General features: G+C 72.0%; 45 protein-coding genes and 1 pseudogene (1 of these 46 running past the window's edge). 17 read left to right on the top strand and 29 right to left on the bottom strand.

Translation table 11 applies throughout. The features are described 5' to 3' along the window. Nucleotides 1–794, top strand: partial view of a transcriptional repressor LexA gene (gene lexA, locus ACF089_RS16195; RefSeq protein ID WP_392026553.1) — the 3' portion only. Its footprint begins 1 nt before the window's first position; the window shows 794 of its 795 coding nt (coding positions 2–795); only part of the start codon is in view: it crosses the left edge, with 2 bases visible at nucleotides 1–2; the stop codon is at nucleotides 792–794. Nucleotides 795–891: 97 nt separating this feature from the next. On the opposite strand, the gene ACF089_RS16190 is transcribed toward lexA, so the two are convergent. The 3 genes from ACF089_RS16190 to ACF089_RS16180 form a co-directional block, all read right to left on the bottom strand. Then, nucleotides 892–2,862 carry an ATP-dependent DNA helicase gene (locus ACF089_RS16190; RefSeq protein WP_392026552.1) on the bottom strand — a complete coding sequence of 657 codons (1,971 nt, stop codon included), beginning with the start codon at nucleotides 2,860–2,862 and terminating at the stop codon, nucleotides 892–894. A 200-nt stretch (nucleotides 2,863–3,062) separates the two neighbouring features. Then, nucleotides 3,063–3,809 carry a GNAT family N-acetyltransferase gene (locus tag ACF089_RS16185; RefSeq protein ID WP_392026550.1) on the bottom strand — a complete coding sequence of 249 codons (747 nt, stop codon included), beginning with the start codon at nucleotides 3,807–3,809 and terminating at the stop codon, nucleotides 3,063–3,065. 94 nt (nucleotides 3,810–3,903) lie between these two features. Next, nucleotides 3,904–5,952, bottom strand: coding sequence for an IucA/IucC family protein (locus ACF089_RS16180; RefSeq protein WP_392026548.1), 2,049 nt, complete (start codon nucleotides 5,950–5,952; stop codon nucleotides 3,904–3,906). A gap of 372 nt (nucleotides 5,953–6,324) precedes the next feature. Here ACF089_RS16180 and ACF089_RS16175 point away from each other — a divergent pair, with 372 nt between their 5' ends. After that, nucleotides 6,325–7,500 (top strand): trypsin-like serine peptidase, encoded by a 1,176-nt coding sequence (locus tag ACF089_RS16175; protein ID WP_392026546.1) that lies wholly within the window; start codon nucleotides 6,325–6,327, stop codon nucleotides 7,498–7,500. Between the two features lie 207 nt (nucleotides 7,501–7,707). Here ACF089_RS16175 and hflX read toward each other — a convergent pair whose 3' ends face one another. The 5 genes from hflX to miaA all read right to left on the bottom strand — a co-directional run bounded on the left by hflX (nucleotide 7,708) and on the right by miaA (nucleotide 15,150). Further along, nucleotides 7,708–9,222 carry a GTPase HflX gene (hflX, locus tag ACF089_RS16170; protein WP_392026544.1) on the bottom strand — a complete coding sequence of 505 codons (1,515 nt, stop codon included), beginning with the start codon at nucleotides 9,220–9,222 and terminating at the stop codon, nucleotides 7,708–7,710. Between the two features lie 318 nt (nucleotides 9,223–9,540). Further along, on the bottom strand, nucleotides 9,541–11,055 hold the full coding sequence (locus ACF089_RS16165) for a M1 family metallopeptidase (protein WP_392026543.1): 1,515 nt from the start codon (nucleotides 11,053–11,055) through the stop codon (nucleotides 9,541–9,543). 65 nt (nucleotides 11,056–11,120) lie between these two features. Further along, nucleotides 11,121–13,310, bottom strand: a complete 2,190-nt coding sequence (locus ACF089_RS16160) for a RelA/SpoT family protein (RefSeq protein ID WP_392026541.1) — start codon at nucleotides 13,308–13,310, stop codon at nucleotides 11,121–11,123. 354 nt (nucleotides 13,311–13,664) lie between these two features. Then, on the bottom strand, nucleotides 13,665–14,105 hold the full coding sequence (locus ACF089_RS16155) for a hypothetical protein (protein ID WP_392027182.1): 441 nt from the start codon (nucleotides 14,103–14,105) through the stop codon (nucleotides 13,665–13,667). 106 nt (nucleotides 14,106–14,211) lie between these two features. Beyond that, complete coding sequence (gene miaA / locus ACF089_RS16150; protein ID WP_392026540.1) at nucleotides 14,212–15,150, bottom strand: tRNA (adenosine(37)-N6)-dimethylallyltransferase MiaA; 939 nt, start codon at nucleotides 15,148–15,150, stop codon at nucleotides 14,212–14,214. 183 nt (nucleotides 15,151–15,333) lie between these two features. On the opposite strand from miaA, the gene ACF089_RS16145 reads away from it, so the two are divergent. Together ACF089_RS16145 and ACF089_RS16140 are read left to right on the top strand one after the other, a co-directional pair. Then, nucleotides 15,334–15,663: a hypothetical protein gene (locus ACF089_RS16145; protein ID WP_392026538.1), complete on the top strand. Its 330-nt coding sequence runs from the start codon at nucleotides 15,334–15,336 to the stop codon at nucleotides 15,661–15,663. A 22-nt stretch (nucleotides 15,664–15,685) separates the two neighbouring features. Continuing rightward, the gene (locus tag ACF089_RS16140) at nucleotides 15,686–15,931 is read left to right on the top strand and encodes an antitoxin (RefSeq protein WP_392026536.1); all 246 of its coding nucleotides are present in this window, start codon (nucleotides 15,686–15,688) and stop codon (nucleotides 15,929–15,931) included. Nucleotides 15,932–16,140: 209 nt separating this feature from the next. On the opposite strand, the gene ACF089_RS16135 is transcribed toward ACF089_RS16140, so the two are convergent. Together ACF089_RS16135 and miaB are read right to left on the bottom strand one after the other, a co-directional pair. After that, a complete protein-coding gene (locus ACF089_RS16135) occupies nucleotides 16,141–16,851 on the bottom strand; it encodes a class III extradiol dioxygenase subunit B-like domain-containing protein (protein ID WP_392026534.1) in 711 nt (236 codons plus the stop codon). Between the two features lie 258 nt (nucleotides 16,852–17,109). Beyond that, entirely contained in the window at nucleotides 17,110–18,630 is a 1,521-nt protein-coding gene (gene miaB, locus ACF089_RS16130; RefSeq protein ID WP_392026532.1) for a tRNA (N6-isopentenyl adenosine(37)-C2)-methylthiotransferase MiaB, read from the bottom strand. A gap of 368 nt (nucleotides 18,631–18,998) precedes the next feature. On the opposite strand from miaB, the gene ACF089_RS16125 reads away from it, so the two are divergent. Next, nucleotides 18,999–19,997: a TAXI family TRAP transporter solute-binding subunit gene (locus ACF089_RS16125; RefSeq protein ID WP_392026530.1), complete on the top strand. Its 999-nt coding sequence runs from the start codon at nucleotides 18,999–19,001 to the stop codon at nucleotides 19,995–19,997. Between the two features lie 194 nt (nucleotides 19,998–20,191). On the opposite strand, the gene ACF089_RS16120 is transcribed toward ACF089_RS16125, so the two are convergent. Beyond that, on the bottom strand, nucleotides 20,192–21,577 hold the full coding sequence (locus tag ACF089_RS16120) for an ATP-binding protein (RefSeq protein ID WP_392026528.1): 1,386 nt from the start codon (nucleotides 21,575–21,577) through the stop codon (nucleotides 20,192–20,194). 8 nt (nucleotides 21,578–21,585) lie between these two features. Beyond that, the gene (locus tag ACF089_RS16115) at nucleotides 21,586–22,290 is read right to left on the bottom strand and encodes a response regulator transcription factor (RefSeq protein ID WP_392026526.1); all 705 of its coding nucleotides are present in this window, start codon (nucleotides 22,288–22,290) and stop codon (nucleotides 21,586–21,588) included. A 376-nt stretch (nucleotides 22,291–22,666) separates the two neighbouring features. Between ACF089_RS16115 and ACF089_RS16110 the strand changes: the two genes are divergently transcribed. The 8 genes from ACF089_RS16110 to ACF089_RS16075 all read left to right on the top strand — a co-directional run bounded on the left by ACF089_RS16110 (nucleotide 22,667) and on the right by ACF089_RS16075 (nucleotide 29,005). Beyond that, nucleotides 22,667–23,452, top strand: coding sequence for an amino acid ABC transporter ATP-binding protein (locus ACF089_RS16110; protein WP_392026524.1), 786 nt, complete (start codon nucleotides 22,667–22,669; stop codon nucleotides 23,450–23,452). A 35-nt stretch (nucleotides 23,453–23,487) separates the two neighbouring features. Further along, on the top strand, nucleotides 23,488–24,312 hold the full coding sequence (locus ACF089_RS16105; protein WP_392026522.1) for a glutamate ABC transporter substrate-binding protein: 825 nt from the start codon (nucleotides 23,488–23,490) through the stop codon (nucleotides 24,310–24,312). 74 nt (nucleotides 24,313–24,386) lie between these two features. Then, nucleotides 24,387–25,061, top strand: a complete 675-nt coding sequence (locus ACF089_RS16100) for an amino acid ABC transporter permease (protein ID WP_392026521.1) — start codon at nucleotides 24,387–24,389, stop codon at nucleotides 25,059–25,061. Next, complete coding sequence (locus ACF089_RS16095) at nucleotides 25,058–25,936, top strand: amino acid ABC transporter permease (RefSeq protein ID WP_392026519.1); 879 nt, start codon at nucleotides 25,058–25,060, stop codon at nucleotides 25,934–25,936. Before ACF089_RS16100 ends, ACF089_RS16095 begins: the two co-directional genes overlap by 4 nt. 255 nt (nucleotides 25,937–26,191) lie before the next feature. Further along, entirely contained in the window at nucleotides 26,192–27,811 is a 1,620-nt protein-coding gene (locus ACF089_RS16090; protein ID WP_392026518.1) for an FAD-dependent monooxygenase, read from the top strand. 32 nt (nucleotides 27,812–27,843) lie between these two features. Next, nucleotides 27,844–27,930 (top strand): putative leader peptide, encoded by an 87-nt coding sequence (locus ACF089_RS16085; RefSeq protein WP_311307652.1) that lies wholly within the window; start codon nucleotides 27,844–27,846, stop codon nucleotides 27,928–27,930. Between the two features lie 71 nt (nucleotides 27,931–28,001). Beyond that, nucleotides 28,002–28,598: a cysteine dioxygenase gene (locus ACF089_RS16080; protein ID WP_392026517.1), complete on the top strand. Its 597-nt coding sequence runs from the start codon at nucleotides 28,002–28,004 to the stop codon at nucleotides 28,596–28,598. Continuing rightward, nucleotides 28,595–29,005, top strand: coding sequence for a rhodanese-like domain-containing protein (locus ACF089_RS16075; protein WP_392026515.1), 411 nt, complete (start codon nucleotides 28,595–28,597; stop codon nucleotides 29,003–29,005). Before ACF089_RS16080 ends, ACF089_RS16075 begins: the two co-directional genes overlap by 4 nt. 20 nt (nucleotides 29,006–29,025) lie before the next feature. On the opposite strand, the gene recX is transcribed toward ACF089_RS16075, so the two are convergent. The 4 genes from recX to ACF089_RS16055 form a co-directional block, all read right to left on the bottom strand. Then, on the bottom strand, nucleotides 29,026–29,604 hold the full coding sequence (recX, locus tag ACF089_RS16070; protein ID WP_392026513.1) for a recombination regulator RecX: 579 nt from the start codon (nucleotides 29,602–29,604) through the stop codon (nucleotides 29,026–29,028). 7 nt (nucleotides 29,605–29,611) lie between these two features. After that, a complete protein-coding gene (recA, locus tag ACF089_RS16065; protein ID WP_392026511.1) occupies nucleotides 29,612–30,733 on the bottom strand; it encodes a recombinase RecA in 1,122 nt (373 codons plus the stop codon). Between the two features lie 468 nt (nucleotides 30,734–31,201). Further along, nucleotides 31,202–32,341, bottom strand: coding sequence for an AI-2E family transporter (locus ACF089_RS16060; protein WP_392027180.1), 1,140 nt, complete (start codon nucleotides 32,339–32,341; stop codon nucleotides 31,202–31,204). A 316-nt stretch (nucleotides 32,342–32,657) separates the two neighbouring features. Further along, nucleotides 32,658–32,852 (bottom strand): DUF3046 domain-containing protein, encoded by a 195-nt coding sequence (locus ACF089_RS16055; RefSeq protein WP_392026510.1) that lies wholly within the window; start codon nucleotides 32,850–32,852, stop codon nucleotides 32,658–32,660. Nucleotides 32,853–32,932: 80 nt separating this feature from the next. Here ACF089_RS16055 and ACF089_RS16050 point away from each other — a divergent pair, with 80 nt between their 5' ends. After that, on the top strand, nucleotides 32,933–33,874 hold the full coding sequence (locus ACF089_RS16050; protein WP_392026509.1) for a hypothetical protein: 942 nt from the start codon (nucleotides 32,933–32,935) through the stop codon (nucleotides 33,872–33,874). Nucleotides 33,875–34,005: 131 nt separating this feature from the next. On the opposite strand, the gene ACF089_RS16045 is transcribed toward ACF089_RS16050, so the two are convergent. From ACF089_RS16045 to ACF089_RS16035, 3 genes are all read right to left on the bottom strand, one after another. Beyond that, nucleotides 34,006–34,314: an AzlD domain-containing protein gene (locus ACF089_RS16045; protein WP_392026507.1), complete on the bottom strand. Its 309-nt coding sequence runs from the start codon at nucleotides 34,312–34,314 to the stop codon at nucleotides 34,006–34,008. After that, complete coding sequence (locus ACF089_RS16040) at nucleotides 34,311–35,108, bottom strand: AzlC family ABC transporter permease (RefSeq protein ID WP_392027177.1); 798 nt, start codon at nucleotides 35,106–35,108, stop codon at nucleotides 34,311–34,313. Before ACF089_RS16040 ends, ACF089_RS16045 begins: the two co-directional genes overlap by 4 nt. Before the next feature lie 121 nt (nucleotides 35,109–35,229). Then, nucleotides 35,230–36,084 carry an AraC family transcriptional regulator gene (locus ACF089_RS16035; protein ID WP_392026506.1) on the bottom strand — a complete coding sequence of 285 codons (855 nt, stop codon included), beginning with the start codon at nucleotides 36,082–36,084 and terminating at the stop codon, nucleotides 35,230–35,232. 312 nt (nucleotides 36,085–36,396) lie between these two features. Here ACF089_RS16035 and ACF089_RS16030 point away from each other — a divergent pair, with 312 nt between their 5' ends. The 3 genes from ACF089_RS16030 (at nucleotide 36,397) to ACF089_RS16020 (ending at nucleotide 43,387) form a co-directional block, all read left to right on the top strand. Then, nucleotides 36,397–41,064: an ATP-dependent helicase gene (locus tag ACF089_RS16030; protein ID WP_392026505.1), complete on the top strand. Its 4,668-nt coding sequence runs from the start codon at nucleotides 36,397–36,399 to the stop codon at nucleotides 41,062–41,064. 492 nt (nucleotides 41,065–41,556) lie between these two features. Next, nucleotides 41,557–42,540, top strand: coding sequence for a DNA-formamidopyrimidine glycosylase family protein (locus ACF089_RS16025; RefSeq protein WP_392026503.1), 984 nt, complete (start codon nucleotides 41,557–41,559; stop codon nucleotides 42,538–42,540). 58 nt (nucleotides 42,541–42,598) lie between these two features. Continuing rightward, nucleotides 42,599–43,387 (top strand): SDR family NAD(P)-dependent oxidoreductase, encoded by a 789-nt coding sequence (locus ACF089_RS16020; protein WP_392026502.1) that lies wholly within the window; start codon nucleotides 42,599–42,601, stop codon nucleotides 43,385–43,387. Here ACF089_RS16020 and ACF089_RS16015 read toward each other — a convergent pair. The 10 genes and pseudogenes from ACF089_RS16015 to ACF089_RS15970 form a co-directional block, all read right to left on the bottom strand. Then, complete coding sequence (locus ACF089_RS16015; RefSeq protein ID WP_392026501.1) at nucleotides 43,350–43,658, bottom strand: hypothetical protein; 309 nt, start codon at nucleotides 43,656–43,658, stop codon at nucleotides 43,350–43,352. The two genes, ACF089_RS16020 and ACF089_RS16015, sit on opposite strands and share 38 nt — an antisense overlap. 432 nt (nucleotides 43,659–44,090) lie before the next feature. Continuing rightward, on the bottom strand, nucleotides 44,091–44,561 hold the full coding sequence (locus ACF089_RS16010; RefSeq protein WP_392026499.1) for a Dps family protein: 471 nt from the start codon (nucleotides 44,559–44,561) through the stop codon (nucleotides 44,091–44,093). Nucleotides 44,562–45,021: 460 nt separating this feature from the next. Beyond that, complete coding sequence (locus tag ACF089_RS16005; RefSeq protein ID WP_392026497.1) at nucleotides 45,022–45,405, bottom strand: helix-turn-helix domain-containing protein; 384 nt, start codon at nucleotides 45,403–45,405, stop codon at nucleotides 45,022–45,024. 109 nt (nucleotides 45,406–45,514) lie between these two features. After that, nucleotides 45,515–46,024: a CinA family protein gene (locus ACF089_RS16000; protein WP_392026496.1), complete on the bottom strand. Its 510-nt coding sequence runs from the start codon at nucleotides 46,022–46,024 to the stop codon at nucleotides 45,515–45,517. Further along, the gene (pgsA, locus tag ACF089_RS15995) at nucleotides 46,021–46,686 is read right to left on the bottom strand and encodes a CDP-diacylglycerol--glycerol-3-phosphate 3-phosphatidyltransferase (protein ID WP_392026494.1); all 666 of its coding nucleotides are present in this window, start codon (nucleotides 46,684–46,686) and stop codon (nucleotides 46,021–46,023) included. The genes ACF089_RS16000 and pgsA overlap by 4 nt, the downstream gene beginning before the upstream one ends. A 266-nt stretch (nucleotides 46,687–46,952) precedes the next feature. Beyond that, nucleotides 46,953–48,428 (bottom strand): annotated as a pseudogene (gene rimO, locus ACF089_RS15990) (30S ribosomal protein S12 methylthiotransferase RimO); the annotation flags it as partial. A gap of 71 nt (nucleotides 48,429–48,499) precedes the next feature. After that, nucleotides 48,500–49,321, bottom strand: coding sequence for a helix-turn-helix domain-containing protein (locus tag ACF089_RS15985; protein WP_392026492.1), 822 nt, complete (start codon nucleotides 49,319–49,321; stop codon nucleotides 48,500–48,502). Between the two features lie 209 nt (nucleotides 49,322–49,530). Further along, the gene (locus ACF089_RS15980; protein ID WP_392026490.1) at nucleotides 49,531–52,365 is read right to left on the bottom strand and encodes a DNA translocase FtsK; all 2,835 of its coding nucleotides are present in this window, start codon (nucleotides 52,363–52,365) and stop codon (nucleotides 49,531–49,533) included. Nucleotides 52,366–52,505: 140 nt separating this feature from the next. Then, complete coding sequence (locus tag ACF089_RS15975; RefSeq protein WP_392026489.1) at nucleotides 52,506–53,195, bottom strand: two-component system response regulator; 690 nt, start codon at nucleotides 53,193–53,195, stop codon at nucleotides 52,506–52,508. A 275-nt stretch (nucleotides 53,196–53,470) separates the two neighbouring features. Then, on the bottom strand, nucleotides 53,471–57,671 hold a 4,201-nt coding region (locus ACF089_RS15970), incomplete at its 5' end, for a HAMP domain-containing protein (protein ID WP_392026487.1).

Below are 57,671 nucleotides of genomic sequence, written 5' to 3'. Positions count from 1 at the left end.
TGACCACCACCGCTGACAGTGCCGCCATCACTGCCCAGGACCGCTCCCAGAACCGATTCGAGCCGATGCATGCCATGACAGACGCAGCCACGAGCCCCGAAGGGGCGGACCCTTCCCGGGCCGCGCGTTCCCTGCCCGGACGACCTCCAGGAATCAGGGCGGACAGCTCCGGACTCACCGATCGGCAGCGGCGCGTCATCGAGGTGATCCGTGACTCCGTGCAGCGCCGGGGATACCCACCGTCGATGCGGGAGATCGGCCAGGCCGTAGGACTCTCCAGCACCTCGTCCGTCGCCCATCAGCTGATGGCGCTCGAGCGCAAGGGCTTCCTGCGCCGGGACCCGCACCGCCCCCGGGCGTACGAAGTACGCGGCTCCGACCAGCCCAGCACCCAGCCCACCGACACCACCGGCAAGCCCGCCGCCTCCTATGTGCCGCTGGTCGGCCGGATCGCGGCCGGCGGACCCATCCTCGCCGAGGAGTCGGTCGAAGACGTCTTCCCCCTCCCCCGCCAGCTGGTCGGCGACGGCGAGCTGTTCGTACTCAAGGTCGTCGGCGATTCGATGATCGAAGCGGCCATCTGCGACGGCGACTGGGTCACCGTCCGCCGCCAGCCCGTCGCGGAGAACGGCGACATCGTCGCCGCCATGCTGGACGGAGAAGCCACGGTCAAACGCTTCAAGCGGGAGAACGGGCACGTCTGGCTGCTCCCCCACAATGCCGCCTACCAGCCGATCCCCGGAGACGAAGCCACCATCCTCGGGAAAGTGGTGGCCGTGCTGCGGCGGGTGTGAGACGCCCGTCGGCCCAGACCGGGGCCCCGGGACCCACTGCGCCGGTCCCGGGGCCCTGCCGTGTCCCACGACAGGGCCCAGCCCCTGAAGGCCCCTCCTACGCGCCGCCGGCCTTCGCGGCGGCATCGATCGCCGCCAGTGAACGACGCGCCTGATTCCGATCCGTCGTGTACCAGAAGTCCGGCAGCGAAGCCCGGAGAAAACTGCCGTACCGCGCGTTCGCCAGCCGGGGATCCAGCACCGCGACGACACCGCGATCGTCCGTGGCACGCACCAGACGGCCCGCGCCCTGCGCCATCAACAGCGCGGCATGCGTCGCGGCGACCGCCATGAATCCATTGCCGCCCGCCTCCTCCACCGCCTTCTGCCGGGCGCTCATCAGCGGATCGTCCGGCCGGGGGAACGGAATGCGGTCCATCACCACCAGCTGACAGCTGGGGCCCGGGACATCCACCCCCTGCCACAGCGAGAGGGTGCCGAACAGACAGGTCTCGGGGTCGGCCGCGAAGCTCTTGATCAGCTCGCCGAGCGTCTCCTCGCCCTGGAGAAGAATCTTGTTCACCAGACGGCCGCGCAGCTCCTCGGCCGCCGCCTGGGCCGCCCTCATCGAGGAGAACAGACCGAGCGTACGACCGCCGGCCGCCTCCACCAGCTCCGCCAGCTCATCCATCATGTCGCCGCGGGAACCCTCCCGGCCCGGCGTCGCCAAATGGCGGGCGACATAGAGAATGCCCTGCTTGGGATAGTCGAAGGGCGAGCCGACGTCGAGACCACGCCACTGCGGCGCGTCATCGCCCCCGGTCCCCTCCGGGGAGAGGCCCAGCGACGCGCCGACCCCGTTGAAATCGCCGCCGAGCTTCAGCGTGGCGGAGGTCAGCACCACCGAGCGGTCGGCGAACAGCTTCTCCCTCAGCAGCCCGGACACATTCATCGGCGCGACGCGCAGCGAAGCCCCGAAGCGGTCGTGGCGCTCGTACCAGACGACGTCGTACTCCGAGCCCTGGGTGATGCGCTCCGCGACGTCGTGGATGCTCTCCACGGACGCCAGGGCCTGCTTGCGCACGGCGTCCTCGTCCTGGACGGCCTTGTCCCGGGTGGACCCGAGGCCGGAGATCACCGTGCGAGCCGCGTCACGCAGTGCCAGCAGGGCATAGCCGAGATCCTCCGGGATCTCCTCCAGCCTGCCGGGGAGGGCCAGCTCCATCACTCGCTCGAAGGTCTCGGCCGCGGTCTGCAAGGAGTCCGCCGACTTCTCGTTGACCAGCTTGGCCGCACGGCGCACGGCCCGGTTGACCTGGCCGGGAGTCAGCTCGCCCGTGGCCGCGCCGGTGACCCGGGAGACCAGCTCATGGGCCTCGTCGATGACCAGGACCTCGTGCGGGGGCAGGACCGGAGCGCCCTCGATCGCGTCGATGGCGAGCAGGGCGTGATTGGTGACGACCACATCCGAGAGCTTGGCCCGCTCCCTGGCCATCTCCGCGAAGCACTCCGCGCCGTACGCGCACTTGCTGGCGCCCAGGCACTCGCGCGAGGAGACCGAGACCTGGGCCCAGGCTCGGTCGGAGACGCCCGGGGTCAGCGCGTCCCGGTCGCCGGTCTCCGTCTCGTCGGCCCAGTCCCTCATCCGCAGCAGGTCCTGGCCGAGCTTGCTGCTCGGCGCGGCGGCCTCGAACGGGTCGAAGAGTCCCTCCTCCTCTTCCTGCGGCACTCCTTCGTGCAGCCGGTGGAGGCAGAGATAGTTGGACCGTCCCTTGAGCATGGCGAACTCCGGACGGCGGCGCAGCAGCGGATGCAGCGCGTCGACCGTGCGGGGCAGATCGCGTTCGACCAGCTGGCGCTGGAGGGCGAGGGTCGCCGTGGCGATGACGACCCGCTCTCCGTGAGCCACCGACGGGACCAGATAGCCGAGCGACTTTCCGGTGCCGGTGCCGGCCTGGACGAGGAGGTGCGAACCGTCGTCGACTGCCTCGGCGACGGCTTCGGCCATGGCAATCTGACCAGGCCTTTCCATGCCGCCGACGGCGGTGACGGCGGCATGGAGGAGTTCGGGGAGGGATGGCTTCGTCATAGGCGGACCACCCTACGGCTCGCCACTGACATCCCGATCCGATCTCGCCAGAATGCTGCCGGGCCGTGACCGCGGAGCGCTCGGGATCCGTTGTCTTTCACCGGATCGAGCGAGTTTCGCGCGAGGGGCCGACGGCGCGGAACCAATCGGGGGCGGCGTCCGTATGCAGGGTGTCGGCGCGAAGCAGGGGGCCGGCGCATTCACAGCACGCGCCGCAGGGCGCGGTCCCGGACCATCAGAGCCGCGCGTTTCCCGGGCAGGTCGGCCTCGGAGTAGAAGCGGAATCCGCCGCTGAGGAAGGCGGCGACGGAGGGGGTGTTGCGCAGATCGGGTTCCGCGATGACACGTGAACATCGCGGACGGTTGTCGAGCACGAGATCGGCGACGGCTCGGAGCAGGCTGGAGCCGAGGCCCCGGCCCCGGTCGGCGACGGTGCCGATCAGGACGTGGACGCCGGTGTCGTGGGGGCGAGCGGGGTAGTGGCGTGCCAGGGGATCGAGATCGGCGCGGTAGATCTCGAAGTAGCTCATGGGGACGGAGTCGATCACACCGAGGCAGGGGACGCTGCGTCCGTCGCCCTCGATCTGGGCGCGCAGATGGTCGGCGGTGACCGATTCGGGTCCCGCCAGCTCCCAGAACGGGGCCACGGCGGGGTCGTTCATCCAGTGGCTGATCAGAGCGAGATCACGGTCGAGGTCGGCGGGGACGAGCTGGAAGACGCCTTCCGGCGTGGTGGTCGGTCCCCATGAGGCGAGATGGTCCAGGAGAAGGCCGGCGCCGGACCCGTCCGGGTCCTGGAGCTGATCGGCCCTGCGGAACAGCGAGAGGAGTTCGTCCGGAATGCGTAGCTCCAAGGTGTCCTCGGCGCCCTCGCCCGGGGGCTCCCCGGCGCCCCCGTCGAGCCCGGGGACGGGACCGGCGCCGGTTCTCGCATCGGTGGGAGACACGGTATGGCGCTCCTCTCACAGGTCGGTACTGCTCGTACGGGTGGTGTCGCGGCCGGCGGCGGTGCGCGCGCACGGCACGGAAACGGAAGGCGGATCAGCGATGGAGGGGGTTGGTGAGGGTGACATAGACGGACTGGGCGGCGACCGGGCCGACGAGCTCGTCGAGGCCGTGCACCCGGGTCAGCAGATTGGCCTTGGTACGGAGGGTGGGGGCCTCCAGGAGCAGGGTCGGCAGCGGTGAGCCGAGACCGGTGGCCGAGGCGAGGAAGCGCCGGAAGGCGGCGATGAGGACGCCCTCGTCCGCCAGGCCCTGCGAGCCGAGGGCTCCGATCAGCCCGAGGACGTTGTTGATGCCGAGGTAGTAGGCGAAGCGCTCGTCGGCGACGGAGTCGTCGACGAAGGTGTCGCTGAGGGAGCCGATGCCGGGAAGGCGGTGGTCGAGTTCGGCGCGGCGGGATTCACGGAAGTAGTAGCCCTGGTTGTCGCGGTAGCGGCCGCCGACGGGCCAGCCGTCGGGGTCGAGCAGGACCAGGGTGTTCTGCTGGTGGGCTTCGAGGGCGATGCCGGCCGCGCCGTCCAGCCAGAGCACGGGGCGGATCACCTGGTCGAGATAGCGCAGAAACCACTCGGTGGCCACGGTGGCACCACCGCGACCGGTGTTCCTGGCCAGCCGGGCGACGACGGCGGCCAGCCGTGAGCCCGTCCCGGGGCGGCCGGGCCAGGGGCGGAGCGCGGTGAGGCCCGCGACGCAGACGGGGTCGTCGCCGGGTCCGAAGGGCTGCTGACGCAGAAGGACGTCGAACCCGGGCACGGGACCGCCGTGGAGGGCGTCGGCCCCGGCGGTGTCGACGGCGAGCCAGGCGGGATCGCGCACGATGTCGAAGCCCGGGTGGGCGGCCCGCCACCGGGCGGCGAGGCCGGTGCGCAGCAGTCGGTGCACTTCGACGCCCCGGTGGAGTTCCTTGCGGAGGTTCTCCCGGCGGGAGTTGGTGATGCGCAGGCCCAGGGAGAGTTTCAGCATGGCCGGAGCACCCGGACGGTGCACGGTTCGCAGCGAGGAGGTGGGGTGCCAGAGATCGCCGTACGGGCCGAGGTCGTGCAGCAGACCGGCGTCGAGGAGCTGGGCGACGGCGGGGCGCTCGGCGAGGTCGCGGGCCTGCCAGGGGTGCAGGGGGAGGGCGACGCTGTGATCGGGGAGCGTGAGGCCGGGGCAGAGCCGGGCGGTGAGCCGCTCGGCGGGGAGGAGGCGGCCCCGTTCGGTCCAGGCGGAGTCGCCTGCGAGGACGGAACGGTCGACGGCCATCCAGTGCAGGGGGAAGGAGCCGTACAGCTCGGGTGAGTACCGCCGGTTCTCGGCGTCGGAGAGTCCTTCACGGCTCTTGGGGGTGGGGTGCAGGGGGTGTCCGAGCACCAGGGACTGCTCGGCGGTGAGAAAGGGATCCGCGCCGGGGGCCGGGGCGGGATCGGCCCTGCGTTCGGCGAGGAAGACGGCGGTACGGCGTACGGAGTCGGCGACCCGGTGCACCAGGTCGCCGGCTCCGGCGGAGCCGGCCTGCCGGTCGACCGCGCGGGGACGGGCTTCGTGCTCGGCTCCGGCTTCCACATCGGCTTCGGCACCGGGTCCGGCTTCGGCTTCGGTGGGGCCGACCGCCCGTTCGAGGAGGGCCGCGACCGTGACGGCGTCGGGGGCGGGTGCGTCTCCCGGCGCTCCCTCCAGGGCGGGTGCGGCGAAGCGGTGCGTTCCGCTCGGTGACCAGTAGCGGACGGGGACGAGGAGCGCCGCGCCGGCGGCGGGGAGGGGGATGCGCACGGTGGATCCGTCGGGCTCGCCGATGTCGTGCTCCCGTACCCAGCAGCGCAGCAGGTTCTCGACGGCCGCCGCGTCGGCGGCCCGGCCGGGGTCCGGGTCGTCGAGCGGGTCGGGGCCCCCGGCGACGCCGTCGGCCGACGCGGTGGTCGCCGCGAGGGCCGGCGCGGGGTCCCGTGCCTCGGGGACGCCGTCTCGCGCTTCAAGGACGGTGGTCCTCGGCCCGGGGACGCGGTCGCGGGCCTCGGGGACGGCGTTCGGCTGCTCGGGGGCGGTGGTCCTCGGCTCAGGAAGGGGGTTTCGCGCTTCGGAAGCGGGGGCCGGGATGGGATTCACTCAGGGGTTCCTCGGGTGGGGTCCGGGCGGTGGCGGGGCCGACCGACGCCGTCTCCCGGGCGAGTCGACCGTTCGGCGGCGGGGCCCCTCCCGTGTCCCCCTGTGTACCAACGACTTGGCGGGCCCCCGATCACGGCCAGTCCGAAGATCCTTGCCCCGGCGGAACCGGGAACCCGCCGCGCACCGTCCCCATCGGCGCCGGCGTCGCCGCCGTGGGGGACCTTGTCGCCGGGCGGAAGCCGCCTTGTAGGGTTCCCGGCGGTTCGGGAGACTCCCGGACCGGCGCGGCCGGGGCGACGATTCCCGGGCGGCGCGGCCCAGTTCCACGGTTCGACCGGCACGGAATCACCGAAGTCCCAGGGGGATCACGACATGCGACCCATTCGTCCGACGATGGCAGCGGCCTCGATCGCCGCCGTGCTCGCGCTGGCGGCCACCGCCTGCGGTCCGAGCGAGGAGAACGCGGGCGACAGTCCGAGCGCCTCCGCCGCCCAGGAAGCGAAGGACAGGCTCACCATCCCGGACGAGCTGAAGGACAGGCTCAAGGAACACGGGATAGACGTCGACAAATGGCGGAACGGCGAGTGGCGGAACTGGGACAAGGACGCCTGGCTCCGCGAGGCCCAGGACTTCGTCAATCCCATCATCGAGGACCTCTGGGACCCGGACCGGATGCGTGAGGCCGAGACGCCTCCGGAGCGTCCGGTGGACGAGGACATCTCGGGCGACGACGGTGTCACCGACCCGACGCCCGCGCCGGTCGAGGCACAGACGGTGCGCGCTCCCTACCGGACCAGCGCGCCGGAGGCGGGCAAGGTCTTCTTCGACGGGCCCGAGGGCTCGATGGTCTGCTCGGCGACCGTGGTGAAGGACCCCGCGAACCCGGGCAAGTCCAATCTGGTCTGGACGGCTGGCCACTGCGTCCACGCGGGGAAGAAGGGCGGCTGGTACCGGAACATCGCCTTCGTTCCCTCGTACAACGACAGTGCGCGGTCCACGGCCGATCTCCAGAACGCGCCCAAGGCGGAGGTCGCTCCGCACGGGGTGTGGTGGGGCGACTGGGTGAAGACCTCGGAGCAGTGGATCGGCGAAGGCGGCAAGACCGGCGGTCAGGGCGCTCCCTACGACTTCGCGGTCATCCACGTCACTCCCGAGAAGGGCGGCACGGGCAAGTCGCTGGAGGAGACGGTGGGGTCGGCGCTCCCGGTGGAGTTCGACGCCCCCTCGGTGTCGGAGATGGCCCGTGTGACGGCGACCGGCTACCCGGCCGCAGCGCCTTTCGACGGCGAGCGGATGTTCCAGTGCCCGGACCGGCCGGGGCGGCTCTCGGTGAAGACCGACGAGCCGACGATGTACCGCATCGGCTGCACCATGACCGGCGGTTCCTCCGGCGGCGGCTGGGTCGCCGAGGGCCGGGACGGGAAGCCGGCCCTGATCTCCAACACCTCGATCGGGCCCGTGTCGGCCGGCTGGCTGGCCGGCCCCCGGCTCGGCGGCGAGGCGAAGGCCGTCTTCGAGTCGGTCAGCGAGAAGTACGCCGGCAGGTAATCGGCAGCCGGAGACCTTCCCGGACGGTGCGGTGCGGCTCGACGGGCCGTACCGCACCGTGCTGGACCCGCCGGATGCCCAGCGCGTCCAGCACATACGCGAGCGGCGCCCGCCCCCCCGATCAGAGGGGCGGGCGCCGCTGACGTACGTGCGGTGTCCCTGCCCCGGGACGCCGCTGTCCTGGCGTAGTACCGCGGACCGACCGGGTCAGTGCGGAACGGGCGCGTACGGCGCGAGCGCCGCCGCCAGCTCCTCGTGGACCCGCGCCTTGAGCAGGGTGCCGTCCGTGGTGTGCTCCTCGGAGAGCACCTCACCGTCGGCGTGCACCCGGGAGACCAGTCCGCCCTGGGTGTACGGCACAAGGGCCTCGATCTCGACCTCGGGGCGGGGCAGTTCGGCGTCGATGAGCGCGAGCAGCCGCTCGATGCCCTCGCCGGTCCGCGCCGACACCGCGATCGCGTGCCGCTCGATGCGCAGCAGACGCTGGAGCACGAGCGGATCGGCCGCGTCCGCCTTGTTGATCACCACGATCTCGGGCACGTCGACCGCGCCCACGTCGCGGATCACCTCGCGCACGGCGGCCAGCTGCTCCTCCGGGGCGGGGTGTGCTCCGTCGACCACATGGAGGATCAGATCGGAGTCACCGACCTCCTCCATCGTGGAGCGGAACGCCTCGACCAGATGGTGCGGCAGATGGCGGACAAAGCCGACGGTGTCGGCCAGGGTGTAGAGCCGTCCGCTCGGTGTCTCGGCCCGCCGGACGGTCGGGTCCAGGGTGGCGAACAGCGCGTTCTCCACCAGGACGCCGGCTCCGGTGAGGCGGTTGAGCAGCGAGGACTTGCCGGCGTTGGTGTAACCGGCGATCGCGACCGAGGGCACCCTGTGACGTCGGCGCTCCTGGCGCTTGATCTCGCGGCCGGTCTTCATCTCCGCGATCTCCCGGCGCATCTTCGCCATCTTCTCGCGGATCCGTCGCCGGTCCGTCTCGATCTTGGTCTCACCGGGGCCTCGGGTGGCCATGCCGCCACCGCCGCCACCGCCCATCTGACGGGAGAGCGACTGGCCCCAGCCGCGCAGCCTGGGCAGCATGTACTGCATCTGCGCCAGCGCGACCTGGGCCTTGCCCTCCCGGGACTTGGCGTGCTGGGCGAAGATGTCGAGGATGAGGGCGGTCCTGTCGACCACCTTGACCTTGACGACGTCTTCGAGGTGGATCAGCTGGCCGGGGCTCAGCTCACCGTCGCACACCACCGTGTCGGCGCCGGTCTCGAGCACGATGTCGCGGAGTTCCTGCGCCTTGCCCGAGCCGATGTAGGTGGCCGGATCGGGCTTGTCACGGCGCTGGATCACACCGTCGAGCACTTGGGCGCCCGCCGTCTCGGCCAGGGCCGCCAGCTCGGCGAGGGAGTTCTCCGAGTCCTGCACCGTCCCCGAGGTCCATACGCCGACCAGCACGACACGCTCCAGGCGCAGCTGCCGGTACTCGACCTCGGTGACGTCCTCGAGCTCGGTGGAGAGGCCGGCCACTCGCCGCAGCGCGGCTCGCTCGGCGCGTTCCAGCTGGTCGCCGTCCCGCTCTCCGTCGATCTCGTGGCTCCAGGCGACGTCCTCTTCCATCAGGGCATCGGCCCGAAGGCTCTCGGCTCGCGACTCCGCGGAACCCTGCGCACGCTGCTCGTCGAAGCTCTGCTCGTCCTGGGAAGGGGATGAAGAGGAGGTCATTGGATCCTTACGTCGATGGGTCATTCCAGGTCGCGCCGGACGGGAATCCGGGGCGACCCACACTAGTCACAACGCGTGACGAGTCCGGATGATTCCCGTGCGGGTCGCGGTACGGGATCCGGCTCCGGCGGCGTCGCCGACGTGTTCGATGGTCCCACGGTGCCCTCGCAGCCGTCACCCCGGTTTTCCCTCCCCTCCGCGAAGCCCACGCCGGCCCGCACCACCGGCCCGCGCCGCACGCACCGCCTCCCGCCCGGACACGGCACCGGAGGACCCCGGGCGGACCGGGCGGACCCGAGCCCGCCCCGCACTCCGGCCTCAGCCCCCGGCCGGCGCGCCCGCCCGCTTGGCCGGTGCCGCGCTGGTCCACTGCGGGTGCCCGGGCATCGGCGGGGTGCGCTCCCCGTACAGCCACGCCTGGAAGAACGCGGTGAGATCGCGCCCGCCGATCTCGGCGGCGAGCCGGGTGAAGTCGGCGGTGCTCGCCGTGCCGTCGCGGTGGTCGCGCACCCAGGCCCGCTCCAGCCGGTCGAAGGCGTCCTTCCCGATCGTCTGCCGCAGGGCGTACAGGACCAGCGCGCTGCCGTCGTACACCACCGGCCGGAAGAGGCTGATCTTCTTCCCGGGGGCCGGGGGCTTGGGTGCGGCGGGCGGACCGCCGTCGGCCCGCCACTGGTCGGAGCGGCGGTACGCCTCGCGCAGCCGGGTCTCCATGAGGCGCCCGGACTTCTCCTCGGCGTAGAGGGCCTCGTACCAGGTGGCGTGTCCCTCGTTCAGCCAGAGGTCGGACCAGTTGCGGGGGGAGACGCTGTCGCCGAACCACTGGTGGGAGAGTTCGTGGACCATGATCGAGTCGACGTACCACTCGGGGAAGGCGCTGTTGGTGAAGAGCCGGCGCTCGAACAGCGAGAGGGTCTGGGTCTCCAGCTCGTAGCCGGTGTCGGCGTCCGCGATCAGCACCCCGTAGTTCTCGAAGGGGTAGGGGCCGACCTTGCCCTCCATCCATCTGAGCTGCTCAGGGGTCTTCTTCAGCCAGGGCTCCAACCGGGTGAGGTCCTTCGAGGGCACCACGTCGCGCACGGGCAGTCCGCCGGGGCCCTCGCGGGTGGGGACGGCCGACTCGCCGATCGAGACCTGGGCCAGTTCGGTGGCCATGGGGTGGCGGGTCCGGTAGGACCAGGTGGTCGTGGCGCCGTTCTCCCGCCGGTCCGTCCGCACGCCGTTGGCCACCGCCGTCAGCTCGCTGGGCGCGGTGACGCGGAAGGTGAAGTACGCCTTGTCGGCGGGGTGGTCGTTGGAGGGGAAGACCCGGTGGGCGGCGTCGGCCTGATTGGCCATGGCGAGCCCGTCGCCGGTGATCACCCAGCCGCCCGCCTCTCCCCGCGGATCGCTGGTGTGCTCGACGGTGATCCGCACCCGGGAGCCCGCCTCGACCGGTACGAAGGGCTGGACGACGAGGTCCTCCTCCGCCGTGGCGAAGTCGGCGGGGAGGCCGTTGACCTTGACCGCGCCGACCGTGCCGTGGGTGAAGTCGAGGTTGATGCGCTCCAGCCGTTCGGTGGCCCGGGCCTCGATTCTGGTGACGGCGTCCAGCGGGGCGGTGTTGCTGCCGCCGTAGTCGAAGGAGATGTCGTACTCCACGACGTCGTAACCCGGGTTGCCGAGGGTCGGGAACAGCGGGTCGCCGATGCCGAGCGGGGCGGGGTCCGGCGGGGGCAGCGCGGCTGCGAGGAGGGCGGTGCACGCGACGGCCGGCAGTGCGGCTCGCAGCCGGCGCCGGGCCGCGGCGGTCGGGAAGCGCCGTGGGGCGGTGGGCAGGGATTCGGGCAGCATGGACTACGGCTACCAGGGCGGACGGCTCCCTTTGTGGCGGCGCGCTTCACACCACCCGAACGGGGTCAGCCGGTTGCCGCCCGGCGCTGGTTTCGGCTCACGTCGTACACGCCCGGCACATCGCGCATGGCGCGCATCAGGGCGGGCAGTTTGGCGGCGTCGGGCAGCTGGAGGGTGTAGGTGTGCCGTACGCGCTGTTCGCTGGGGGGTTCGACGGTCGCGGACACGATGGCGGCGCCCTCGGTGGCGATGGCCTCGGTGAGGTCGGCGAGCAGATGGGGGCGGCCGAAGGACTCGGCGACCAGGGTGACGCGGCAGCCGGCGGTGTCGTCCCAGTGGACCGGGATCGGCTCGCGGGCCAGGGACTTCATCCGGGACACGGCCGGGCACTGCTCGCGGTGGACGGTGACCACGCCGCCGCGTACCGCGAATCCGGTGACCGCGTCCGGCGGTACGGGGGTGCAGCAGCCGGCGAGTCGTACGGTGGCGTCCGGGAGATCGGCGACGGCTCCGGCCGCGGTCGCGGGGCTCTCGGCGTCCTGGGCGACGGGCGCGGGTCCGCGCGGCATCGCGGCGGGGGCCGCCGCGCCTTCGGGATGGGCCTCCAACCACGCGGTGATGGCGATCCGGGCCCCGGGGGTGCGGGCGTGGTCCAGCCAGTCGGGCGAGGGCCCGGAGACGGCGTCCTGGACGTCCTGGGCCGCGGGGGCGCCCTGGGCCCGGCCGGTGTCCCGGAAGGTGTCCCGATCAGCGTCCCGTCGGGCGTCCCGGCGGGCTTCGGGATTGTCGTGGGCGAGGAGGAGCTGCACGGTGTCGCCGTCGACGAGCACGGTGCTCAGCGTCGCCAGCCGTCCGTTGACACGCGCACCGATGCAGGCGTGGGCCCGCTCGCCGTACTGGGCGTAGGCCGCGTCGACACAGCTCGCCCCGGCGGGAAGGCCGAGGGTGCCGCCGTCGGCGCGGAAGACGGTGATCTCCCGGTCCTGCGCCAGGTCGGCGCGGAGCGAGGTCCAGAAGGCGTCGGAGTCCGGTGTCGACTCCTGCCACTCCAGCAGCCGGGAGAGCCAGCCGGGCCTGGTCGGGTCGGCCCGCTCGCCGTCGGCGGGCTCCACGCTCTCGACGGGGGTGTACGGGTTCCCCAGCGCGATCACTCCCGCCTCGGCGACCTTGTGCATCTGGTGGGTGCGGATGAGGACTTCGGCGACCGCTCCGCCGGGTCCGGCGACGGCGGTGTGCAGCGATTGGTAGAGGTTGAACTTGGGGGCGGCGATGAAGTCCTTGAACTCGGAGATCACCGGGGTGAAGCAGGTGTGGAGTTCGCCGAGGACCCCGTAGCAGTCGGCGTCCTCGCCGACGAGGACCAGCAGCCGGCCGAAGTCGGTGCCGCGCAGCTCGCCGCGTTTGAGGCTGATCCGGTGGACGGACACGAAGTGCCGCGGCCGGATGAGGACTTCGGCGGCGATCCCGGCCTCGCGGAGAACGGTGCGGAATCCCTCGGCCATGGTGTCGAGGGCGGCTCCGGCGGAGGCGTTCTCCGCGATCAGCACACGGGTCCGCTCGTACTCCTCGGGACGGAGGATCGCGAAGACGAGGTCCTCCAGCTCGGTCTTGAGCGCCTGTACGCCGAGGCGTTCGGCGAGCGGGATGAGGACGTCGCTGGTGACGCGGGCGATCCGGGCCTGCTTCTCGGGGCGCATCACTCCGAGGGTGCGCATGTTGTGCAGCCGGTCGGCGAGTTTGATCGACATCACGCGGACGTCGTTCCCGGTGGCGACGAGCATCTTGCGGAAGGTCTCGGGCTCGGCGGCGGCCCCGTAGTCGACCTTCTCCAGCTTGGTGACCCCGTCGACCAGGTAGGCGACCTCGTCGCCGAACTGCGCGGTCACCTGATTGAGGGTCACCTCGGTGTCCTCGACGGTGTCGTGGAGGAGCGAGGCCGTCAGGGTGGTGGTCTCCGCGCCGAGTTCGGCGAGGATCAGGGTGACGGCGAGGGGGTGGGTGATGTACGGCTCGCCGCTCTTGCGGAACTGCCCCCGGTGCGACGACTCGGCCAGTACGTAAGCCTGATGGAGGGTCGCGAGGTCGGCGTCGGGATGGTGCGCCCGGTGCGCGTCGGCGACATGGCCGATGGCGTCGGGGAGCCGGTCCCGGGCGGCCGGTCCGAGGAGGGCCGCACGGCCCAGCCTGCGAAGGTCGATCCTGGGACGGCCGCGCCTGCGGCTGTGGGCGCCAGGGTTGGCGGCCTCTGCACTCATGGGGGGCACCTCCGGGCGGCGTTCGACCGGCGGCGGGAAGAGCAGGTGTGCCCTCCGGGCCGGTGCTTGATGCTACCGAGCCCACCACGTGGAGCAGTCCAGCTCTCGCCGAGCGTGAAACGGATCACCCATTCGAGCGAAGCTCTATGCGGGTGCGATTGAGCCGATCCGGCGTCGGCCGCGGCCCTCGGGCCGACCGGGAGGCGGGTGCGGTGGGTCGGGTACGGGGGAGGGCGCCGATCGGGTCGGCGCTCACGGCGCGCCCGGGGGAGGGCGGTGTTCGAGCCCGGTCGGGGCGGTCCTCAAGGCGTCGGGGCGGTGTTCGAGGCCCGGGTCCTGGCGGTCGGCGACGCCTCAGCGGAGGCGGGCGACCCGCCAGACGGCGAGGGCGACCAGCAGGACGCCCACCCCGACGTAGAGCGCGAGGACGCGCCAGTCGGGGCGCTCCCCGGAGCCGCGGGCGGGGAGTCCGGGCCAGGTGTGGCCGACTCTGCGGGCGGCCATCACCCCCCAGCCGGCGGCGCAGCAGCTGATCAGCAGGCCGAGCATGGCGACGACCGCTCCGCCGGAGGTGCTGAAGGCGAGGGGGAAGCCGAACATGAGCGAGCCGAGCGCGGCGAGCATCACGATGGGGGCGAGCTGCCAGATCCGGAGTCTGCGCGCCGGGCGCAGCTCCACCTCGACCTCGCCCGCGAGCAGGTCCCGGTCGTCGGGACCGTCAGGGCTGAGGCCGGCGGGCCCGCCGCCCGCTGCGTCGCGCTGCTGCTGGTCGGTGTCGTGAGGGCCGGCCTCCATCGCCACGCGCCCTCCCCATTCGGACTCCACAGTCGATCGTTGCTCGATGATGGCACGGTCCAGCACGCCGACATGACGGGCAAGGCGTCCCGATGCCATCACGTGATCAGGCTGTAACCGCTCGTTCGATCAACGCCAGCGCCTGCCCCGGAAGTTCCCCGCGGTCGGCGACAGCCCCACTGAGCCAATGCACCCTCGGATCCCTTCTGAACCATGAATCCTGACGGCGCGCGAAGCGTTTGGTGGCCCGTACGGTCTCCTCGCGCGCTTCCCGTTCGGTGTACTCGCCCGCCAGCGCCTTGAGGATCTGCTGGTAGCCGAGGGCGCGTGACGCTGTGAGCCCCTCGCGCAACCCCTGTGCCTCCAGGGCCCGGACCTCGTCGGTGAATCCGGCCTCCCACATCCGGTCGACGCGCCGGGCGATGCGCTCGTCGAGTTCGGGGCGGGCGACGTCGACGCCGATCTGGACGGTGTCGTAGACGCTGTCGTGGCCGGGGAGATTGGCGGTGAACGGCTTGCCGGTGATCTCGATCACTTCGAGGGCGCGGACGATGCGGCGGCCGTTGCCGGGGAGGATCGCGCGGCCGGCCCCGGGGTCGGCGGCGGCGAGCCGGGCGTGCAGTTCGCCGGGGCCGAGGGCGGTCAGCTCCGCCTCCAGCCGGGCCCGGATCGCGGGGTCGGTGCCGGGGAACTCCAGAGCGTCGATCGCGCCGCGCACATAGAGCCCGGAGCCGCCCACGAGGACCGGGGTGCGGCCCTCGGCGAGCAAGCGGTCGATCTCCGCCCGGGCGAGCCGCTGGTACTCGGCGACGCTCGCGGCCTCGGTGACGTCCCAGATGTCGAGGAGACGGTGGGGGACGCCGCCGCGTTCGCCGAGCGTCAGCTTGGCGGTGCCGATGTCCATCCCCCGGTACAGCTGCATGGAGTCGGCGTTGACGACCTCGCCACCCAGTTGGTCGGCCAGGAAAACGCCCAGATCGGACTTTCCGGCCGCGGTGGGACCGACGACGGCGATGACCCGCGGTGCGGGAGCTGCACTTCTCACCGCACCAGTCTCGCAAACGCGGGGCGATGTCCCCGAACGAGCGAGGTGACGGCACGGCGGGGGGTTCGTTGCCTGTTGCGAGGTTCCGAACGCCGGTTTCCCGACCGGTCCCCCGCCGAGGCGACAGCAGGGCGCTTCCAGCGGCGCGGAACATCACTCACACGAGTACGCTATGGAGTAAATATGGGCGTGTTTGCACGGTTCCTTCGTCGGTCGAAGGGCGCCGAGGCCACCAAGGACACCTTGGACACCTCGGCCCGGGAGAAGGCCGCCGACACCCAGGCGGTGGAGCCGGAAGCCGGGAACGGAAGCGGGGACGGGGCTCCGGAGGCCACGCCCGCGAAGAGCACGGCGGACGGGGCCACCGAGGCTTCTGAGGTCACCGGGGCCACCGGGGCCGAGAAGGCGGAGGCGCCCTCGGAGGCCGCGGCCGCCGAGGGCGTGGAGATTCCCCGGCAGCAGTCGGCCGGGGAGGCCGCGGACCGTGAAGCCGGCGAGGGCGCCCGCAAGTAAGTCCCGACACGAAAGGTGCCCCATGGGCCTCATGGACCAACTGAAGGCCAAGCTCGCCCCTGCCAAGGAGAAGGTCTCGGACCTGGCACAGCAGCACGGGGACAAGATCGAGCAGGGTCTGGACAAGGCCGCGCACGCCGTCGACGCGCGGACCAAGGGCAAGTACAGCGACAAGATCGAGTCCGGCACGGGCAAGGCCAAGGAGGCGCTGGAGCGCATCGCGCACAAGGATGAGGGCGGCACTCCCCCGCCGCCTCCGGCTTCCTGACCGCGTTTCCGGCCCCTTCGGGCCGACCAGGCCGGACGGCCGCGGAGCAGCCCGCTCCGCGGCCGTCCGCCGTTGTCCCCGCCGTCGGTCGCTTTTCGCGTGCCGCCCTCGGGTGCGGTGCGGTGCGTACGACCCCATACGGTTCCGAACGGCGCGGGGGCGGCGGCGGGTGTGGGGTGTGCCGCCGCCCGGGGCCGCGCCCCTGCCGATCAGGACCAGGCGGCGACCGCGTAGCCGACGCCGTAGGGCGCGTCGTCGTAGAGCAGCCGTCCCGCGAGCCCGGCGTCCTCCGCCGCGCCGGCGAGCACCTGCCAGGACGCCCGGCCCGCCGCCTTGAGTTCGTACGCCAGAGGCGCGTCCAGGGCCGCCAGGGCGTCGGTGTCCGCCTCGGCCAGGGCTCGGACGGCGAGCGCGTCGAAGTCCTCGGCGCGTTCGTCCAGGTAGCCGGGAGCCTTCAGGCTGCGGCGGGCGCTGCCGTCGCCCATGGCGAGCACGGCCACCCGCGCGGCGCGGGCGCCGGTCTCACGCCCGGCCGCCAGGGCGAGACGGGGCTCCATGTCCTCCGCCACTCCCAGACCCTCGACGGGAGAGGCCGCCCAGTGCGCGCGGCCGAGCAGCCAGGCGCCGACGGTGAGGGAGTACGGAAGGGTCCGCTCCTGGGCGGCCCGGCCCGATCCGAGGCGTACGCCGAGGTCGACGCCGAAGCCGTCGAAGGAACCGGCCGCTCCCGCGTGGTGGACGCCCAGTCCCGCCTCGTCGGCCGGGCCGACGACGACGAGCAGGTCGGGCCGGGAGGCGGCCAGCACGCCGACGGCGTCGGCGCAGGCGGCCCGTGCCGCGTCCAGCTCGGGTGCCGCGCCCGCGGCGACCTCGGGCACGAGCAGCGGCGGACAGGGGCACACGGCGGCGGCGACAAGCATGATCGGCAGCCTAGTGCGTGACGGCGCGGCCGGACGGGCGGAGCCCCTCCTCGCGCACCGGGGCGGGTGGAGCGGGCCCTCGTGCGCGGGGGCGGGTGGAGCAGGCCCTCGCGCACCGGGGCGGCTGGAGGCACCCCCGTGCACCGGGGCGGCGGCTGGAGCGGGTCCGGCCCCGGGCCATCGCGGGGCGGCTCCGGGCGGCCCCGGCCCGAGGAGACGGTCCGTCGCGGAGCGCGAGGAGGATGGTCCGGTTGGGCGTCAGCCCAGGCCGCAGGCGGGGGCGGCGGCCGCCGGCAGCGGCTCCGGCACACCGATCTTCGGCAGTCCGAGCATCACTCCGGCGGGCGTCCCGGCGGGGGCCTCCTGGCGCTTCTGCCAGGCGTCCCCGGCACGCGTGCGGCGCACCGCGCCCGCGCGGCCCTCGGCGAGCAGATGGTGCGGGGCGGCGTAGGTGATCTCGACGGTGACCACATCGCCCGGGCGGACGTCCTGGTCGGGCTTGGTGAAGTGGACCAGCCGGTTGTCGGGGGCTCGGCCCGAGAGGCGGTGGGTCGCGCCGTCCTTGCGGCCCTCGCCCTCGGCGACCATCACCTCCAGGGTGCGGCCGACCTGCTTCTTGTTCTCGTCCCAGGAGATCTCCTCCTGGAGGGCGACCAGGCGCTCGTAGCGCGCCTGCACGACCGCCTTGGGGATCTGGCCGTCCATGGTGGCCGCTGGGGTGCCTGGGCGCTTGGAGTACTGGAAGGTGAAGGCGTTGGCGAACCGCGCCTCGCGGACGGTGTGCAGCGTCTGCTCGAAGTCCTCCTCGGTCTCGCCGGGGAAGCCCACGATGATGTCGGTGGAAATGGCGGCGTGCGGGATGGCCGCGCGCACCTTGCCGATGATCCCGAGGAAGCGCTCCTGCCGGTAGGACCGGCGCATCGCCTTGAGCACGGTGTCCGAACCGGACTGGAGCGGCATGTGGAGCTGCGGCATCACATTCGGCGTCTCGGCCATGGCGGCGATCACGTCGTCGGTGAAGTCACGGGGGTGCGGCGAGGTGAAGCGGACGCGCTCCAGCCCCTCGATGCCGCCGCAGGCGCGCAGCAGCTTGCTGAAGGCCTCGCGGTCGCCGATGTCGGAGCCGTACGCGTTGACGTTCTGCCCCAGCAGGGTGATCTCGGAGACGCCCTCGGCGACCAGGGCCTCGACCTCGGCCAGGATGTCGCCGGGGCGGCGGTCCTTCTCCTTGCCGCGCAGGGCGGGCACGATGCAGAAGGTGCAGGTGTTGTTGCAGCCGACCGAGATGGAGACCCACGCCGCGTAGGCGGACTCGCGGCGGGTGGGCAGGGTGGAGGGGAACGCCTCCAGGGACTCGGCGATCTCGACCTGGGCCTCCTCCTGGACGCGGGCGCGCTCCAGGAGGACGGGCAGCTTGCCGATGTTGTGCGTGCCGAAGACGACGTCGACCCAGGGGGCCCGGGTGACGATGGTGTCGCGGTCCTTCTGGGCGAGGCAGCCGCCGACGGCGATCTGCATGCCGGGACGCCGGGTCTTCATCGGGGCGAGGCGGCCCAGATTGCCGTACAGCTTGTTGTCCGCGTTCTCCCGGACGGCGCAGGTGTTGAAGACGACGACGTCGGCGTCCCCGTCGGCGCCGTCGGGGGCGCGGACATAGCCCGCGCCTTCCAGCAGCCCGGACAGGCGTTCGGAATCGTGGACGTTCATCTGGCACCCGTAGGTGCGGATCTCGTAACTGCGCTGAACGTCCACTGCCTGGCTCCGGTCACTGCTGGTCATGGGACAAGGGTAGGCGGTGCCTGAGACAGTTCCCGCCCCGGAGCCCGGACCTGCGGCGACGGGCGGCCGGGCGGGGAGATCGGCTCGTCGGTCGAGGGGCGGGAGTACGGAGGCGGGGGGCGGGGGGGGGTACGGAGGCCGGGGCGCCGGGGCGGGGTACGCCGTAGGGGTGCGCGGCAGCCCGGAGCGGTCCGCCGCTGTCGGGCGCCGGCCCGAGCCGCCCGCCGTCCTCCACCGCCACGGCTGTCCTTCACCGTCCACGGGCGTCCTCGCGGAAGGTGCCGCCGGACCGGAGCCTCTGTTCCGGTTCTGGCGTCCACGCGCCAAAGCCTGGCCATCGCGGGAAGCGACCTGGCAGGATCGCAAGCATGTTCCAGGCCATGTCCCGATCCGCTCGCCGCCGCGCCCTCCAGGCGTCCGCGGCGGTGCTCGTGACGCTCGGGCTGCTGCTCTGGTGGCTGCTGCCCATGGGGGATCCCCGCCCGGCGGGCTCGATCACCTTCAGCACCGGCCTGCAGAACGGGGTGTACCAGCGGTACGGCGTGCTGTTGAAGGAGGCGCTCGCCAGGGACATGCCCGAGGTGAAGATAGCGCTCCAGACCAGCGAGGGCTCCCAGCAGAATCTGGCCCGGGTCGCCAGGGGCGAGGCGGATTTCACCGTCGCCACGGCCGACGCCGTCGCCAAGTACGAGCGGGACGGCAGCCCGGGGGCGGATCGGCTGCGCGGCTGCGCCCGGCTCTACGACGACTATGTGCAGCTCGTGGTGCCCAGGGGTTCCCCGGTGAAGGAGATCGGGGATCTCCGGGGCGCGAAGGTGGGCGTGGGGCCGGACGGCTCCGGGGTGCGGCTGGTCGCCGAGCGGCTGTTCGCGGCCGCGGGCATCGATCCGGACAAGGACATCGAGGCGGTGCCGGCGGGCATAGACACCGTCCCGGATCTGCTGGAGCGGGACGAGCTGGACGCGTTCATCTGGTCGGGCGGACTGCCCACCGGCGCGGTGCGGAAGCTGTCGGAGCGGCTGCCGATCCAGCTGGTGCCGCTGGACTCCGAGCTGGTCGACCGGGTGCACGCCAGCAGTGGGGCCGCGAGCTACTACCGGCTGGCCGTGATGCCCCCGGACGCCTACGCGGAGGCGCAGAGCGGACTGCCGGTGCCGACGATGGCGGTGCCCAATCTGCTGGTGACCACGGATCGGATGGACCCGGCGCTGGTCGAGGGCTTCACCCGCACCGTGATCAAGAGCCGGGACCGCATAGGCAAGACGGTCCACCCGGCGCAGCTGGTGGATCTGCGGACCGCGATCTACACCGATCCGCTGCCGCTGCACGAGGGAGCCCGCCGCTACTACGCGTCGGAGAAGCCCTGACGGCCGGGGCCGCCCCGGCCCAGCCCTGAGCAGGCGCCCGCGCCCGCGCTCGCACCCGCGCCCGCGCCCGCGCCCGCAGGACGTGATCCGGACCCGCCCGCCCCGAGGGGCACCCGGTCGCCCCGGCGTGCCGTCGTTCCCGGGATCGGGCTCCTCCTTCGCGCCGGCTCACCGACCCGGGCGCGCCGCTCGCCTCAGGGCTCGGTGCGGGGCAGGGTGACCGTCACCTTCAGGCCGCGCGGCTCGTGGTGCGCGTAGGAGATATGACCGCCGCCGGACGAGAGGAGAGCACGCGAGATGGAGAGCCCGAGGCCCGAGCCCTTGATGTTCTGGTGGCGTCCGCTGCGCCAGAAGCGGTCGCCGACGCGCGTCAGCTCGTCGTCGGTGAGACCGGGGCCCCGGTCGGTGATCACGATCGCGCAGACCGCGCCCTCGGCGGCGACCGACACGGCGACCTCCTCACCGGCCGGGGTGAACTTCAGGGCGTTGTCGATCACCGCGTCCAGTGCGCTGGAGAGGGCGACCGGATCCGCCCAGGCGGTGACCGCCGCCGCGGGCCCGGTGAGGAGGACGCCCTTGTCGTCGGCGACGGGACGCCATGAGGCGACCCGTTCGGCGGTCAGGGCGCCGATGTCGACGAGTTCGAGGGTGGCGGAGGCGTGCTCGGCCAGCGCCAGGTCGAGGAGATCGTCGAGGACCTGGGCCAGCCGCTTGCCCTCGGTGCGGACCGAGGCGATCTCCTCATTGCCCTCGGGCAGTTCGAGGGCGAGGAGCTCGATCCGCAGCAGCAGCGCGGCCAGGGGATTGCGCAGCTGGTGGGAGGCGTCGGCGACGAAGGCGCGCTGCTGTTCCAGCACTTCTTCGACGTTGTCGGCCATCTCGTTGAAGGAGCGGGCCAGCCGCTGGAGTTCCGGCGGGCCGCCCGCCGCGGCGACCCGGGAGTTCATCCGCCCGGTCGCGATGTCGTGGGTGGCGGCGTCCAGGACGCGTACGGGCCGGAGCACCCAGCCGGTGAGACGGAAGGCCGCGCCGACGGCGACCAGCATCGCGGCGGCCTCCCCCGCGGCGATCAGCAGCCAGCCGTTCAGGATCCGTGAACGCAGCTGACCGGTGGGGGAATCGGTGAAGACGACGGCGACGACGTCTCCGTCCCGCACCACCGGCGAGGCGACGACCAGCCGGCCGTCCCGCTGCCAGGGCCACACCTGCGGCGGGTCCTGGCTGCGGCGGCCCGAGAGGGCCTCCTGGAAGGCCTTGGGCCCCTCGCCCTCGGTCGCGATGGACCAGCCCTCGGGCGCGCGGGCCAGGGCGTCCCCGTCGCGGTCGAAGACGCCCGCGCTGATGCCGTAGGTGGCGTTGTAGCGGTTGAGCTGCTCCTGGAGGGTGGAGCGCCGCTCCCCCCGGCCGTCCGCCTCGGTGACGAACTGCGCCAGCGCCGCGAACCGGACGGTGTCGTCGATGCGGTCCACGACGACCCGCTGCTGCTGTGCGGCGGCGACGCTCACGGCGAGCGGAAAGCCGAGCGCGAGCAGCACGCCCGCCATGAGGACGATGAGCAGGGGAAGGAGTCGGGTGCGCACGGGAAGGTTCAGGCGGCCGGCGCGACGAGGCGGTAGCCGACGCCGCGGACGGTCTCGATCAGTGTGGGCATGCGGAGCTTGGAGCGCAGGGAGGCCACATGCACCTCCAGGGTGCGCCCGGTCCCCTCCCAGCTGGTGCGCCAGACCTCGCTGATGATCTGCTCGCGCCGGAAGACCACTCCCGGCCTTTGGGCGAGCAGCGCCAGCAGGTCGAACTCCTTGCGGGTGAGCTGTACGGGCTCGCCGTCGACGCTGACCCGCCGGGTGGGCAGCTCGATGGTCATCGGGCCGAGCCGCAGGGCGTCGTCGCCCGCCGGGGCGGCGGACTCGTCCCCGGCGACGGTGCGCCGACTGACGGCGTGGATACGGGCGAGAAGCTCCCCGGTGTCGTAGGGCTTGACGACATAGTCGTCGGCGCCGAGATTGAGCCCGTGGATCCGGGAGCGCACATCGGCCCGGGCGGTGACCATGATCACCGGAGTCGATGTGATCTTCCGGAGCTTGCCGCACACCTGATAGCCGTCCTGGTCGGGCAGGCCCAGATCCAGCAGGATCACTCCGAACGGCGGCTTTCCGGGATGGGTCGCGGGCAGCACGGCGTGCAGCGCCTCCTCCCCGTTGCGGGCGTGCACCACATCGAAGCCGTGCCGCGCGAGCACCGCGGACAGGGCGGCGGCGACATGGTCGTCGTCCTCGACGAGCAGCAGTCTCATGGCCCCCCTCGGGTCGTGCGATGGTCATCGGTCGGCTGGTGCGCGGTCGACGGCGGACGCGCGGGCGCGGTCCGCGGCCGGCCCGGGGATCCCCCGTACCGGCCGACCGCGTGGCGCGGTCCGTACACCAGTGTGCGGTGTGGCCGGCGTCACCGGGCACCACGGCATCAAGGCCGATTCCCGCCCGGACAGTCAAGAGGCATTCGCCCACCCGCCGGTTTCCGTTATCCACCCGGTACGCCGGACGTCACCGCGTTCACCCATCGTGTCCACCCGAGGCCGGATCGTTATGCTCAATTTCCGCTCAGATGTAATGACGCTGGTAGGACCACGTCACTAATGTCCTCCCAACCGAGGAGGACGGAGCGAGAAGCCGATGAGCGAAGTAGCGAAGACCAAGGACTCCGGGGCCGTTGTCCCCGCCGCGGACGACCTGGTCGTGCTGGACGGTGTGAACAAGCACTTCGGCGCCCTGCATGTGCTCCAGGACATCGATCTGACCATCGCCCGGGGCGAAGTCGTGGTCGTCATCGGGCCCTCCGGGTCCGGCAAGTCCACCCTGTGCCGCACCATCAACCGTCTGGAGACGATCGACTCCGGCGCCATCTCGATCGACGGCAAGCCGCTGCCGCAGGAGGGCAAGGAGCTGGCCAGGCTGCGCGCCGACGTCGGCATGGTCTTCCAGTCGTTCAACCTCTTCGCGCACAAGACCGTGCTGGAGAACGTGATGCTGGGCCAGGTCAAGGTCCGCCGCACGGAGAAGAAGGCCGCCGAGGAGAAGGCGCGCCGGCTCCTCGACCGCGTCGGGGTCGGCTCCCAGAGCGACAAGTACCCCGCGCAGCTCTCCGGCGGGCAGCAGCAACGCGTCGCGATCGCCCGGGCACTGGCGATGGACCCGAAGGTCATCCTCTTCGACGAGCCCACCTCCGCGCTCGACCCGGAGATGATCAACGAGGTGCTCGAAGTCATGCAGCAGCTGGCTCGGGACGGAATGACGATGGTCGTCGTCACGCACGAGATGGGCTTCGCCCGCTCCGCCGCCAACCGGGTGGTCTTCATGGCCGACGGCAGGATCGTCGAGGAGGCCGAGCCCGAGGAGTTCTTCAGCAATCCCCGCAGCGACCGGGCCAAGGACTTCCTGTCGAAGATCCTGCACCACTGACGAGCCGACGAACCACGACGTAAGGGATGTTCACCATGAAGCTCCACAAGGCATCTGTGGCCATCGCCACGGGTCTGACCCTCTCGCTCGCCCTCACCGCGTGCGGCGGCAGTGGTTCCGGCGGCGGCGACGACAAGATCACCATCGGCATCAAGTTCGACCAGCCCGGTGTGGGCCTGAAGACCTCGGACGGCAAGTTCACCGGCTTCGACGTGGACATCGCCACGTACATCGCCAAGGAACTCGGCTACGAGGCCAAGGACATCGAGTGGAAGCAGGCGCCCAGCGCCGACCGCGAGACGCTGATCCGCAACGGTGACGTCAAGTTCGTCGCCGCCAGCTACACGATCAACGACAAGCGCAAGGCTCAGGTCAGCTTCGCGGGACCGTATCTGATGGCCCACCAGGACCTGCTGGTCCGCGCCGGCGAGACCGCGATCACCAAGGCCGAGGACCTCAACGACAAGAAGCTCTGCTCGGTCGCGGGCTCGACCTCGGCGCAGAACGTCAAGGACAAGCTGGCGCCCAAGGCCGATCTCCAGCAGGCCGGCGGCTACTCGGAATGTCTGACGGGTCTGGAGAACAAGACCTACGACGCCCTGACCACCGACAACTCCATCCTGGCCGGCTACGCCGCGCAGAAGGAGCACCAGGGCAAGTTCAAGCTGGTCGGCCTGAGCCTGAGCGACGAGCCCTACGGCATCGGCCTCAAGAAGGGCGACACCGAACTCCAGGGCAAGATCAACAAGGCGCTGGAGAAGATGCAGAAGGACGGCTCCTGGGAGAAGTTCGTCAAGGCCAACTTCGGCCCGGCGAACTACAAGAACGACCCCGCGCCCGCCATCGCCGAGACCAGCTGAGGCCACGGTGACGTGCCACCGGCCGCGGCCGGTGGCACGCGCCACGATCCAACCAGGAGAGATCGCGGGTCAACGTGTTCGACTTCCTTGATTCCGGGCAGTACGACCTGCTCGACGCGTTCTGGCTGACGGTGCAGCTCGCCGTCTACTCGGCCATCGGCTCCCTGATCTGGGGAACGGTGCTGGCCGGTATGCGGGTGGGCCCCGTCCCGATGATGCGGGCCTTCGGGACCGCCTACGTCAACGTGGTCCGCAACACCCCGCTGACGCTGGTCGTCATCGCCAGCTCGCTGGGCCTCAGCCAGACGCTGGGGTTCACGATGGGCGCCGACACCTTCGCGGACATCGGCTTCCGGATGGCCGTCCTCGCCCTGACCGCCTACACCGGCACCTTCGTCTGCGAGGCGCTGCGCTCCGGCATCAACACCGTGCCCGTCGGCCAGGCCGAGGCGGCCCGGGCGCTGGGGCTCGGCTTCTTCCAGGTGCTGGCCCTGATAGTCCTCCCGCAGGCGTTCCGCGCGGTCGTCGCCCCTCTGGCGAATGTGCTGATCGCCCTGACCAAGAACACCACGGTGGCAGCGGCGATCGGTGTGGCGGAAGCCTCGCTGCTGATGAAGGAAATGATCGAGAACGAGGCCGACGCGCTCTTCGCCGTCTTCGCGGTCTTCGCCTTCGGATTCATCGTGCTCACTCTGCCCACGGGCCTGCTGCTCGGCTGGGTGGCCAAGCGTGTGGCGGTGAAACGATGACCTCTGTTCTGTACGACGCGCCCGGCCGCAGGGCCAAGCGGCGCAATGTCGTCTACACCGTGGGGTTCCTCGCGGTCCTCGCCCTGGCGGCCTGGTGGGTGCTGAGCACCATGGCCGACAAGGAGCAGTTGGAGTCCGAGAAGTGGAGTCCGTTCGTCACGGACTCCCGGGTGTGGACCACCTTCCTGCTCCCGGGGCTCTGGGAGACGGTCAAGGCGGCGGCGCTCTCCGTGCTGATCGCCCTGCCGCTCGGCGCGGCGCTCGGCATCGGCAGGCTCTCCGAGCACGCCTGGGTGCGGACGCCCGTCGGGGTCGTGGTCGAGTTCTTCCGCGCCATTCCGGTGCTGCTGCTGATGGTGTTCGCCAGCGCCGCCTTCGTGCAGTTCACCGACATCGAGTCGGAGATCCGACCGATGTACGCGGTGATCACCGGCCTGGTGCTGTACAACGCCTCCGTCATCGCCGAGATCGTCCGGGCGGGCATCCTCTCGCTGCCCAACGGGCAGACGGACGCCGCCAAGGCGATCGGCATGCGCAAGGGCCAGATGATGACCTTCGTCCTGCTGCCGCAGGCGGTGACGGCGATGCTGCCGGCGCTCGTCAGCCAGCTGGTGGTCATCGTCAAGGACACCGCGCTCGGCGGCGCGATGCTCGGATTCTCCGAGCTGATGTACCAGAACCGTGCGATCACCGCGAACTACGGCGCCAACACCATCGCCGCGCTGACCGTGATCGGACTGATCTACATCCTGCTCAACTTCGCGCTCACCTCGTTCGCGAGCTGGCTCGAGGGCCGGGTCCGCAAGGGGAAGAAGAGCACCGGAGCCGTCGTGGACTTCAAGAAGATCGACGCCGGAGTCAGCGGCGGGGTCTGACCTGCGACCACCGGTCGGGACAACGGGAGAGGGGCGGCGACGCTAGAGCGGCGCCGCCCCTCTCCCGTCCCGGTCGGCACCGGCCGCCCGGGGCCGATCGGCGCACGCCATACGGTCCGGCCGTCACTTGACGGAGGAACCCCCAGTCGGTTGCATACGTTCTGTGATCACGCACCGGGCTCCCCGCACTCCTGACGGCGTCACCCCAGTGACCTCCGCTGCCCTCGTGCCCCGCCGAGCCTCGGGAGCCGCTCCGTGGACCCCGTGATCGTCGTCGGTGCCGGCCCGGTCGGGCTGGCGCTGGCTCTCGCGCTCGCCCAGCAGGGGGTGCCCTCCGTGGTGCTCGACGAGAGCGCCGGCGGGGAGGAGCCGCGCCCCGCCCGGACCGTGGTACTCCGGGCCGACACCGCCGCCCTGGCCGAACGGCTGGGCTGCGCGACCGTCCGTGACGAAGGCACGCGCTGGACCGGCTGGCGCTCGATGCGCCGCAAGCAGGTCGTACGTCAGCTGGCGCTGGGAGCCGCGCCCGGGGACTCCCCCGCCGATGAGACGCCCGCCGCCCCGCTGCACATCCCCCAGCACGCGCTCACCCGCGGCCTCCGGGACGCGGCCGGCGCCGAGCGGCTGATCCGCTTGATCGGCGAGAGCCGGGTGGACGCGCTGGAGCAGGACGCGGACGGCGTCGCCGTCCACACCCGCGGTCCGAAGTCGACCTGGTGGCGCGGCAGCCATGTGGTGGGCTGCGACGGGGCCCGCTCCACCGTACGCAAACTCCTCGACGTCCGCTTCCCCGGCCGTACGGCGGTGGAGCGGCACGCGGTCGCCACCCTGCGCGCCGAACTCCCCTGGCCCGACGAGGCGGTGCTGCACCGTCAGCCGCCGTGGCGCGCCGGCGGCGAGGAGGTCACCGCCCGGCCGCTGCCGGACGACGTCTGGCGGCTGGACTGGCTGCTGCCGCCGCGGGGCGAACTCGTCACACCCGACACCCTGGTCGCCCGGGTCCGGGGCACCCTGGCGGGCTGGTGCGGCGACACGCCCCCGTACGACCTGCTCGACACCGGCGTCTACACGGTCCACCACCGGCTGGCCCGGCGCTGGCGGGTGGACCGGGCGTTCCTCGCGGGCGACGCGGCGCATCTGCTCGGCGCGCTCGGCGCCCAAGGGCTCGACGAGGGGCTGCGGGACGCGGAGAACCTGGCGTGGAAGCTGGCCCACGCATGGCACCACGGAGCCTCCGACACCCTGCTGGACAGCTACCAGACAGAGCGCCGGGCGTCGATCGCCGGCCGGCTGCGCGTGGCGGACCAGGCGCTGCCGGCACTGCGCGGCGGCGGTGTGCTGCGCGGCCGTCTCCCGGGCGCGGCACGGGGGCACGACAGCGTGCTCACCGACGGCCACTTGGGGCAGGGCCCGCTCGGCGCGCCCCCGGTGTACGCGCACTCCCCCCTCGCACCCGAACCCGCCCCCTCGCAGATCCTCGTGGGCACGCCGACCGGGGCGCCGGTCGCCGATGTAGGGGTGACCGCGCCGGACGGGACGAGCACGCGGCTGCGGGACCGGCTGGGCCGGGGTCAGTTGCTGGTGGTCCTGGTCGCGCCGGGCACCGGGGTGTGGGACCGGCGGCACTGGCAGAGCGCGGGGGTGATGCCGAGGCTGGCCGCGGCGGTGACCGCGCTGCCGGCCCGGGCGGAGCTGCTGGTGACCGAGGAGTACCCGGGGGCCTCGGCCCACTCCGTGCTACTGGTCCGGCCGGACGGTCATCTGGTCGCCTCGTTCGCCGGGGTCAGGCCGGCCGAGCTGTACGCGGCGGCGGACGCGGCCCGCGGCGGCGAGCGGTCGGCGGTGACCGGCGACCGCACCGCGGACGTCAATTGACCACACCGAGTACGCGTGGTGTACTCCCGATCGTGACCGACACCGATGTGCGCCTGTGGCGGAGGGTCCATATGGACCTGCTTCGCTACGCGGGCTGCGTGTGTCGACCTTCCTGCTGAATTCGCCTTCTCCCAACGCGCCGTGGCCCGTCGTGCCCGCGCGCTCTCCAGCGAACTTCCAGGACGGTTCCATGTCCCAGCCCCTGCCCCAGCCTGCCCCCACACCCGCCGCGGGTCCCGCCGTCGCAGGCCCCTCCACCGCCGGGCCGCTCTTCCTCGGGCGGCGCCGGGCGGCCGGCCCCACCTCCGCCGAACTGCTCGACTTCGTACGGTGCGCGGCGTCCGACAGCGGTCTGATCGCGACCCTTCCGCTCGATCCCGAGGGCCGCACCTGGGTACGTCTGGAGGGCCCGGGCGGCAGCGAGGCCTGGCTGATCGGCTGGCCCCCCGGATCGGGCACCGGCTGGCACGACCACGCGGAGTCGCTGGGCGCGTTCGCCACGGCGGCGGGCGAGCTGAAGGAGCACTCCCTGACCGTCCGGCTCCCCTCGGGCGGCTGGAAGACCCTGGAGCTGAACGACGGCGTGGACCGCGAGCGCCGGCTGGCGGCGGGCCAGGGACGGGCCTTCGGACAGCACCATGTGCACGAGGTGCTGAACGAGTCCGCCACGGAGCACGCCGTGTCGGTGCACGCGTACTATCCGCCGCTGCCGCTGATCCGCCGCTTCAGCCGGACCGGCCCGGTGCTCCGGCTCGAGCAGGTCGAGCGCCCGGGGGACTGGCAGTGAGCGGGCACGACGGCATCGGCCGCGAGGATCGGATCGGTGTGGACGAGCTGCTGGAGCGGGTCCGCGAGGGGCTGGACCGGGTGGACGCCGGCCAAGCCTTCGCGGAGGCTTCGGCGGGGGCCCTGCTGGTGGACATCCGCTACGCGGCACTGCGGGACCGGGACGGTCTGATCCCCGGCGCGCTGGTCGTGGAGCGCAATGAACTGGAGTGGCGGCTCGATCCCCTGGGCAGCCATCGCGCGCCGCAGGCGGTCAGCCACGATCTCCGGGTCGTGGTGATCTGCAACGAGGGCTACGCCTCCTCTCTGGCGGCGGAGTCCCTGCGCCGGCTGGGTCTGCGCAGGGCGACGGATCTGATCGGCGGCTTCCAGGCGTGGAAGGAGGCGGGGCTCCCGGTGGAGAAGTGAGGCCCCGAGCCCCGCGGGGCTCAGTAGACCTCCCCCAGGTCGTCCACGTCCTCGCCCTCTTCCTCCAGCGCCCGTCTGACCACCCGGAGCGCCACGCCCTCGCCGTATCCCTTGCGGGCCAGCATTCCGGCCAGGCGGCGCACCCGGCGGTCACGGTCGAGACCACGTGTCGAGCGGAGCCTGCGGGCGACCAGCTCGCGCGCGGTCTCCTCCTCCCGGTCGGAGTCGAGCTGCCCCACCGCCTCGTCGATCAGGGCCGGGTCCACGCCCTTGGTACGCAGCTCGCGGGCGAGCGCCCGCCGGGCGAGGCCCCGGCCGTGGTGCCGGGACTCCACCCACGCGTCCGCGAAGGCCGCGTCATTGATCAGGCCGACGTCCTCGAAGCGGGAGAGGACCTCCTCGGCGATCTCGTCGGGGATCTCCCTCTTGTGCAGCGCGTCCGCGAGCTGTCTGCGGGTGCGCGGGGTCCCGGTGAGCAGGCGCAGGCAGATCGCCCGCGCCCGCTCGGCCGGATCCTGGGGCGGCGGCTCCGTCCCGGCCCTCGACGGGCCGGAGCCGCCGCCCTGTCCTTCGGCGCGCCCCTTCGGTCCGAAAGGCACGGTGCGCCTAGCTCTTGGCCACCGCCGCCTTGGCCGACTTGGCCTTGGTGGCGGGCGCGGGCACGGACTTGGCGGTCTCCTCGGCCGCGGCACCCGCCGCGGCCGGACCCGGCTCGGCCCCGGGAGCCTCGATCTTGACCCCGACGCCCAGCTTGTCCTTGATCTTCTTCTCGATCTCATCGGCGAGATCGGGATTGTCCTTCAGGAAATTGCGGGCGTTCTCCTTGCCCTGGCCGAGCTGATCGCCCTCGTACGTGTACCAGGCGCCGGCCTTGCGGACGAAGCCGTGCTCCACGCCCATGTCGATCAGACCGCCCTCGCGGCTGATGCCCTGCCCGTACAGGATGTCGAACTCGGCCTGCTTGAAGGGCGGCGCGACCTTGTTCTTGACGACCTTGACGCGGGTGCGGTTGCCCACCGCGTCGGTGCCGTCCTTCAGGGTCTCGATACGGCGGATGTCCAGACGGACCGAGGCGTAGAACTTCAGCGCGCGGCCACCCGTGGTGGTCTCGGGCGAGCCGAACATCACACCGATCTTCTCTCGGAGCTGGTTGATGAAGATCGCGGTCGTCTTGGACTGGTTCAGCGCGCTGGTGATCTTCCGGAGCGCCTGGCTCATCAGCCGGGCCTGGAGGCCGACGTGCGAGTCGCCCATCTCACCCTCGATCTCCGCGCGCGGCACCAGGGCCGCGACGGAGTCGATCACGATCAGGTCGAGGGCGCCGGAGCGGACGAGCATGTCGACGATCTCGAGCGCCTGCTCGCCGTTGTCCGGCTGGGAGAGGATCAGGGAGTCGATGTCGACGCCCAGCTTCTTCGCGTACTCCGGGTCGAGGGCGTGCTCGGCGTCGATGAAGGCCACCGAGCCGCCGAGCTTCTGGGCATTGGCCACGGCGTGCAGCGTCAGGGTCGTCTTGCCGGAGGACTCCGGCCCGTACACCTCCACCACACGGCCGCGCGGCAGCCCGCCGACGCCGAGCGCGACGTCGAGCGCGGTCGAGCCGGTGGGGATGACCTCGATGGGCTCATTCGGCCGCTCGCCCAGGCGCATCACCGCGCCCTTGCCGAATTGCCGTTCAATCTGTGCGAGCGCGGCGTCGAGCGCCTTCTCGCGGTCGGTTCCTGCCATGGGTTCCACCCGATTTGCTTGTGTCGATCTCTTCACGTCAAAGACGCTAACCCCTGCCACTGACAATGGGCCTCGACGTCCCTCCCGACCTGTGGACAACCCGGGCGGCCAGGGGCCCGGATTCCCATGAGAATGGATGTTCGATTTCAGTGTCAAGCGCCCCCGTCGGCGCGTCGTCCGCCGATCAGGCCCCGCCCGCTTCCCGGCCCGCTTCCCCCGTCACGGCGCACCTCCTCCCCGTCACGGCCGTCCGCACCTCGGGCGGCCCCTGCCATGGTGGCACCGTCGCGCGCGGCCGTGGCGACCCTGTGGACAACGGCAGCGAGCCGCCCCGGGACCCCGGCCGCCGACCGCGTCGGCGGTGGCTGCAGTGGTCCTGGAACGGCTCGTGACGGCGGCGTGGGCCCTGGAACGGCTCACGGTGACGGCGGCGGTCCCGGAACGGCTCGCGGTGAAGGCGGCGGGCCCTCAGGCCTGGTCGGCGGGCGGCCGGCCCCTCCGGGCCCTGGCCAGCGCCGCGCGCGCCTGCGCCAGCGCCCGGCCGCCGTCCCGCTTCCGGTGGCCCTGCACCCGGGGATCGTCGGTCACGTCGTACCGGCGGACGTACACCCCCAGGAAGGCCTGGAGCGTGGCGACCGCGGGGATGGAGATCAGCGCGCCCACCGCGCCCATCAGGGCCGTGCCGACGATGACGGAGCCGAAGGCCACTGCGGGGTGGATGTCGACCGTCCTGGCGGTGAGCTTGGGCTGCAGCACATAGTTCTCGAACTGCTGGTAGACCACGACGAAGCCGAGCACCCAGACCGCGTACCAGGGGTTCTCGGTGAAGGCGATCAGCATCGGCAGCGCGCCCGCGAGATAGGTGCCGATCGTCGGGATGAACTGCGAGACCAGCCCCACCCAGACCGCGAGCGCGGGGGCGTAGGGCACGCCCAGGATCTCCAGCAGGACGTAGTGCGCGGCGCCGGAGATCAGCGCCATCAGACCGCGGGAGTAGAGGTAGCCGCCCGTCTTGTCGACGGCGATCTCCCAGGCGCGCAGCACCTCGCCCTGCTTGGCGGGCGGCAGGACGGAGCAGAGCGCGCGGCGCAGCCGGGGCCCGTCGGCGGCGAAGTAGAAGGAGAAGAGGAAGACCGTCAGAAGCTTGAAGAGCCCGCCCAGCACGGTGGCGGAGACGTCGAGGACCCCGGTCGCGCTGTTCTGGACGTACTTCTTGAGCCAGTCGGAGCGGAGCACGCTGTCCTGGACCTCGACCCGGGACAGTTCGGTACTGAAGGTCCCATTGATCCAGCTCATCACGGAATCGAGATATTTGGGAAAGTCCTCGACCATGGTCACGATCTGGTCGGCCAGCATCGAGCCCAGCAGGACGACGAAGCCGACGCTCGCGATGAGCACCCCGAAGAAGACCAGGAAGGTGGCGAGTCCCCGGCGCATGCCCCTGGCCGCCATCCTGCCCACGGCGGGCTCGATCGCCAGCGCCAGGAAGAAGGCGATCAGGATGTTGATCAGCAGCCCGATGAGCTGGTGGAAGGCCCAGTTGCCGAGCTGGAAGCAGGCATAGAGGGCCAGCGCGAGCACCATGGCGCGCGGCAGCCAGCGAGGCATCCGGGTCGGGTCGGCGGGGTCGGCGACCCGGCCGGGCGGCGGGCCGTCCGGCGGGATCGGATCCGGCGCGAGCGCGGCGCGCGGACTCTCCCCCGGGTCCGCCAGGGCTCCGCCCTGCCTGGGCACGCCGCTGTCGGCGCCGGTCGGATCCCGGTGATCGCGCCGCCGGATTCCGTGCCGGTCGCGCCGGCCGGTTCCGTCCCGGTCGTCGCCGTCGTTGCTGTCCTGGTCACTTCTGTCGGTCTTCGGAGCCACGGGGTCAGTCTCGCCTACCCGGAGACCGCCGAGGAGCCGACCGGGCTCCCGGCCGGGGCCGTCACCGTCTCTCGGCGGGCACGCCGACGGCGGCGCAGACCGCTCGCCAGACGTCCTTGGTCTCCCAGCCGGCGTCCAGCGCCTGGTGCACCGTACGTCCGCCGAGTTCGGCCATCACATGATCACGTGCGAAGGAGTCGGCGTACGACGGGCCGAAGTGGTCCGCCATCCGCTCCCAGAAAATCGTCAACCGCATGACGCCAGTATCCCGCCCCAGGGTTGCGGTACCGGCTGTTCCGTATGCCGGGGGCACTTTCCACCCCTACGGTCGGTGCCATGGCTGGAACCGGAGAAGAAGCAGGCCCCGTACCCTCGCCCTTGTCGCCGCTGGCGCGTGCCGAGGGGTTCATCTGGCTCACCGCCCGGGTGCTGGAACAGCGGCGATTCGCGTATCACTTCCTGGAGGGCTCGGCGGACGCCGTCGAGGCCGCCCTCTCGGCCCATCTCAACGGGGACGGCGGCTACGGCCACGCCCTGGAGCCGGATCTGCGCGGCCCGGTGAGCCAGCCCCTGCACTCGGGGCACGCGCTGCGCGTCCTGGACTCCATCGGCCGCTGCGGCGGGCAGCGGGTGGACCGGATGTGCCGCTATTTCACCGGTGTCTCGACGCGGGAGGGAGCGCTCCCGGCGATCCACCCCTCCCAGCGGGGATATCCGGCGGCGCCGTTCATTCCGATCGTGGACGATCCGCCGGGCGATCTGCTCGCGACCGGGCCGGTGGTGGGGCTGCTGCACCGCAATCAGGTCTGGCACGCCTGGCTCTTCCGGGCCACGGACTTCTGCTGGGCGGCCGTGGACGGGCTGACCCGGTCCCATCCGTACGAGATCGAGGCCGCGGTCACCTTTCTGGACGGGGTGCCGGACCGTGCGCGCGCCGAGGCGGCGGCGGACCGGCTGGGGAGGCTGGTGCGCGAGCAGCGGCTGGCGGTGCTCGCGCCGGAGCGGCTCGCCGACTACCCGGTCGCCGACGGGTACGCCCCCGGCGAGCACCACTTCCCCCATGACTTCGCGCGTACGCCGCGGTCGCTGTCCCGGCGCTGGTTCACGGACGAGGAGATGAATCGCTCGCTGGACCATCTGGAGCGCGAGCAGGCCAAGGACGGCGGATGGCCGGTGCGCTGGCGTCAGTGGGCGCCGGGGACCGCGCTGGAGGCGCGGCCGATGGTGACGATCGAGGCGCTGCGGACCCTGCGGGCGTACGGCCGGTCGATCGGCTGACCTGCCGTACGCCGCTACGAGGGGCCTTGCGGGACGGGGGACGGGCGGCCGGGTGGGAGCGGCCGGGGGCGGGTGGGGACGGACGGGCTGGACGGCTGGGTGCGGGCGGGCCTGTCGGCGGGCCGGCGCTGTCACCCGCCGAGGGCTCTCACTCCCGCCGTGACCGCGACGGCGACGCCGACCACCACCAGGAAGGGGGCGCGCAGCAGCAGCGCCAGCGCCGCCGCGGCGACTCCCGCCGCGCGGGCGTCGATGACGAGGGAGCTGCCGGAGGCGAAGGTCTGCTGAGCGGTGAGGGCGGCGAGCAGGGCGACGGGGAGCAGGGCCGCGAGCCGCCGGACGAGGGGGCGCTCCAGGGCGCCCGCCGGGACCAGCAGACCGGCCAGCTTGACGAGGTAGCAGCCGACGGCGGTCGCCGCGATCGCGATCCAGACAGTCAACGTTCGTCACCCTTCGTGCGTTCCCGGTCCTGCTCCGGGCCTTCTGCGCCCGCTTCCCGGCTCCGCTCCGGCCCCGCGGCCGACGGGCCGCGGCCCTTGAACCAGAGCACGGCGGGCGCGGCGAGCGCGGCGACCAGCACCGGGACTCCGGCGGGCAGCAGCGGCAGCGATACGAGCCCCAGGAGGACCGCGAGGGCGGCCACCGCGCGCTCGGTCGCGTCGCGGAGCATCGGGGCGAGCAGCGCGAGGAAGACGGCGGGGCCTGCGGCGTCCAGGCCCCAGGCGTCGGTGTCGCCGATGGCCTCGGCCCCGGCCGCGCCGGCGAACGTGGTCAGATTCCACAGCACGTAGAGCGTCAGCCCGGTCACCGTGAAGCCGAGACGCGCGGCCCGCCGGGTCGGCTGGGCGAGCGCGACGGCGGCGGTCTCGTCGATGACCCAGTGGGCGGCGAGCGGGCGCATGAAACGGGGCAGGGCGAGCACCTGGGACAGACGCAGTCCGTAGAACGTGTTGCGTACGCCCAGGAAGAAGGCCCCGGCGGCGGCCGTGAACGGGTTGCCGCCTGCGGCGATCGCCCCGACCAGCGCGAACTGCGAGGCGCCGGTGAAGACCAGCAGGCTGAGCGCGCAGGTCTGGAGGAGGCTGAGTCCGGCGCCCGCCGAGGTCACTCCGAAGGCGAACCCGGACAGACCGACGGCCACACCGACGCCGAGGGCGTCGCGGACGACGGCGGAGTCCGGCTTGGCCGCGCCCACGGCGCCCGCGACGCCGAGCGCCCCGGATTCACCGGGTATGCCGGTCCGGTCCGGCGGGTGACTCTTCTGGTGAGTTTTCTGTTCTGCCACGCGCCGGACGTTACGCGGAGCTTTTGTCCTCGGTCTTGTACGTTCTTGCGCACTGTCGACCGTTCCGCGATCAGGTGCCGTGTCGGCCGGGGGCGCGTTCCTTGCGATACGCGCCGGGCGGCACTCCCACGATCCGGGTGAAATGCCGGTTCAGATGCGATTGATCGCTGAAGCCGACGGCGAGAGCGGCCTCGGCCGCGGTGCTCCCGCCCTCCAGAAGCAGCCGGGCTCTGCGGACGCGGGCGTCGGTGAGCCAGGTGTGCGGAGGCATTCCGTAGGCCTTCTTGAACGCTCGGAGCAGGGCGAAGGGGCTGGTGCCGAACTCGTGGGCCAGCCGTTCCAGCGACGGCGGATCGGCCATGCGCTCCTCCAGGAGGGCTTTGGCCGCGGCCGCCGTACGGGCGCCGGAGTCCTGCGGGGCCCGGGCGGGCAGCCGGCTGCCGTGGCGGGCGAGGAGGCGGGCGACCGTGACCCGGAGCAGGCTGTCGGCGGCGAGCGCGTTCCCGGCCTCCGCGGCCAGGTGGACGGCGCGTATCAGCTCGGCGCTGTGCGGATCGTGGATGATCGACGGGCCGAAGGCGGGAGTGCCGCGTACGTCGCCGACCTCGTCCGCTATCCCGGAGACCAGCTCGATCGAGGGGTAGAGGGTCGCGTACGTCCAGCCCTCGGGGCCGCCCGCCCGGGCGGAGTGCGGCACCTCGGGATTGATCATGACGACATGACCGGCGCGGGCCGTGACGATGCCCTCGGGCATGCTCAGATCCTCCGCCCCGCCGCTGATGGCGCCGAAGGTGAAGCCCTCGTGGCTGTGCCGACGGAAGGTGTGCCGGACGTAGCGGGCGCGCAGCAGATCGAGGCCCGGCAGTTTCTCGAATTGCCAGTGCCTGGCCCATTCCCTGTCCGACGGCCGTGCCACGCGTCCCATTCTCCTCCGGTCGGAGGGTCGCTTCTCCTCGGACCGGAGCCCCCGGGTGCGGGTGAGGCCGGGGAGGTCGTCCTGCGGAGCGCGCGCGGGGGGCGTCTCTCCGGGCCGGACCGGGTCGGGCGGAGGGGCGTCCTCCCGCCCCGCGCGGGTCCGGCGGGCAGGATCCGGGGCGGTTCGCGGACAGGGAAGAGCGCGGATCCGGGGCCGGGCGGGGCGCGGAAGTGGAAGGGCGTGGGTCCGGATGTGGCGTGATGTCGCCAGGTCAGGGCTGCGGCGGGTCGAATGTCTGAGCGGCGGTGCACGATGGGGGGCATGACCAAGACTGCGCTCGACGCCTTCTCTCCCGCGACCCGGGGGTGGTTCACGGGAGCCTTCAGCGCGCCCACGGCCGCCCAGGAAGGCGCCTGGCGGGCGATCGGCGAGGGCTCGGACGTCCTGGTGGTGGCTCCGACGGGGTCGGGAAAGACCCTGGCCGCGTTTCTCGCGGCGCTGGACCGGCTGGCGTCCGCTCCCCCGCCCGCCGACGCGAAAACGCGCTGCCGGGTGCTGTACGTCTCCCCGCTGAAAGCCCTCGCCGTCGACGTCGAGCGCAATCTCCGCAGCCCGCTGACCGGCATCCGGCAGGAAGCGGTCCGGCTGGGCATGCCCGAGCCCGAGGTGCGGGTCGGCATCCGCTCCGGCGACACCCCCGCCGCGGAGCGCCGTTCGCTGGCCACCCGGCCGCCGGACATCCTCATCACCACGCCCGAGTCGCTGTTCCTGATGCTCACCTCCGCGGCCCGGGACGCGCTGTCGGGCATCGAGACGGTGATCCTGGACGAGGTGCACGCGGTCGCGGGCACCAAACGGGGCGCGCATCTCGCCCTCTCGCTGGAGCGGCTGGACGAGCTGCTGCCGCGCCCGGCCCGCCGGATCGGCCTCTCGGCGACGGTGCGTCCCGTGGACGAGGTCGCCCGCTATCTCTCGCCGCAGCGGAAGGTGGAGATCGTCCAGCCGCCGTCGGGGAAGGAGTTCGACCTCTCGGTGGTCGTTCCCGTCGAGGATCTGGGAGAGCTGGGCGGATCCCCGGCCTCCGAAGCCTCCTCGGCCGCCGCCGACGGCGGTGACAAGCCTTCGATCTGGCCGCATGTCGAGGAGCGGATCGCCGACCTCGTCCAGTCCCACCGGTCGACGATCGTCTTCGCCAACTCCCGCCGGCTGGCCGAGCGGCTGTGCAACAGACTGAACGAGATCGCCTACGAGCGGGCCACCGGCGCCGCGTTCGACGCGCACGCCTCCGGCGCACCGGCCCCGGCCGGGACCCCGGCGGACATCATGGGCCAGTCCGGGGCGGCGCGGGGCGCTCCGGCGCTCCTCGCCCGCGCGCACCACGGCTCGGTCTCCAAGGAGCAGCGGGCCCAGGTCGAGGAGGACCTCAAGGCGGGCAGACTGCCCGCCGTCGTGGCCACCTCCAGCCTGGAGCTGGGCATCGACATGGGCGCGGTCGACCTGGTCGTCCAGGTCGAGTCGCCGCCGTCCGTCGCCTCCGGCCTCCAGCGGGTCGGCCGCGCCGGACACCAGGTGGGCGCGGTCTCCACCGGGGTCGTCTTCCCCAAGTACCGGGGAGACCTGGTCCAGGCCGCCGTGGTCACCGAGCGGATGCGCACCGGTTCCATCGAGTCCCTGCGGATCCCGTCGAATCCGCTGGACGTACTGGCCCAGCAGCTGGTGGCGATGGTCGCCCTGGACAGCTGGCAGGCGGACGACCTGCTGGCGCTGGCCCGGCGCGCGGCCCCCTTCGCCTCACTGCCCGAGTCGGCGTTCACCGCCGTCCTGGACATGCTCGCCGGACGCTATCCCTCCGACGCCTTCGCCGAGCTGCGCCCGCGCGTGGTCTGGGACCGGATCGCGGGCACGGTCACCGGCCGGCCCGGGGCGCAGCGCCTGGCCGTCACCTCCGGCGGCACCATCCCCGACCGGGGGATGTTCGGCGTCTTCCTCGCGGGCGCGGACCCCAAGAAGGGCGGCGGCCGGGTCGGGGAGCTGGACGAGGAGATGGTGTACGAGTCCCGGGTGGGCGATGTCTTCACCCTGGGCACCACCTCGTGGCGGATCGAGGACATCACCCGTGACCGGGTGCTGGTCTCCCCCGCCCCCGGAGTCCCCGGCAGGCTGCCGTTCTGGAAGGGGGACCAGCTCGGGCGGCCGCTGGAGCTGGGGCGTGCGGTGGGCGCGTTCCTCCGCGAGGTCGGCGGGCTCTCCGCCGAGGACGCCCGGCTGCGGCTGCTCGCCGCGGGCCTGGACGCCTGGGCCGCCGACAATGTCCTCGCCTATCTGGACGAGCAGCGCCGGGCCTGCGGCCATGTCCCCGACGACCGCACGATTCTGGTCGAGCGGTTCCGGGACGAGCTGGGCGACTGGCGCGTGGTGATCCACTCCCCGTTCGGCGCTCAGGTGCACGCCCCGTGGGCGCTGGCCCTCGGAGCCCGTCTCGCCGAGCGGTACGGCATGGACGCGCAGGTCATGCACGCCGACGACGGAATCGTGCTGCGGCTGCCCGACGCCGATCTGATGGGCCTGGATCTGCTCGACCCCGACCCGGGCCGGCCCGACGGCTCGGACGCGGCGTTCGACGACGCGCAGGCGCCGGTCGGCGCGGCGGACGCGCTCTTCGAGAAGGGCGAGATCGGCCAGATCGTCACCGACCAGGTCGGCGGCTCGGCCCTGTTCGCCTCCCGGTTCCGCGAGTGCGCCGCCCGGGCTCTGCTGCTGCCGCGCCGCTCCCCCGGCAAGCGCACCCCGCTCTGGCAGCAGCGTCAGCGAGCGTCCCAGCTGCTCCAGGTCGCGAGCGAGTTCGGTTCGTTCCCGATCGTCCTCGAAGCGGTCCGCGAATGCCTCCAAGACGTCTTCGACGTGCCCGGACTCACCGAACTCATGGGGGACATCGAGTCCCGCCGGGTCCGCATGGTCGAGGTGACCACCCAGGAGCCGTCGCCCTTCGCCCGTTCGCTGCTCTTCGGCTATGTCGCCCAGTTCCTCTACGAGGGGGACTCGCCCCTCGCCGAGCGCCGCGCCGCCGCCCTCTCCCTGGACTCCCGGCTCCTGGCCGAGCTGCTCGGCCAGGCGGAGCTGCGCGAGCTTCTCGACGCCGAGGTGCTCACCGAGCTGGAGCGGGAGCTGCAGTGGCTCACCGAGGACAGACGGGTCAGGGACGAGGAGGGCGTCGCCGATCTGCTGCGGATGCTCGGCCCGCTGACCGACGCGGAGCTGACCGAGCGCGGTGCCGAGCCGCGCTGGGCCCAGGAGCTGGCCGAGACACGGCGGGCCATCCGGGTCCGGATCGCGGGCACGGACCACTGGGCGGCGATCGAGGACGCGGGCAGACTGCGGGACGCGCTCGGCACCGCGCTCCCCGTGGGCGTTCCGGAGGCCTTCACCGAGCCGGTCAAGGATCCGCTGGGCGATCTGCTCGCCCGATTCGCGCGCACACACGGCCCGTTCACCTCCGGCGCGGCAGCGGCCCGCTTCGGCCTGGGAGCGGCGGTCACGGACGGGGCGCTCCAGCGGCTGACGGCCGGCGGGCGCATCGTCCAGGGGGAGTTCCACCCCTCGGGCATCGGCCAGGAGTGGTGCGACGCGACCGTGCTGCGCCGGTTGCGACGGCGTTCCCTGGCGGCGCTGCGCCAGGAGCTGGAGCCGGTGCCGCCGGCGGCCCTGGCAGCCTTCCTGCCCCAGTGGCAGCATCTCGGGGACAAGAGCCTGCGCGGTATCGACGGGCTGGCCCGGGCCGTCGAGCAGCTCCAGGGGGCCGCCGTGCCCGCCTCCGCGCTGGAGAAGCTGATCCTGCCGTCCCGGGTGCACGGCTACACCCCCGCCCTGCTCGACGAGCTGACCACCAGCGGCGAGGTGGTCTGGGCCGGAGCCGGCTCGCTGCCGGGCAAGGACGGCTGGGTGTCCCTCCATCTCGCCGACGCGGCGCCGCTGCTGCTTCCGCCGCCGCACCCGCTGGAGCCGACCGCGCTCCAGGAGTCGGTCCTCACCGCCCTCGCACCGGGGTACGGCCTGTTCTTCCGGCAGATCGCCGACCAGGTCAGAGCCACCACCCATCCGGACGCCACCGATCCCCAGCTGGCCGACGCCGTCTGGGACCTGGCCTGGTCGGGCCGGCTCACCAATGACACCCTCTCCCCGCTGCGCGCGCTGCTCGGCTCGGGGCGCACGGCGGGTTCGACCGCGCACCGGGCCCGGCGGACCGTGCCCCGGGGGAGATACGGCAGCCTCACCGGGGCGGCCCGGCCCGTCTCCCGCAACGGCCCTCCGACGGTCAGCGGCCGCTGGTCCCTCCTCCCGGTCACCGCGCCCGATCCGACCCATCGCGCGCACGCCCTGGCCCGCACCCTGCTGGACCGGCACGGTGTGGTGACCCGGGGCGCGGTGGCGGCCGAGGGGGTGGAAGGCGGCTTCTCCGCGGTGTACCGGGTTCTGTCGGCCTTCGAGGACAGCGGACAGGCACGACGGGGCTATGTGGTGGAAGGGCTGGGCGCGGCCCAGTTCGCGATGGAGGGAGCCGTGGACCGGCTGCGGGCGGCGGCGACCGCGCGGGAGCGTTCGGACGGACAGACGGCGCGGCGCGCGGTGGTGCTGGCCGCGGCGGACCCGGCCAACGCCTATGGCGCGGCGCTCTCCTGGCCCGAGCCCCCGGACGGCGCGAGCCACAAACCGGGCAGAAAGGCGGGCTCCCTCTTGGTTCTGGTCGACGGTGAGCTGACGATGTACATGGAGCGCGGCGGCAAGACCCTGCTCGCCTGGGCGACGGACCCGGAGTCCCCCGCGCTGCACGCGGCGGCAGGGGCCCTGTCGGAAGCGGCCCGGGCGGGTCTGCTGGGCACGGTCACGGTGGAGCGGGCGAACGGCGTTCCGGCGCTGACCTCTCCTCTGGCCCCCGCGCTGGAGACGGCGGGCTTCCACGCCACCCCCCGGGGCCTGCGCATACGCCCCTGACAGTGGCCCGGGCCCGGGCGCGTGCCCGGGGCCGCCGAGACAGGGGCCGCCGGGACAGGGGCCGCCGGGACAGGGGCCGCGCCTTCCTCCCCAGGGCCCCGGGTCCGGGTCTGCCCGCGCACTTCCCTCAGAGTCCCTGGGGGCCGGGCACACCCGCCCCCGTGCTTCCCCAGGCGCCCAGTGCAGCCCTCCAGCACCCATGGGGCCGCCCCGGGCCGTCCCGCCGGATCGGGCGGCGCGGGCGGACGGACAGCGGCGCGGGGCCGGCCGCCCCCGGACCTCAGGGCCCCCGCCCCGCGCTTCACTGACCTGGCCCCGCTGGCGTAGGCGGACGGACAGCGGCGCGGGGGCAGCCGCCCCCCGGACCTCTGGGCCCCCGCCCCCGCCCTTCACCGCCCCGGCCCCGCCTCGGGCAGCCGGCCCCGCGCACCGCACCCCGCCCCGAGCCCCGTATCCCGCCCGTGCGGCGCGCCCGTCCCGCATCATGGATCCATGCCCGAAGGAGACACCGTCTGGCAGACCGCGAAGCGACTGCACACCGCCCTCGCCGGGCGGGAACTCACGCGGTTCGATCTGCGGGTGCCCCGATTCGCCACGGCCGATCTCACCGGGCGGACCGTGGTGGAGGTCGCTCCGCGCGGCAAGCATCTGCTCACCCGGATCGAGGGCGGATTCACGCTCCACTCGCATCTGCGGATGGACGGGGCCTGGCGAGTGTTCCCGGCGGGCGGGCGCTGGCACGGCGGACCGGCCCACCAGATCCGGGCGGTGCTCGGGAACGCGTCCCATACCGCTGTCGGGTATCGCCTCCCGGTGCTGGAGCTGCTGCGCACCGAGGACGAGGCGACGGTGGTCGGTCATCTCGGTCCGGATCTGCTGGGCCCGGACTGGGACGCGCGCGCCGCGCTCGCCCGGCTGCTCGCCGATCCCGCCCGCCCGCTCGGCGAGGCCCTGCTCGATCAGCGGAATCTCGCCGGGATCGGCAATGTCTACAAGTCCGAGCTGGCGTTTCTCGCCCGGGTCACGCCCTGGCTGCCGGTCGGGGAGCTGCCCGAGGGTGTCCCGGAGCGGCTCCTCGTCACCGCGCACCGACTGCTGGAGGCGAACAAGAACACCTTCGACCGCCGGACCACAGCCCCCGGCCCCTCGCGCGACCGACTCCATGTCTACGGCCGCTCGGGCAGACCCTGCCCGCGCTGCGGCACCCCCGTTCGGAAGGACGACCCGTCCGCGCGCGCCGGGCGGCCGCGAAACGCGGGGCCGGCCGTCAGGACCGAAGCCCCGGCGGAGCCCGCGCCCCCCGCCCGGGCCGCTCCGGACGCGCGGGAGCACCCCGAGCGGGAGCGCCCCGCGCAGGAGCAGGCCGAGCGGGAGCGCCCCGGGCTGAGACGGTCCTCGCGGGAGCCGGGCGGCGGGGACGAGCGGATCAGCTACTGGTGCCCCGGCTGTCAGATCGGCCCCGGCCCCGCCGGTTGAGGGCCACGGGTTAGGCCAACAGTTGACGACCCGTCAGATCTGGTCGTACCGTCCCCGCATGCCCCTCACGGCGTACGACCTCGGCGGCCGGACCGCGTTCGTCACCGGTGCGGCGAGCGGCATCGGGCGCGCCTGCGCCGTACTGCTCGCCGAGGCGGGAGCCGCCGTCCACTGCGCCGATCTCGACGCTCGGGGGCTGAGCGCGACCCGGGAGCTGATCGCGGAGGCGGGCGGCACGGCGTACACACACCGTCTCGACGTGACCGACCGCTTCGAGGTAGCGGCCGCCGTGCGGAGAGCCGCCGAAGCGGCCGGCGCGGGCGGCGGACGGCTCGACGTCCTGGCCGCCGTCGCCGGAATCATGCACAGCGCCACCGCGCTGGAGACCAGGGACGAGGATCTGGAGCGCGTCTTCGCGGTGAACTTCAAGGGCGTGCTGTACGCCTGCCAGGAGGCGGCCCGAGCGATGATCGCGGCCGGCGCCCCCGGCTCGATCGTCACCATGGCCTCGGGGGCGGTGGACGCCGCCCGGCCCGGCCTGCTCTGCTACAGCGCGGCCAAGGCGGCGGTGGTGCAGCTGACCCGCACCCTCGCGACCGAATTGGGTCCGTACTCCATACGAGTGAACGCAGTCGCCCCCGGCTGGGTCCGTACCCCGATGACCGATCGCCACGACGCCGCGCTTCAGCAGCGGACGGAGGAGACGATGGCCCGGTTGTCCCCGCTGCGCCGGGTCGGCGAGCCGGAGGATGTCGCGCACACGGTGCTGCATCTGGCCTCGGACGCGTCGGCCTTCACGACGGGCCAGATCATCCGCCCGAACGGCGGCGCGACGATGCCCTGGTGACTCCGGCGCCCATCGCGTCCTTGGCCTCTCCGACCACTCCTTTGAGGTCCCCGACCACCCGCCGGACGCGTCCGCGCCCCCGGTGGGCCGTCACATGGACCGGCAGCAGACTCAGACCCCATCCGCCGGCCGCCACGGCGGCCTCGATCAGGCCGGAGCGCTCGGGGACGAACAGCAGTCTCAGCACGGCCCACCACCACATCACGCCCGCCACCACCAGCACGGCCGGCACCACGGCGAAGAGCCCCAGGGCGACCCCGCGACGTGCCATGGCTGCCTCCCTCCGGACCACGCTAGACCGGCGCGATCAGCCCAGGGAGGGCGCACCGGGTGCAGGCCCCGGCGCACGGAACACCGCGCGGACCGCGAATCTGCCCCCGAGCCGCTCCCTCACGGCCTCCGCCCGTCACCGCCGCGCCGAAGGGCGGTATGAGGTGGAGCGGTACGACGTTCCGGGAACTTTCCGCCCGCCCTCCGCGATCCCGCCGCCGGCGTTCGCGAACTTCAGCGATCGAACGGACTTCCGCGATGACATCCGAGGCCCGGCCGACCCACGTACTCCGCCCGGCGCGCACCGGCCCACGCGAAGGAGACCCGGTCGCCGCCCACCACGCCGACGCGGGCTCGGGCGCGGGCCGCGTCGCCCGGGAGCCCCCGGGGGCGGCGCGACGCCGCCCCGCGGGCTCCCGGCGCACCAGGGCGGCTAGGCGCTCTCGGCCTGGAACATCCACGCGTGCTTCTCGAGATCGGCCGTGAGCCCGATCAGGATGTCCTGGCTCACCGGGTCCGGGTCGCCGGTGACCGAGACGCGCTCCCGCATCCGTACGATCACCGCGTCCAGCGCGCGGACCAGCACCTGGACCGCGTCGCCGTCCTTGATCCAGCCCTCGGGCACGGCGCCGATGGCGCTCTGCGAGGCCACGGTCGCCGACCGGCCGTCCGGGGAGACTCCGATCGCCGAGCAGCGTTCGGCCACCGTGTCGGAGTGCAGCCTGGCGGTGTCCACGACCTCGTCGAGCTGAAGGTGTACGGACCGGAAGCGCGGGCCCACGACATTCCAGTGGACCTGCTTGGCGACGAGCGAGAGATCCACCAGATCCACGAGTGCGCCTCGCAGTGCCTCGCCGACCGTCTTCAGATCGGCATCGGACAACGGGCTCTTGACGACAGACATGCAAGTCCTCCACTCGGTTGTCGGTGATTTCCACCATGACATAGGCCTCCGAACCAGACATTCGGACGGCCCTCACCCGACCGAACCGGCTCAAATGGTCGCCTACCCGCCAACCCGCCGGACAAAAGTCCTGAATCTCACACCACAAAACCCCAGGCCCGCGCCCCACAAAAGCGCAGGCCGGCGCCCCGCGAACCCGCAGGCCAAGCGCAGGCCCGCACCCCGCGAACCCGCACCCCCACAGCCCCCCGACCCCACAGACCCCCGGCCCCCGCCCCGGCCCCTGGCCTCACCCCACACAGCGAAAACCCCGGTCCCCCACCCCCTCAGGGGCAGTGGCCGGGGCTCGGCTCACACCAACTTCGTACATCGGCGCCGATCGCCGTACGCACCCGCTCCGTACCGCGGCCGGCGCTCTGGAGCGCCGTAAGCGCACCGCCACAGCGACAGGCTGTGGTGATTACGCGGCGACGACGTCGACGGCTTCCGCCGGCGCCTTGATCGTCACCCGCTCCGTCGGCACACCCGCCACCGACGTCACGGAGACGGAGTTCAGCATCGACCGCACTGGTGCGGGCACCGGCTCGCCGGCCGCTGCCGACGCGGCCAGTTCGGCCAGCGACAGTTCATCGCTCACTTCCCGCATGAGCTCGGACATCCGTACGTCAAGCGCGTCGCAGATCGCGGAGAGCAGCTCGGAGGATGCCTCCTTCTGCCCCCGCTCCACCTCGGAGAGATAGCCGAGCGAAACTCGGGCGGACGAGGAGACTTCGCGCAGAGTACGGCCCTGGCGCTGGCGCTGCCGACGCAGCACGTCACCCAGCAGGCGACGGAGCAGAATCATCGGTGGCTCCCTCCTCGGACCGCGTAGCCGCATCCTTCACGCCCCACCGTACCGCCTCGCGCTGCGGCCGTGCGGGGAGCGATGTCGTGTTCACTCAGGGCTGCAAACATCAATTCCCCCCGTTCTGTTCCGTATCCTGTGCCCGCGTCGGCCCCAGGAGTTCATCCAGAAGCAGGCCGAGCACGCTCCGTACACTCTCTCTACGGATTTCCGCCCGGGTCCCGTTCAATCGCAGTGCGGCCGATTTCCCTGTCCCGTCCGGTCCGCAGACCGCGATGTGGACCGTCCCGGCCGGCTGTCCGTCCTGCGGGCCGGGCCCGGCGACACCCGTGGTGGCGATGCCCCAGCCGGCCCCCAGAACGGTGCGCACACCGGCCGCCATCTGCGAAGCGACCTCGGGATTCACCGCTCCGCGCTCCGCCAGGAGGGTTTCCTCGACACCCAGCACATCGTGCTTCAGCTCGGTCGTGTACGCCGTCACCGAACCGCGGAAGGCGTTCGACGCGCCCGGCACCGCCGTCAGCTCGGCGGCCACGAGACCACCCGTGAGCGACTCCGCCACGGCCACGGTCTCGCCACGCTCCGCAAGCATCCCGAGCACCCGGGCCGCCGTGGTCATCCCGCGCCCCCGACGGCGCCGCGCTCCTTGGCGAGTCCCCGGCGGCGCAGCATGATCGCTTGGCGCACATAGTCGAGGCCGGTGAGAAGGGTCAGCACGACGGCGAGGGCCATCACCCAGAAGCGGAGGGTGGCCAGCGGCCCGGTCAGCGCCAGGACGTACATGCCGACCGCGGTGCCCTGGGCGAGGGTCTTCAGCTTGCCGCCCCGGCTGGCGGGAATCACGCCGTGACGGATCACCCAGAACCGCATCAGCGTGATACCCAGCTCGCGGAAGAGAATCAGCCCGGTCACCCACCAGGGCAGATCGCCGAGCGACGACAGACAGATCAGCCCGGCGGCCATGATCGCCTTGTCGGCGATCGGGTCGGCGATCTTCCCGAAGTCCGTGACCAGGTTGTAGGTGCGCGCCAGATGTCCGTCGAAGATGTCCGTGATCATGGCGACGGCGAACGCCGCCCACGCCCAGGCGCGCCAGGCCGGATCGTATCCGCCGTCCTGGAGCATCAGCAGGACGAAGGCGGGCACCAGAACGAGCCGCACCATGGTGAGGATGTTGGCGATGTTCCACAGGCTGGCCTGATTGACGGCCGCAGCGCCCAGCTTGCCGCCGGGTGCGGGCCTACCGGTGCCGCCCCCCGCGGATGCCGGCACTCCGGTCATCTGGCCGCCTCCTCGCCCGGGATCCGCCGTCCGCCGCCCTGGGCCTCGGCGCCCTGAGCCTTGCCGCTCGGACCCTCGACGCCCGAAGCGCCGACGCCCGCAACACCGCCGCGTGAAGCGCCGACGCCCACAATGCCGCCGCCCGAAGCGCCGACGGCCGAACCGCCGCCGCCCGGAGTCCGGTGACCGTCGAGCACACCGGCCGGGACCGGACGGTCCACCGCGTCCCCGGCATCCCCGGTACGCCCCGCCGGAATGTCCCCCAGGTACTCGGCCAGCAGGTCGACCCCTTCGGACCCGATCGCCTTGGCCATGACCATACGGCCCGCGACCAGGCCCTCACGCGAGGTGAAGACGATCTGGCCGTCGGTCTCGGGCGCCTGGTGAGCGGCCCGGCCGACGGCTCCGTCCTCGCCGTCGACCGACTCGACCAGCACTTCCAGGCTCTCACCGAGTCGCTCCTCGGCACGCTGCGAGGTCAGCTCCTCGGCGAGCCGGGAGAGATGCGCCAGCCGCTCGGCGATGATCTCGTCGCTGAGTTTGCCCTGGTACGTGGCGGCCTCGGTGCCGTCCTCGTCGGAGTAGCCGAACACGCCGACGGCGTCGAGCCGGGCGTGGGTGAGGAAGCGTTCCAGCTCGGCGAAGTCGCTCTGGCTCTCACCGGGGAAGCCGACGATGAAGTTGGACCGCACTCCGGCCTGCGGGGCCTTGGAGCGGATGGTCTCCAGCAGGTCGAGGAAGCGGTCCGTGTCGCCGAAGCGGCGCATCGAGCGCAGCACGGCGGGCGCGGAGTGCTGGAAGGAGAGATCGAAGTACGGCGCGATCTTGGGGGTGGAGGTCAGCACGTCGATCAGTCCGGGCCGCATCTCGGCGGGCTGGAGGTAGCTGACGCGGATCCGCTCGATGCCGTCGACCGCCGCCAGCTCAGGCAGCAGGGTCTCCAGCAGGCGGATGTCGCCCAGGTCCTTGCCGTAGGAGGTGTTGTTCTCGGAGACGAGCATGACCTCCTTGACGCCCTGCTCGGCCAGCCAGCGGGTCTCGCCGAGCACATCGCTGGGGCGGCGGGAGATGAAGGAGCCGCGGAACGACGGGATGGCGCAGAAGGAGCAGCGCCGGTCGCAGCCGGAGGCGAGTTTGACGGAGGCGACCGGGCTGGTGCCGAGCCGGCGGCGGAGCGGCGCGCGCGGACCGGAGACCGGGGCGACGCCGTCCGGGAGGTCGGTGAGGTCGGCGAGGTCCACCAGCGGGACGTCCGCGGCGGGCTCGGCGGGCTCGCCGTGGCCGGGCAGCGCCACTCCGGAGGCCTTCTGCCGGTCGGCCGGGCTCAGCGGCAGCAGCTTGCGCCGGTCGCGCGGGGTGTGCGAGGCGTGGATCCCGCCGCTGAGGATGGTCTGGAGCCGGTCGGAGATGTCGGCGTAGTCGTCGAAGCCGAGGACGCCGTCGGCTTCGGGGAGGGCCTCGGCCAGCTCCTTGCCGTACCGCTCGGCCATGCAGCCGACGGCGACCACGGCCTGGGTTCTGCCGTGGTCCTTGAGGTCATTGGCTTCGAGGAGGGCGTCGACGGAGTCCTTCTTGGCGGCCTCGACGAAGCCGCAGGTGTTGACGACGGCGACGTCCGCGTCGGCGGCTTCCTCGACAAGCTCCCAGCCGTCCGCTGCCAAGCGGCCTGCGAGCTCCTCCGAGTCCACCTCGTTACGGGCGCAGCCAAGAGTGACAAGGGCGACGGTACGGCGTTCGGGCATGGGCTCAAGACTACTTTGTCCTGGCCCACGCCCCTGCCTCCAGGGCTCCCCCGTCCGCCGGGCGGGCGGTCTCAGCCGACCTGGGGATCACCCTCGGTGTACGAAAGGCGCTCGACCTGCCCGGGACGGAACTCGTCCTCGACCTTCTTTCCATTGACGTACAGCTCGATCGCCCCAGCGTTTCCGAGGATGAGGTCGATCCGCTCGTCGTCCTGGAAGGTCTTGGAATCGCCCTTCGCGAGGGTCCCGTCGAAGAGGAGCTTGCCGTTGTGGGACTTGGCGGAGATCCAGCTCTTGTCGTCGACGACGGAGAGCCGGACGGTGACCTTGCCCTTGGGCACGGCGGCGATGGCGCTGTCCGACGGGTCGGGCTTGGGGTCGGCGGGCTTGCGGCTGGGGGCCTTGGAGGGCTTCTCCTCGGCCGCGGGCCCCTCCGCCACCTGGTCGCTCCGGCCGCCGCCGTCCCCGCCGCCGACGAGGGTGAAGCCGACGAAGCCGATGACGACGACGATCGCGGCGACCATGGCGGCGGTCCAGTTGGGGCGGCGCGGCTCGGGCCGGATGCGCTCGGCCTCGAACAGCGGTGCGGCGGGGGTGGGCGCGGGCCGCCCGCCGTGCTCGGCGTCGTACTGCGCGACCAGCGCGGCGGGGTCGAGCCCCACGAACTGGGCGATCATCCGGATGTGCCCGCGCGCGTACACATCGCCGCCGCTGCGGGAGAAGTCGTCCTGCTCGATCGCGTGGATGATCGGGACCCGCACCCGGGTGGCGGCGCTGACCTCGTCGACGGTCAGGCCGGCGCCGACACGGGCCTGGTGGAGGACCTGCCCGATGGAAGGCCGGTCGTCCTCGGGGAAAGGCCGGTCGTCTTCGGGGGAGTTGCCGATGGACACGAGGGCGCCTTTCGAGCGTGTAACCACCTGCTGGAGGTTCAGTGTATGGCTGGTACGAAAGGGTGGGGCAACCGGGCGACCGGAGTTTGTACGCCATCGGTATGGCCGGTGGCCCTCCGGGGGACGGGGCGGTTTTCCCGCCCCTTCCTCCAACTTGACGTTCGACCGGGGGAAACGGTTGCCCGTGAAACCGCGCCCGAGCCGAACCCTTACGGGTGAGACTCTCCCCGGATCACGGCGAGCACTCCCTCCAGCTCCTCAGGTTTCACCAGAACGTCACGCGCCTTGGACCCCTCGCTCGGTCCGACGATGTTCCGCGACTCCATGAGATCCATCAGCCGTCCGGCCTTGGCGAAGCCGACGCGCAGCTTGCGCTGGAGCATCGACGTCGACCCGAACTGGGTCGATACCACGAGTTCGGCCGCCTGGCAGAGCAGATCAAGATCGTCGCCGATCTCCTCGTCGATCTCCTTCTTCCGCTGGGAGCCGACGACGACGTCCTCCCGGAAGACGGGGGCCATCTGGTCCTTGCAGTGCTGGACGACGACGGCGACCTCGTCCTCGGTGACGAAGGCGCCCTGCATCCGGGTCGGCTTGTTCGCGCCCATCGGCAGGAAGAGCCCGTCGCCCTTGCCGATCAGCTTCTCCGCGCCCGGCTGGTCGAGGATGACCCGGCTGTCGGCGAGCGAGGAGGTGGCGAAGGCGAGCCGGGAGGGCACGTTCGCCTTGATCAGACCGGTGACGACGTCGACGGACGGCCGCTGGGTGGCCAGCACCAGATGGATGCCGGCCGCGCGCGCGAGCTGGGTGATCCGGACGATGGCGTCCTCGACGTCTCTCGGGGCCACCATCATCAGATCCGCCAGCTCGTCCACGATGACCAGCAGATACGGATAGGGCTGAAGCTCCCGCCCGCTGCCCTCGGGCGGTTTGACCTTGCCGGAGCGGACCGCCTGGTTGAAGTCGTCGATGTGCCGGTATCCGTAGGCCGCGAGATCGTCGTACCGCAGATCCATCTCCCGGACGACCCACTGGAGCGCCTCGGCGGCCCGCTTGGGGTTGGTGATGATCGGCGTGATCAGGTGCGGAATGCCCTCGTAGGCGGTCAGCTCGACCCGCTTGGGGTCGACCAGCACCATCCGGACGTCCTCCGGAGTCGCTCGTATCATGACCGAGGTGATCAGGCAGTTGATGCAGGAGGACTTGCCGGAGCCGGTCGCTCCGGCGACCAGGATGTGCGGCATCTTCGCCAGGTTCGCCATCACATAGCCGCCCTCGACGTCCTTGCCGAGCGCGACCAGCATCGGATGGTCGTCCTCCGCCGCGTCGGCCAGCCGCAGCACATCGCCGAGGTTGACCATCTCGCGGTCGGTGTTGGGGATCTCGATGCCGACGGCGGACTTCCCCGGGATCGGCGAGATGATCCGCACATCGGGACTGGCGACGGCGTACGCGATGTTCTTGGTCAGCGCCGTGATCCGCTCGACCTTCACGGCCGGGCCCAGCTCCACCTCGTACCGGGTCACCGTCGGGCCCCGGGTGAAGCCGGTGACGGCCGCGTCGACCTTGAACTCCATGAACACATTGGTGAGCGAGGCGACGACGGCGTCGTTGGCGGCGCTGCGCGTCTTGCCGGGGCCGCCGCGCTCCAGCAGATCGAGCGAGGGCAGCGCGTAGGTGATGTCCCCCGACAGCTGGAGCTGCTCGGCCCGGGCCGGCAGCGGCTGCGCGTGCTCGGGCGCGGGCTTCGTCAGATCGGGTACGACGCCCCGGGCCGAGGGCTCGTCCGCCGCCCCGGACCGGTCGGCCGCGGGCTCGCCGGCCGCCGCCCCGGGCCGCTTGCGGGGCTCGCGCGCGGGCGGCACCGGCGAGGCGGCCCGCTGCCGGTCGGCGGTGACGTCCTTGGTCAGATCGGCGACCACCGGAGAGGGCGGCAGCCCGTTGTAGACCGCCCCGTCGAGCGCGGCCGCCGCGGCGGCCGCCACGTCCACGGCGTCCATGGGGCGCTCCCCCGGGGCCTGCCCGGAGGCCCTGCGCGGCTTGCGCCGCCGGGTGAGCGCCTCCTCCTCCGCCTGCTCGGGGGCGTACTCCCCGGGCGCTTCGCTCCGGCGCGCGGGCGCACGCCGTACGCGCCCCGGCACCGCCTCGCGCCACTGCTCCTCGTACCGCCGGTCGTCGTCCCCCTCCACCCGGTCCCGCTCGTCGTACGGCGGCGCGACCAGGCCCAGCCGGGAGCCGAGCAGCCGCAGCCGCTGCGGAATGGCGTTGACCGGGGTGGCCGTGACGACCAGCAGCCCGAAGACGGTGAGAAGCACGAGCAGCGGTACGGCGAGCACGGTGCCGACCATGAAGATCAGCGGAGTCGCGGCGGCCCAGCCGATCAGACCGCCCGCGTCCTGGAGCGCCTCGGTGTCGGCGCGCTCCGGCGAACCGCAGGCGATGTGCACCTGCCCGAGGACCCCGATGACCAGGGCGGAGAGCCCGATCACGATCCGGCCGTTCGCGTCGGGTTTCTCCGGGTGGAGGATCAGTCGGACGGCGATCACTCCGAGCAGTATGGGCACCAGCAGATCGAGCCTGCCGAACGCCGTGGTCACCAGCAACTCGACCAGGTCCCCGACCGGCCCGCGCAGATTGGACCAGGTCCCGGCCGCGACGATCAGGGCGACCCCGAGCAGCAGCAGGGCGACGCCGTCCTTGCGGTGCGCCGGATCGAGCCCCTTCGCGCCCCGCCCTATGCCCCGGAAGAGCGCGCCCACGGCATGGGCGACACCGAGCCAGCAGGCGCGGACGAAACGGTAGACGCCCCCGGTCGGCGACGGCGCCGGCCTGGGCGCGGGCCGCTTCGCCGCCGTCTTCTTCGGCGGAGCCTTCTTCGCGGGCGCGGCTTTGCGCGCGGGAGCGCGTTTCGCGGGCGCGGTCTTCTTGGCGGGGCTCTTGGCCGGTTTCCTCGCGGCCGCCGCGCCACCGCTCGTACGGCCGGTGCGCGGTTTCGCGGCGCCCGCCGTGTCCTCGGAACCCTTGCCGGACGTACGTGAGGCCATGGTGGTGAGGTTACCGGTGTCGGGGGCAGTGGACACGTGTGCCCACTGCTTCACCCGTTCGTGTCGCCCTGCCCGCACCACCGGGATGACGGGCTTTCAGCCGGCCGGCGAACCGCCCCGGCCGGACGGTCCCCCGGCCGTCAGCCGGGGGACTGCAGCGTCGGCGCACCGCCCGTGCCGGGCTCCAGCGCGTCCAGCGCCCGCCGCAGACCGGTGAGTTTGCGCTCCAGATGAGCGGCGGTGGCGACCGCGGCCGCGTCGGCCGACTCGTCGTCCAGCTGCTTGGAGAGCGCCTCCGCCTGCTCCTCGACAGCGGCGAGCCGCGCGGACAGCTCGGCGAGCAGCCCCGCCGACTCCCGGCCGGCGCTCCCCGCGCTCGGCTGGGCGCCCGCGCCGTTCTCCAGCTGGAGCCGCAGCAGCGCCGCCTGCTCACGCAATTGACAGTTCTTCATGTACAGCTCGACGAACACCGAGACCTTCGCCCGCAGCACCCACGGGTCGAACGGCTTGGAGATGTAGTCGACCGCACCCGCCGCATACCCCCGGAAGGTGTGGTGCGGGCCGTGATTGATCGCCGTGAGAAAGATGATCGGGATGTCCCGGGTCCGCTCCCGCCGCTTGATGTGCGCGGCGGTCTCGAATCCGTCCATGCCGGGCATCTGAACGTCCAGCAGAATGACCGCGAAGTCGTCCGTCAGCAGCGCCTTCAGCGCTTCCTCCCCTGACGATGCCCGCACCAGTGTCTGATCGAGCGCGGAGAGAATGGCCTCCAGCGCCAGCAGATTCTCCGGCCGGTCATCGACCAGGAGGATCTTGGCCTTCTGCACCATGCCCCGTCCTCCTCGCCCCGGCCTGGGGTCCCCCCGGCTCCCTCGAGCCGGGGTACGCCTTCGGCGCCGCCCCAGGGGACGACTTGCTTGCGTCGCCCAATGTTGTGCCGGTCATGGTAGCCGCACCCTGCCCGTCGCCACACCCTGTCACCAGGATGTCACTGCGCACATAGCAGAAACGCAGCAGGGGACCGGATGGTTCCCGTACGACGCTCTTTCATACCGCCGCCGGCCACGGTCAGTCAGCGACGGACACGGCCGGCGGCCCTCCCCGCTCACCTCTGGCGCATCCACTGCTCCATCACGGAGAGCAGATGATCGGGGTCGACGGGCTTGGTGACATAGTCCGAAGCCCCCGACTCGATCGCCTTCTCCCGGTCGCCCTTCATCGCCTTCGCGGTGAGCGCGATGATCGGCAGCCCGGCGAACTGCGGCATCCTGCGGATCGCCGTCGTCGTCGCGTAACCGTCCATCTCCGGCATCATGATGTCCATCAGCACGACCGTCACATCGTCGTGCTGCTCCAGCACCTCGATGCCCTCCCGGCCGTTCTCCGCGTACAGCACCGTCAGCCCGTTCTGCTCCAGCACCGAGGTGAGCGCGAAGACATTGCGGATGTCGTCGTCGACGATGAGCACCTTCTCCTGGTCGAAGCTGAAGGTGCGCCGCGGCTCCGGCGGCTCCGGGACCGCCGGGGCGTGACCGCTCCGCCCGGCCGCCGCAGCGGCGTGACCGCCCGAGGGCGGCAGCGCGGCCCGCTCCTCCGTGGCCCCGATCGCCTTGCGCCGCCGCCGGAAGAGCGTCGCGGACGGGGAGTGCGTCTCGATCGCATGACGCTCCGGCTGCGGAACACCGCGCTCCGGATCACTGGTGTCCGCCGCCGTGCCATGGCCGTTCGGCGGCAGCTCACTGGGGTGCAGCGGCAGATACAGCGTGAACGTCGAACCCCGGCCGGGCTCGCTGGCCGCGTGGATCTCACCGCCGAGCAGCCGCGCGATCTCCCGGCTGATCGACAGCCCGAGCCCCGTACCGCCGTACTTGCGGCTCGTCGTCCCGTCCGCCTGCTTGAACGCCTCGAAGATCACCCGCATCTTGCCCGCCGCGATCCCGATGCCCGTGTCCGTCACCGAGAAGGCGATCAGATCCGCGTCCGGGTCCCGCAGCGAACCGACCTCCAGCAGCTGCTCCCTGATCGACTGCGGCACATCCGCGCTCGCCGGACGGATCACCAGCTCCACCGCCCCCGAGTCGGTGAACTTCACCGCGTTGGACAGCAGATTGCGCAGCACCTGGAGCAGCCGCTGCTCGTCGGTGTGCAGGGTCGCGGGCAGCTCGGGCGAGACCCGTACGGAGAAGTCGAGCCCCTTCTCCGCGGTCAGCGGCCGGAAGGTGGCCTCCACATAGTCGACCAGCTGCACCAGCGCGATCCGGGTCGGACTCACATCCATCTTGCCCGCCTCGACCTTCGACAGATCGAGAATGTCGTTGATCAGCTGCAGCAGATCCGAACCCGCGCCGTGGATCGTCTCGGCGAACTCCACCTGCTTCGGCGAGAGATTGCCCTCCGCGTTGTCGGCGAGCAGCTTGGCGAGGATCAGCAGCGAGTTCAGCGGAGTGCGCAGCTCGTGCGACATGTTCGCCAGGAACTCGCTCTTGTAGCGCATCGAGACCGCGAGCTGCTCGGCGCGCTCCTCCAGCACCTGCCGGGCCTCCTCGATCTCGGTGTTCTTCACCTCGATGTCACGGTTCTGCTGGGCCAGCAGCTCGGCCTTCTCCTCCAGTTCGGCGTTGGAGGACTGGAGCGCCTTCTGCCGGTTCTCCAACTCGGCGGAGCGCTCCCGCAGCTGCTCGGTCAGCTCCTGCGACTGATGCAGCAGCACCTCGGTCTTGGTGTTGACGCTGATGGTGTTGACGCTCGTCGCGATCATCTCGGCGATCTGGTTCAGGAAGTCCCGCTGGATCTGGGTGAACGGCTGGAACGACGCCAGCTCGATCACCCCGAGGACCTTCCCCTCGAAGAGCACCGGCAGCACGATCACATACGCCGGCGACGCCTCCCCCAGCCCCGAGGAGATCTTCAGATACCCCGGCGGCACATTCACCTGGATCGTCCGCTTCTCCTCCGCCGCCGTCCCGATCAGCGTCTCGCCGGGCCGGAACGAGGTGGGCATCAGACCGGCCGAATAGCCGTAACTGGCCCTCATGACCAGCTCGTACGAGGAGTCCCCGCCGCCTCCGACGACATCCTGGCCGCCGGTCTGCATCGCCAGGAAGAAGGCCCCGTGCTGCGCGGAGACGACCGGCGTCAGCTCGCTCATGATCAGCGAGGCCACGTCGTCCAGATCGCGCCGGCCCTGCATCAGCCCGGAGATACGGGCCAGATTGCCCTTGAGCCAGTCCTGCTCCTCATTGGCGAGCGTGGTGTCACGGAGGTTGGCGATCATCGTATTGATGTTGTCCTGGAGGACCTGAATCTCGCCGGCCGCGTCCACATCGATCTTCAGATTGAGATCGCCCCTGGTCACGGCCGTGGCCACGGCGGCGATCGCCCGCACCTGACGGGTCAGATTCCCCGCCATCTCGTTCACGGACTCGGTGAGATCGCGCCAGGTGCCGTCCACGTCGCGCACCCGCGCCTGACCGCCCAACTGCCCGTCGGTGCCCACCTCACGGGCCACCCGGGTGACCTCTCCCGCGAACGACGACAGCTGGTCGACCATGGTGTTGATGGTGGTCTTCAGCTCCAGGATCTCGCCCCGGGCGTCGATGTCGATCTTCCGGGTGAGATCGCCCTTGGCGATGGCGGTGGTGACGGTCGCAATCTGCCGCACCTGACCGGTCAGATTGGACGCCATCGAGTTCACCGACTCGGTGAGGTCCTTCCAGGTCCCGGAGACCCCGGGCACATGGGCCTGACCGCCCAGCTCGCCCTCGGTGCCCACCTCACGGGCCACCCGGGTCACCTCGTCCGCGAACGAGGACAGCGTCGTCACCATCGTGTTGACGGTGTCCGCCAGCTCCGCGACCTCGCCGCGCGCCTCGACGGTGACCTTCTTCGTCAGATCGCCGCCCGCGACCGCCGCCGAGACCCGCGCGATATTGCGGACCTGGCTGGTCAGATTGTTGGCCATCAGATTGACGTTGTCGCTGAGGTCCTTCCAGATGCCCGTGACACCGCGCACCCGCGCCTGGCCGCCCAGGACGCCCTCGGTGCCCACCTCACGGGCCACCCGGGTCACCTCGTCCGCGAAGTCCAGCAGCTGGTCGACCATCGTGTTCACGGTCGTCACCAGTTCGAGGATCTCGCCCTTGGCGTCGACGGTGATCTTCTTCGAGAGGTCGCCCTTGGCGACCGCGGTGGTCACCTCGGCGATGTTCCGCACCTGCGAGGTGAGGTTGTTCGCCATGAAGTTGACGGACTGGGTCAGGTCCTTCCAGGTGCCCGAGACGCCCTGCACCTCCGCCTGGCCGCCCAGGATGCCCTCGGTGCCCACCTCGCGCGCGACCCTGGTGACCTGCTCCGCGAAGTTGGAGAGCTGGTCGACCATCGTGTTGAGCGTGTTCTTCAGCTCCTGGATCTCGCCCCGCGCGTCCACGTCGATCTTCTGCGACAGATCGCCGCGCGCCACCGCCGTGGCGACCTGCGCGATATTGCGGACCTGCGAGGTCAGATTCCCCGCCATGCCGTTCACGGAGTCCGTCAGATCACGCCACACGCCGGCCACACCCGGCACCTGCGCCTGGCCGCCGAGCCGCCCGTCCGTGCCCACCTCGCGGGCCACCCGGGTCACCTGATCGGCGAAGGCGGAGAGCTGGTCGACCATCGTGTTGATGGTGTTCTTCAGTTCGAGGATCTCGCCCCGCGCGTCCACGTCGATCTTCTGCGACAGATCGCCGCGCGCCACCGCCGTCGTCACCTGCGCGATCTGGCGCACCTGCGACGTCAGATTCCCCGCCATGAAGTTGACGGAGTCCGTCAGCTCCTTCCAGGTGCCGCTGACGCCGTCGACGCGCGCCTGACCGCCGAGCCGCCCCTCCGTGCCCACGTCCCGCGCCATCCGGGTGACCTGGTCGGCGAAGGACGACAGCTGCGCCACCATCGTGTTGACGGTGTTCTTCAGCTCCAGCATCTCCCCGGCCACATCCACCGTGACCTTCTGCGACAGATCGCCGTTCGCGACCGCCGTCGTCACCTGCGCGATGTCCCGCACCTGGCCGGTGAGATTGCGGAAGGCCGTGTTCACCGAGTCGGTGAGGTCCTTCCAGGTGTTCGCGGCGCCCGGCACATGCGCCTGACCGCCGAGCCGGCCCTCGACGCCGACCTCGCGGGCCACCCGCGTCACCTCGGAACCGAAGGACTGCAGCTGGTCCACCATCGTATTGACGGTGTTCTTCAGCTCCAGCATCTCCCCGGCCACATCCACCGTGACCTTCTGCGACAGATCGCCGTTCGCGACCGCCGTCGTCACCTGCGCG

This window comes from Streptomyces sp. NPDC014894, assembly GCF_043080985.1.
In the GTDB taxonomy this organism is placed as follows: Bacteria; Actinomycetota; Actinomycetes; order Streptomycetales; family Streptomycetaceae; genus Streptomyces.
Note: the sequence above shows the minus strand (reverse complement) of the source record. Positions and strands in the feature narration are given on the sequence as shown.

Excerpts from the sequence above, each read along its gene's own strand:
- ACF089_RS16190 (WP_392026552.1), bottom strand. The coding sequence starts at position 2,862 with ATGACGAAGCCATCCCTCCCCGAACTCCTCCATGCCGCCGTCACCGCC.
- ACF089_RS16175 (WP_392026546.1), top strand. The coding sequence starts at position 6,325 with ATGCGACCCATTCGTCCGACGATGGCAGCGGCCTCGATCGCCGCCGTG.
- hflX (WP_392026544.1), bottom strand. The coding sequence starts at position 9,222 with ATGACCTCCTCTTCATCCCCTTCCCAGGACGAGCAGAGCTTCGACGAG.
- ACF089_RS16165 (WP_392026543.1), bottom strand. The coding sequence starts at position 11,055 with ATGCTGCCCGAATCCCTGCCCACCGCCCCACGGCGCTTCCCGACCGCC.
- ACF089_RS16160 (WP_392026541.1), bottom strand. The coding sequence starts at position 13,310 with ATGAGTGCAGAGGCCGCCAACCCTGGCGCCCACAGCCGCAGGCGCGGC.
- ACF089_RS16155 (WP_392027182.1), bottom strand. The coding sequence starts at position 14,105 with ATGGAGGCCGGCCCTCACGACACCGACCAGCAGCAGCGCGACGCAGCG.
- ACF089_RS16145 (WP_392026538.1), top strand. The coding sequence starts at position 15,334 with ATGGGCGTGTTTGCACGGTTCCTTCGTCGGTCGAAGGGCGCCGAGGCC.
- ACF089_RS16140 (WP_392026536.1), top strand. The coding sequence starts at position 15,686 with ATGGGCCTCATGGACCAACTGAAGGCCAAGCTCGCCCCTGCCAAGGAG.
- ACF089_RS16135 (WP_392026534.1), bottom strand. The coding sequence starts at position 16,851 with ATGCTTGTCGCCGCCGCCGTGTGCCCCTGTCCGCCGCTGCTCGTGCCC.
- miaB (WP_392026532.1), bottom strand. The coding sequence starts at position 18,630 with ATGACCAGCAGTGACCGGAGCCAGGCAGTGGACGTTCAGCGCAGTTAC.
- ACF089_RS16125 (WP_392026530.1), top strand. The coding sequence starts at position 18,999 with ATGTTCCAGGCCATGTCCCGATCCGCTCGCCGCCGCGCCCTCCAGGCG.
- ACF089_RS16115 (WP_392026526.1), bottom strand. The coding sequence starts at position 22,290 with ATGAGACTGCTGCTCGTCGAGGACGACGACCATGTCGCCGCCGCCCTG.
- ACF089_RS16110 (WP_392026524.1), top strand. The coding sequence starts at position 22,667 with ATGAGCGAAGTAGCGAAGACCAAGGACTCCGGGGCCGTTGTCCCCGCC.
- ACF089_RS16105 (WP_392026522.1), top strand. The coding sequence starts at position 23,488 with ATGAAGCTCCACAAGGCATCTGTGGCCATCGCCACGGGTCTGACCCTC.
- ACF089_RS16095 (WP_392026519.1), top strand. The coding sequence starts at position 25,058 with ATGACCTCTGTTCTGTACGACGCGCCCGGCCGCAGGGCCAAGCGGCGC.
- ACF089_RS16080 (WP_392026517.1), top strand. The coding sequence starts at position 28,002 with ATGTCCCAGCCCCTGCCCCAGCCTGCCCCCACACCCGCCGCGGGTCCC.
- recA (WP_392026511.1), bottom strand. The coding sequence starts at position 30,733 with ATGGCAGGAACCGACCGCGAGAAGGCGCTCGACGCCGCGCTCGCACAG.
- ACF089_RS16060 (WP_392027180.1), bottom strand. The coding sequence starts at position 32,341 with ATGCCTCGCTGGCTGCCGCGCGCCATGGTGCTCGCGCTGGCCCTCTAT.
- ACF089_RS16055 (WP_392026510.1), bottom strand. The coding sequence starts at position 32,852 with ATGCGGTTGACGATTTTCTGGGAGCGGATGGCGGACCACTTCGGCCCG.
- ACF089_RS16050 (WP_392026509.1), top strand. The coding sequence starts at position 32,933 with ATGGCTGGAACCGGAGAAGAAGCAGGCCCCGTACCCTCGCCCTTGTCG.
- ACF089_RS16035 (WP_392026506.1), bottom strand. The coding sequence starts at position 36,084 with ATGGGACGCGTGGCACGGCCGTCGGACAGGGAATGGGCCAGGCACTGG.
- ACF089_RS16030 (WP_392026505.1), top strand. The coding sequence starts at position 36,397 with ATGACCAAGACTGCGCTCGACGCCTTCTCTCCCGCGACCCGGGGGTGG.
- ACF089_RS16025 (WP_392026503.1), top strand. The coding sequence starts at position 41,557 with ATGCCCGAAGGAGACACCGTCTGGCAGACCGCGAAGCGACTGCACACC.
- ACF089_RS16020 (WP_392026502.1), top strand. The coding sequence starts at position 42,599 with ATGCCCCTCACGGCGTACGACCTCGGCGGCCGGACCGCGTTCGTCACC.
- ACF089_RS16015 (WP_392026501.1), bottom strand. The coding sequence starts at position 43,658 with ATGGCACGTCGCGGGGTCGCCCTGGGGCTCTTCGCCGTGGTGCCGGCC.
- ACF089_RS16010 (WP_392026499.1), bottom strand. The coding sequence starts at position 44,561 with ATGTCTGTCGTCAAGAGCCCGTTGTCCGATGCCGATCTGAAGACGGTC.
- ACF089_RS16005 (WP_392026497.1), bottom strand. The coding sequence starts at position 45,405 with ATGATTCTGCTCCGTCGCCTGCTGGGTGACGTGCTGCGTCGGCAGCGC.
- ACF089_RS16000 (WP_392026496.1), bottom strand. The coding sequence starts at position 46,024 with ATGACCACGGCGGCCCGGGTGCTCGGGATGCTTGCGGAGCGTGGCGAG.
- pgsA (WP_392026494.1), bottom strand. The coding sequence starts at position 46,686 with ATGACCGGAGTGCCGGCATCCGCGGGGGGCGGCACCGGTAGGCCCGCA.
- ACF089_RS15980 (WP_392026490.1), bottom strand. The coding sequence starts at position 52,365 with ATGGCCTCACGTACGTCCGGCAAGGGTTCCGAGGACACGGCGGGCGCC.
- ACF089_RS15975 (WP_392026489.1), bottom strand. The coding sequence starts at position 53,195 with ATGGTGCAGAAGGCCAAGATCCTCCTGGTCGATGACCGGCCGGAGAAT.